We start from the raw sequence: 57,671 nt of genomic DNA, 5'->3' as shown, positions 1-57,671 counted from the left end.
ATTACTGACCCGATCACCGGCCTGATAGCTGGTGTTGGGGGCATAGGCCGGGTAGTCACCTTCGCCACCGCCGCTGTTCTCTTCGGTCAGCGCAACCGGGAAGCGCTGTACCACCGGCTGCTGGCCGTCAGCCAGACCGGTGATCACAACGTCGTAGCTGCCATCGGTGACGTTGCTGCCCTGCAGTACCAGGGTGCTGGTGCCGTTCACCTGGCCGCTGGTGGTGCCGTGGCTATGGCCGCTCTGCTCCAGAGTCGCGGTGATCTGTACCGGGTTGGCGGTGGTCACGTTGAAACGGATGCTGACCTGACCGTTGACGATGGTGTACTCGCTCGCCATGGCGCTGACGGTGAAGTCGCTGCTGCCTTCGGCGGGTGGCGTTGTGCCGCCGCAGTCGCTGTCGCCCTGTACGCGCCAGACGCCCCAGTCACCCGTGGTGCCCGGCTCTTCGTTCTGGGTCCACCAGCCTGCCAGCCAGTTCTTGCCGTTGTGGCTGACGATGTCGCCGCCCACATAGACCTTCTTGGCATCCCAGCTGTTTTCACAGACGGCGCCCTGCTCCCTGACGGTCACGTTGCGCAGCTGGGTTACTTGCTGACCGGCGCTGTCGCTCACCTGATAGGTGAGGGTGTAGCGGCCGACCTTGCTGCTGTCGACGCTGCCGCTGACCTTGATTTGGGCGGTCAGGTCGCCATCTTCTTCATCATGGGCGCTGACGCCAGCCATCGGATCGAAGGGGGTACCCAGCTCCAGCGTGGTGTCGGTGACGCCGCTGAATACCGGCTTCATGCTGTAGACCTCGATGGTGCGTACCTGCTCGGTGACGTTGTTGTCGCGATCGCTCACCTTGTAGGTGAGGGGGTAGAGGCCGATGCGCTGGCTGTCTACCGAACCTTCCACCTGGATCTGGCCAGTCAGGTCGCCATCTTCCTTGTCGTTGGCGCTGACCCCGGCCAGCGGATCAAAGGCAGTGCCCTGCTTGATGCGGGCATCGCTCAGGCCGCTGAACACCGGCTTGCCGTTGTCGACCGGCGGCGTGATCTCCTGATCGTGGATGAAGGGGCCGTAGCTCTTTATGAAGGATTCGTTGTAGGACTGACCGGCGGCGTTGCGGCCCATGTCCCAGTTGATGGACCAGGTCATCACGCCACGCAGCGGTTGCCCCTCGCTCTTCAGGCGGTTGAAGGCGTTGTAGAGCTTCTGCGGATCCTGCACATAGCCAGTGGCGGCGGCGTCAATGTTGGTCGGAATACCGAACACCAGCTTGTCATGGGGGATCTTGTAGAAGCCGCGGGTACCGTTGCTCAGCGAATCCGCCATGTAGTAGATGAACTCTTCTTTCAGGGCATCGTTGTTCTGGGCAATCCAGCCGATGCCATCGGTGTAGATACCGTCGCCACCCTGGTTGTAGAACTGGGGGTTGATCCAGTCGTAGTAGCCTTCCAGATTGCGGATATAGGGGATGTAGGCGCCAGTCTGGGTCAGATAGGGGAACTCCGGCGCCATGGTGATGAGGAAGTTTTTCCCCTGGGCGCGGTAGTGATCCTTGACCAGACGCAGGGCTGCCGGGATCACGGTCTGGTTGTCGGCGGCGGTGATGGCGGCCTGTTCCAGGTCGATATCCAGCCCGTCGAAGCCGTAGGTCTCCACCAGACGGATGATCTCGTCGGCAAAGGCCTGCTCCTGACCCTTGCGCAGCTCGATGTGTGCATCGGCACCGCCCAGCGCCAGCAGCACGGCACGGCCCTGACGGTTCAGCTCGGCGATCTGCTCGATAAACTGGCTTTCGCTCATGCCGATGGCCGGGTCGAGTTTGAAGGTGGGGATGGGATCGCTGCCATAGACCTTCATGAAGGAGACATCGACCACGTTGTATTGCGGGTTGACCTGATCGAGCTTGACGCAGGGGGCGATACCGCCCTTGTAGCCCGAGCCGTCACACCAGTTGTGCCAGTAGCCGACCACTACGCCGGACTGGGGGTTGACCATCGCCTGACCGGCACTGGCGGCATATGCCATGGGGGTGCCCATGCCGAGCAGGCAGCCAAGCAGGGATAATTTGAGTTTGTTCATTGTCTCTCCGTACGGTGCAAATAGGGCGTCGGTTGTGACCGGACGTCCCCGGGGGCAGCCCCGCTGTCATAGGTGTTTTCCCTTAGACCGGTGGCTTTGCGTCGCGCCCTTTCGGGTCACTTTGCCTTTTTCACCCGATTTCTGTGCAGCACAGAGAATCAAGTGACCTGCATGGCAGGCTGCCTATGATAGATGCTTGAAAATAAATTAATCAATAGTTGGTTTTGATTCTAATTAACTGAAATATATTGATAATTTGTTACGCCGCCCACATTCAGTCAGTTCCCCTGATTGACCATTACAGTGCCTGGCAAGCAGCGGTGGCGTCGGTAAATGGCTACTTGTTGCCCCTTGAAAGTAGCGGTAAGAGCCAAAAAAGCTCACAGATTCATCCTGTTACTGACTGTTGATGACAAAACAGCGGCAATGGCAGAGATCCGGGTCGCAATGGCTGGAAAAGTACAGGGTTGTGGCGGATTCCCGCTTGATTATTGCGTGGCTTGGCCACATGTTAGAAAGCCATACAGAGCTGCTAAAGCGGTCTGTTCAAGACCAAACAAGAGGTAACCGGGATGAATAACCCTTTGCTGACAATGGATTCGCTGCCCCCTTTCAGCCAGATCAAGCCGGAGCAGGTTCAGCCAGCCGTGATTCAGGCGATTGCTGACTGCAAGCAGAAGATCAGCGATGTGCTGGCCCAGCGTGATCCCCATACCTGGGATAGCCTGATTGCCCCGCTGGAAGAGGTAAATGACCGTCTGTCACGGATCTGGTCACCGGTCAGCCACCTCAACTCCGTACTCAACAGCGAAACGCTGCGCGAGGCCCATGATGCCTGCCTGCCGCTGCTCTCCGAATTCCAGACCTATGTCGGTCAGCATGAAGGGCTCTATCAGGCCTATCTGGCCCTCTCCGAGAGCGATGATTTCCCGCTGCTGAGCGGCGCCCAGCGCAAGGAGATCGAGAATACCCTGCGTGACTTCCGCCTCTCCGGCATCGGTCTGCCTGCCGAGGCGCAGCAGCGTTACGGCGAAATTCAGGCCCGCCTCTCCGAGCTGGCCTCCCGTTTCAGCAACAACGTGCTGGATGCAACCCAGGGCTGGCACAAGCTGGTGGCCGATGAAGCCGAGCTGGCCGGTCTGCCCGAGAGCGTGCGTGCCGCTGCCCGTCAGATGGCCGAGCTCAAGGGCAAAGAGGGGTGGCTGTTCACGCTGGATATCCCTTCCTACCTGCCGGTGATGATGTATGCCGACAACCGCGAGCTGCGGGCCGAGATGTATGAGGCCTTCACCACCCGCGCCTCCGATCAGGGCCCCAATGCGGGCAAGTGGGACAACTCCGCCATCATGAGCGAGCTGCTCACCCTGCGCCGCGAACTGGCTCAGTTGCTGGGCTTTGCCAACTATGCCGAGCTCTCCCTGGCCACCAAGATGGCGGACAAGACCGAACAGGTGGTGAGCTTCCTCACCGATCTGGCGGCTAAATCCCTGCCGCAAGGCAGGGCTGAGCTGGAGGAGATCCGCACCTTCGCCGCCGAGCAGCATGGTCAGAGCGAGCTGGCAGCCTGGGATCTCGCCTACTACGCCGAGAAGCTCAAGCAGCACAAATTCTCCATCTCCGACGAGCAGCTGCGTCCCTACTTCCCCGCCAGCAAGGTGGTGAAGGGGCTGTTCGAAGTGGTGAAGCGGGTGTTCGGCATGAAGGTGCGCGAGCGCCTCGGCATCGACACCTGGCACCCGGACGTGCGCTTCTACGACATCTTCGATGCCGACGACGAGCTGCGCGGCAGCTTCTATCTCGACCTCTACGCCCGCGAGCACAAGCAGGGCGGGGCCTGGATGGATGTCTGTCTGGGTCGTCGCTACCGTCAGGATGGCTCGCTGCAAAAACCGGTGGCCTACCTGACCTGCAACTTCAACGGCCCGGTGGATGGCAAGCCTGCGCTGTTCACCCACAACGAAGTGGTCACCCTGTTCCATGAGTTTGGCCACGGCATTCACCACATGCTGACCCGCATCGACGTGGCCGGCGTGGCCGGTATCAACGGCGTGGCCTGGGATGCGGTGGAGCTGCCGAGCCAGTTCCTCGAGAACTGGTGCTGGGAGTCCGAGGCGCTGGCCTTTATCTCCGGCCACTACGAGACCGGCGAGCCGTTGCCTGCCGATCTGCTGGAGAAGATGCTGACCGCCCGCAACTTCCAGGCGGCGATGCAGATGTTGCGCCAGCTGGAGTTCGCCCTGTTCGACTTCCGTCTCCATCAGGAGTTTGACCCGGCCAATCCGGCACAGCTCCCGGCGCTGCTGGACGAGGTACGCAGTCAGGTGGCCGTGATGACGCCACCGGCGTTCAACCGCTTCCAGCACAGCTTCTCCCACATCTTCGCGGGCGGCTATGCGGCGGGCTACTACAGCTACAAGTGGGCCGAGGTGCTCTCTGCCGATGCCTTCTCCCGCTTCGAGGAGGAGGGGATCTTCAACCCGGCCACCGGCCAATCCTTCCTGAAGAATATTCTGGAGAAGGGGGGCTCGAAGGAGCCGATGGAGCTGTTCCGAGCCTTCCGTGGCCGTGAGCCCAAGGTGGATGCACTGCTGCGACACAGCGGGATCGCTGCCTGAGATTCCTGACCCGCCGCCTGTGTGAGCTTCAAGCAGGTACACTGTTTTGCGGCATAGTGGGATCGAGTCGTGATTTCTGCGACAAAAAGGGACCTTTTGGTCCCTTTTTTCAAGGCTTTTTAATATCTTGCTGATTGCATATTTGCACTGCCCACGGCTCTTCAGTAGAGTCGTGTTCTAACCTTCAAGGAGAGAAAGCCACTTGCCATGAGGCGAGCACTCGATTCCGTCTATCAAATCATCTCCAGTCTGGCTCATTCGAGCGGTCAGGGATATTTCGATACCTTTGTGAGTGAAATCGCCGCTGCTGTGATGGCTGATGTCGTCCTGATCGCCAGCAGGGAATCAAATGCTACCCACCTGACGGTTCAGACCGTCTATCCCTCCTCCCTTGACACCGATGCCCTGACGCTGCCACTGACTGACTCTCCCGATGCCATTACCTGGCAGGAGGGGGAAGCCTGGTTCAGCGATCGTCTGCTTCAGCTCTTTGCCAACGTTCCCCTTGCACAGGAGTGGCAACCTCAGGCCTATGCCGGGATTGTCCTCAGGAATGCAGATGGCGAGACCATAGGTATCTGCGCCCTGCTTTATCGTCAGCCGCAGGCCAATATGAGCAAGGTGATGGGGTTGCTCCGGTTGCTTGCTCCGTTGGCGGGTCGCGAGCTGGCGCTGATGCTGCAACGACAGCTGCCCCCCCCTCTGCCTGAACCGTCCCATGCATTGCAGAGCATGCTGTTCCAGGCTCCGGTGGGGATCGGTAAGCTGGATCTGGCTGGCCGTATCCTCTGGGCCAACCCGGCCATCGAGCAGATGCTTGGCTATCCCCTTGACGAGTTGCTGCAGCGATCCATCTCCGACATCAACCATCCCGAGGATTGGCAGGGCAGCCTCGTTTGCTACGAAGAGATCCGCCGTGGCGAGCGCAGCAGTTTCACCCGGGAGAAGCGCTACTTCTGCAAGGGGGGGCAGATCCTGTGGGGGCGGGTAACCGTCACCCTGATCCGTGACAAGCAGCAGCAGCCGGACTACCTGATGGTGCTGCTGGAGAATATCGATCCTCTCAAGCGCCATGCGGAGCAGCTCAAGCTCTCCCACCGGGTCTATGACAATCTCTCCGAGGCGATCCTGGTCTGTGATGCCGATAGCCGCATCATCTCGGTCAATCCGGCCTTCGAGCAGATCACCGGCTACAGCAGTGACGAGGTGCGAGGCCAGCGCCCCAGCCTGCTCAAGTCGGGGCTGCACGATCAGACCTTCTATGCCGACATGTACCACGCGCTGGAGCGGGTGGGGGTATGGCGTGGTGAGGTGTGGAACAAGCGCAAGAATGGCAAGCTCTATCCACAGCAGTTGATGATTAGCACCCTGCGGGAAGGGGGCAGGATCAGCCAGTACATCGCCATCTTCAGCGACCTCTCCCAAACCAAACTGGCCGAGCAGAAGATCGCCGCACAGGCCAACTATGACAACCTCACCAGCCTGCCCAACCGCTGGCTGTTCAGTCGCTGTCTCAGCCGCTTCTGCGAGCGGGGCGAGCGCTTCGCCCTGATGGTGCTCGACCTCAACAACTTCAAGGCGGTCAACAACAGCATGGATCACCATGCCGGTGACGCCCTGTTGCGGGAGGTGTCGGACCGGCTGGTGAGCCGGGTGCGCACCGAGGACCTGGTGGCCCGCATCGGTGGTGACGAGTTCGCCTTTCTGGTGCCAGGCATCGTCACCCGTCGTCAGGCCGAGGTGTTTGCCAAGCAGGTTATCGGTAGCTTTACCCGTCCCTTCATGCTGGCCAACCAGCATCTCTATGTTACGGCAACCGTGGGGATGACCCTCTGCCCCGTCGATGGTAGCGAGAGTGACGAGCTGCTGCGCAACGCCGAACAAGCGCTGTTTGCCGCCAAGCGGCAGGGGCGGTTGATCGGTACCTACTGCTCCTCAATGCGGGAAGAGGTGCGTCAGCGCCACCAGATGCAGCAGGATCTGGCGGAGGCGATCAAGCTGGAGCAGTTAACCATGGCCTACCAGCCCATCTGGGACAACCGCAGCGGTCGGGTCGCCAAGCTTGAGGCGCTGGTGCGCTGGTATCACCCCCAGTGGGGACAGGTGTCGCCAGCCGAGTTTATCCCGCTGGCGGAAGAGGCGGGGTTGATTCAGGGGCTGGGTGCGCTGGTGTTGTGGCAATCATGCCGGGATCTGGCTCGGTTGCAGCAGTCCGGCTTCCCTGATCTGCAGATGTCGATCAACCGCTCCACCATGGAGTTCCAGACTATCGACCCCGAGGCGAGCGAGTGGCTCAAGGTGATCCAGCACTTCGGGCTCGATCCTGCCGACATCGTCATCGAAATCACCGAATCTCTGCTGATGGAGAGCAGCGATCAGCACAGGGTGCGGATCGATGCCCTGCGCGAGGCGGGTTGCAAGCTGGCTATCGATGATTTCGGTACCGGCTACTCGGCCCTCAACTATCTGCGCTCTTTCCCGGTGGATCTGGTCAAGATCGACCGCTCTTTTGTGCGCCATATCCCCTTCAACGAGCAGGATCGGATGCTGCTGGACGGCATCATCAACATAGTGCACAACCTCGGTATGCAGGTGGTGATTGAGGGGGTAGAAACCCGCGAGCAACTCAACTTCCTCTGTCAGAAGGGATGTGCCTTCACCCAGGGTTATCTGCTCAGCCGCCCGCTGGCCTATGACGATCTCACCGAATATCTGCAGCTCAATGACAAGGGGATGTTTCTGCAGATCAGTTAGGGGGTTTACTCCTTCGATGTCATCTCTGCCTGCTTCGTTTGCAGTGTCCGGTAATTCTCGCCGAGATAGCGCAGATAGATGCGATCCAGTACCCCTTCATCCAGCATCTGTTGCAGCGCCTTGTTGTAGGCAGGCAACAGGTCTGCTTTCTGCTTGCCAAAACAGAGGTAGAGCGGTGTCGAGTCGATAAAGGGGGTGAGGGGGCGGATCTTGACGTCCTGCTCCCTGGAGAGGCTGGGGGCCGAGAAGTAGTCGAGGATGATGAGGTCAACCCGGCTCTTCTCAAGCAACAGCAGCAACTGCTTGTCTGAATGGGCCTTGATGGGGTCCCATCCGGTGAAGTTCCTGATCTTGTCGGTATAGTCATAGCCCCTGACCATCCCTACTTTCAGCCCCTTGGCCATCTCCCACGAGAAGTTCTGTAGCGGACTGTCACTGCGCACATAGGCGGCCAGCGGATAGAAGGCGGTAGCAAGATCAGAGTGGTAGCAGCCGGGGAGGGGGGCATTGTCGAGGATGCCATCAGCCAGTTGGGTACTCACATACTGTTCGCAGCGCCCCCACGGCAGTTCGAGCAGGGTTAGGGTCATTCCGAGGCGTCTGGTTGCTTCCTGATGGATCTCCACCGATATCCCTTCCATCAGTTTGCCCTGTTCGGCGTAGGAGAAGGGGGGCCAGTCTACACCGCATACCTTGAGACTGGTGCTGCTCTGGGCGGCAAGCAACAGGGCTATCAGCAGCTGCATGGGATTCTCCGGGATATGAGGGGGGTTGTGGTACACTCGCTTCACTGAACTTAGAACGCATCCAGAGACCATGCAAATCCTCCTCGAAGACCCCGCCAAGGCCGCGCAGGCAGACGCGCTGGCCAGCCAGCTTGGCCAAATCGACCTTCCCCTGTTTGCTCTGGTCTTTACCCCGGAGCGGCTGGAGTTGCGCAAGCTGGATGAGCCCAAGCTGGGGGCCGTCTATGTGGATTTCGTCGAAGGGGCCGTCGCCCATCGCCGCAAATTTGGCGGCGGTCGTGGCCAGTCCATCGCCAAGGCAGTGGGGCTCAAGGCCGGCGCCACACCGACCGTAGTGGATGCCACTGCCGGACTGGGGCGTGATGCCTTCGTTCTGGCTTCTCTTGGTTGCAAGGTGACCCTGATCGAACGCAGCCCTGTGGTAGCCGCCCTGCTGCAGGATGGTCTGGCTCGAGCCGCCGAAGACCCGGAGATTGGCCCCTGGGTGCGCGAGCGGATGCAGTTGCTGCACGGCCCGGCGGTGGAGACCTTGCTAGGGCTAACCGAGCGGCCTGACGTCATCTACCTCGACCCCATGTTCCCCCACAAACAGAAGTCGGCGCTGGTGAAAAAAGAGATGCGGGTGTTTCAGTCGCTGGTGGGGCCGGATCTTGACGCCGATGCCCTGCTGCCTGCGGCGCTGAAGATGGCACAAAAGCGGGTAGTGGTGAAGCGACCGGACTATGCTGGCTGGCTCAATGAGCACAAACCCAGCATGGCTATCGAGACCAAGAGCAACCGCTTCGATGTCTATGTGATGGCGGCGCTGGCGGGATAACGCCGCACGCGAGGGGTAAAAGAAGAGGGCCAACCCGATGGGGTTGGCCCTCTTGCCATCTATTGGCCGTCTGACTGGGCTGGTGGAGCGAAGCGGATCAGCTTCTCCTCTCCCTGCCAGCTGAATCTCATGGTCGCCAGATCCGCCAGACTGAGTTGCTCGCCGCTGTGCAGCTGGAGATACTCTACTCCATCGCGGGCCTCTATGGTGCGGATCCGATCCGCCCACTGACGTCCGTCCCGACTGGTCAGCGCGACCGGCAACTGCCAGCTGGCGGCGATCTCCAGCCAGTCGTAGAGATCGCAACTGATGGGTTGGTAGGTGTTCATGTGCGGGTTGCCCTCTTGTCGCCGGTTACTGGAAATTGATGATGGTGGCGGGCGCCACCACCGCCTGGGCTTTCTGCACCTGTTCCAGTTGCAGCGGGTCGCCAGCCAGCGCCGGATCGTCCTCGTGGCCATTGCAGACCAGCGCCAGATCGTAGCTACCGAGATTAACAAATCCCAACTCGTAACCAAAGCCGCCACCGCTTTGCGGCAACACGGGCGCGCTGGCATAGAAGCCGTTGTCGCTGTCCGCCATGTCGGGGTAGTTGTCGTCACTTCTGGGTTGGTAGAAGTAGACGAAAGCCTTGTCGGTCAGCAGGCCGCCACACAAGCCAGCTGCTACCGTGCCCCTGACGATGGTGACCTGGGTGTTATTCACCAGCCGCACCCCTCTGGGCTTGAGCTTGTAGTACTGCTCGTGGCCGGGCAGCACCATGGCCTGGCGCAGGTCGAACTCGGTGGTGAAGGCGCTGAGGCCGTTTGCTGCGATGGTGAAGGCATCCAGCTTGAGCTCGCTGCTTGGCACTTCCAGCGGCTTGATCCCCCCATCATCCCGTTTGACGTAGGAGTAGGGGGTGCCATTCAGAAATTGGTTGCTGACCTCCCGTCCATCCAGTATCCGCAACCTCATCTGGCTGTAGTCACCGGGCATCACGCTCTGACCGGACAGCAGGGGGCGACTGGCGGATCCTTGATAACTCAGCAGGTCGATGTAGGTGAACTGCGGCCGGTCTGCACTGTCGAGCGGTATCGTCTCGCCGCTCGGGGTGCAGCCATCGTCCTGGGCCGAGGTGAGAAAACTGGCGGTGGTCCAGATCTGTTCGTTGCCGGCGACGGGGTGGATGCTGATGTTGGCGACGGCGATGCAGACCTTGCTGACCGCATCCACCGGGGCGTCGGAGAAGGCCAGCGAGAGCTGGGCTGGTTGTGGTTGGCTATTGCTGTCGCCACCACCGCCGCAGGCGGTGAGCAGGGTGGTCAGTCCGATCAGAGTCAAGGATTTCATGGCGTCCATTCCGGTTGGTTATGAAGACACCCCAACTCTAGTCGAACGTTGGTCATGAAGGGGAGGCTGGGCCCAGACGCAAGGGCGGGATCTGCCCGTCAGCCCAATAACATCAAGGTGCAGGCCTGAGTAGCACCAGTGTTGGCTGCGAAAGATATTGTCGGAACGCCGGGGCACTGATTGGGCGTGGCCCAATCAGGCTTCCAGCAGGCGGGTGGGCCAGCCCATCTTCTGCTGGCGCTCTACCTCGAGGCGCAGCTCGCTGGCGCGCAGGTAGTGCTCGTCCAGCCACCCCTTGGGCAGGGTCAGGGTCAGTGACTCCTCTTCTGCCTGCAGGGTGAAGCTGGGCACTGTGCCCTGGGTACGGCGCATGCAGAGGATCAGCGCGATGCGCAGGATACGGGCCAGCCGGATCGCCTGACGACCGGTGACGGCACCCTGTTTCTCCAGTGGTTCCAGCTTGAATTCGTCCCGCTGGTTGAACAGCAGGGCCGACAACAGCTTCTTTTGCGCGGGAGTAAAGCCCGGCATGTCGATGTTGTCGATGATGTAGGCGGCGTGTTGCGGCGCCTTCTTGTATTCGATACAGAGGCCGATCTCGTGCAGCAGGGCGGCATAACGCAAGATCGGACGACCGTAGCGTTTGGAGAGTCGCCAGGCCGGTTGCAGCTGGTTGAACGCCTCGACAGCGGTATCGCGCACCCGTTCGGCGTGCTCTTTATCCAGCTGATAGCGGCTGATCAGGCTGTCGGCGGTGCGATCCCGGGCATCACAGTCGTGATTGTTGCCGAGCAGACCGTAGATCAGTCCTTCACGCAGGGCGCCCCCCGCGAGGGTCATGCTCTCGATATCGAGTGTTTCGAAGATGGCGATCAGGATGGCGAGGCCGGAGGGGAACACGGTCAGCCGCTCGGCCGCCAGCCCTTCCAGTTGCAGCCGGTCGAGCTTGCCGCAGGCGATGGCCTGACCCATCAGCTCCTGCAGTTTCGGCAGGGTGACCCGTTCGCTCTTCCCTTGCGCCAGCATGATCTCTTGCAGCGCCTGTACCGTGCCGGAGGCGCCGACACATGTGCGCCAGCCGAGGGCGCGGTAATCTTCTGCCACCTTCTCCAGCACCGCCTTGGCGGCAGCAATCGCCTGCTCGAAACGGGCTTCAGAGAGCTCGCCATCACCGAAGTGATTGTTGAGCCAGGTGACGCAGCCCATGTGCAGGCTGTTGAGCAGTTTTGCTTCGCTATGTTCGCCGATCACCAGTTCGGTACTGGCACCGCCGATGTCGATCACCAGTCGGTTGCCTTCCCCGGCAGAGGTCCAGGAGACCCCTTCATAGATGGTCTTGGCCTCTTCCTCGCCCGAGATGATCTCGATGCTGTGGTTGAGCACCCGTTCCGCTTCGCTGAGGAACTCGTCGACGTTGGTGGCAAGCCGCAAGGTTGCGGTGCCCACCACCCGGATGTTGTCGGCCGGAATGTCCTGCAACTGCTCGGAGAAGAGACGCAGGCAGTCCCAGCCCCGCTCCATGGCGGCACGGCTGAGACGAAATTCCGGATCGAGCCCGGCTGCGAGGCGAACCTTGCGCTTGACCTTGGCGACGGTGCGCAAGGCACCGGCGACCTCGCGCACCACCAGCATATGAAAGCTGTTGGAGCCGAGGTCGATAGCGGCATAGAGAGGCGAGTTGTGCAACGGGCCTATCCTTTAGCTTTTGCGCGGCGGACGACGACGGTTGTTGCTGTTGCCACCGCCCTGGCGATCCCGCATGTTGCGGTTCACCGGCTGACGGTTGCGGAACACCCGTTTCGGCGGGGTAACGTCATCCAGCAGCGCTTCGCGATCATATTTGCTGACCGGAATGGCGTGGTGGATGTACTCCTCGATGGCCGGCAGGTTGAAGGCATAGTCTTCACAGGCCAGGCTGATGGAGTGACCGCTCTTGCCGGCACGACCGGTACGACCGATACGGTGTACATAGTCCTCTGCGTCGTCGGGCAGGTCATAGTTGAAGACGTGGGTCACGTCAGGGATGTGCAGACCACGGGCGGCCACGTCGGTGGCGACCAGAATATCGAGCGCACCCTTGGTGAAATCCTCGAGGATCTTCATCCGCTTTTTCTGCGGCACGTCACCGGTCAGCAGACCGACGCGGTGGCCGTCGTTTTCCAGCCAGGCATGGACGTCTTCACAGACATGCTTGGTGTTGGCGAAGACGATCGCTTTTTCCGGCCACTCCTCTTCCATCAGGGAGAGCAGCAGCAACATCTTGTCTTCATTGGAGGGGTAGAACAGCTCCTCCTTGATCCGCACGCCGGTCATCTGCTCCGGCTCTACCTGCACATGTTCCGGGTGGTTCATGTGTTCGTAGGCCAGCTCCTGCACACGCAGGGAGAGGGTGGCGGAGAACAGCATGCTCAGACGCTCGGTCGCGGGCGGCATGCGGCGGAACAGGAAGCGGATGTCCTTGATGAAGCCCAGATCGAACATGCGATCCGCTTCGTCCAGTACCACGACCTGAATGTTGCTCAGATCGATCACCTTGGACTTGAAGTAGTCGATGATGCGGCCAGTGGTGCCGATCAGGATGTCGACGCCCTGCTCCAGCACGGCCAGCTGCTTGTCGTAACCTTCGCCACCGTAGGCGAGGCCGAGTTTCAGGCCGGTAGAGGCGGCGATGCTGTCGGCATCGTTATAGATCTGTACTGCCAGTTCCCGGGTGGGGGCCATGATGATGGCTCTAGGTTGGTTAACCAGACGGGGCTTGGTCAGCGGGTGAGTCAGCAAATAGTTGAATGTCGCGGCCAGGAAGGCAATGGTCTTGCCGGTTCCTGTCTGGGCCTGACCGGCGAGGTCATGGCCCTCTACCAGCAGTGGCAGGGAGAGTGCCTGGATGGGGGTGCAATAGTGAAATCCCTTTGATTCCAGACCAGCCAGAACTTCGGGTTCGAGGCCCATTTGGGCGAATTTGTCGGTCGTTAAGTGTGTTTTGCTCATGGCGGTAGGTTATCAGGTTAGGCTTGCAATAATAAACAGGATCATTTCAAATAGGGCAACTATTGCCTTTGTTGATATGTCAATAAAGCCTTAATTACTGACTGGAGTTGGAGATGAGTGACAAGATTGTTCAGCTGAGCGATGCCAGCTTCGAGGCAGATGTAATCAAAGCCGATGGCGCCGTTCTGGTCGACTTCTGGGCCGAGTGGTGTGGTCCGTGCAAGATGATTGCCCCGATCCTGGAAGAAGTTGCCCAAGAGTACGAAGGTCGCGTGACCGTAGCCAAACTGAACATCGACCATAACTCTGATACTCCGCCCAAGTACGGCATTCGTGGTATCCCGACCCTCTTGCTGTTCAAGAATGGCGAAGTGGCAGCGACCAAGGTCGGTGCACTGTCCAAGACTCAGCTGAAAGAGTTCCTGGACGGCAACCTGTAATAATTAAAGAGGAGCGCATTGCAATAATGCGCTCCTTGTGTTTTATCACCTAGACGCTCATCCCGATTGGTGCTAGTTTATCGCTCGTTTGCTAACCTTTTTGCCTGACTCTTTGCTAACCACAGCCTGGCAATCAAATCCGATCAGCATCAATCCAGCAGACTGTCTCCTCATTTCAATCCTTGCTTACAGACTTTCACCACTATGAATCTGACTGAATTAAAGAACACTCCTGTGTCCGAGCTGGTCAAGCTTGGCGAATCCATGGGGTTGGAAAATCTGGCTCGGGCGCACAAGAAAGATATTATTTTTGCAATCCTCAAGGCGCACGCCAAGGGTGGTGAAGATATCTTTGGCGACGGTGTGCTGGAAATCCTGACCGATGGTTTCGGCTTCCTGCGCAGTGCAGACGGCTCCTATCTGGCAGGCCCTGACGATATCTACGTCTCCCCGAGCCAGATCCGCCGCTTCAACCTGCGTACCGGCGATACCATCTCCGGCAAGATCCGGCCACCGAAAGAGGGCGAGCGCTACTTCGCACTGCTCAAGGTCAATGAGGTCAACTACGACCGCCCGGAAAACTCCCGCAACAAGATCCTGTTTGAAAACCTTACCCCCCTGCATGCCAACGAACGTCTGCGAATGGAACGGGGTAATGGCTCTACCGAAGATATCACTGCCCGTGTACTGGACCTGGCTTCCCCCATCGGTAAAGGCCAGCGCGGCCTGATCGTGGCGCCGCCCAAGGCCGGTAAGACCATGCTGCTGCAGAACATCGCCCAGAGCATCGCCTACAACCACCCAGACTGTGAACTGATCGTTCTGCTGATCGACGAGCGTCCGGAAGAAGTGACCGAGATGCAGCGCATGGTGAAGGGCGAAGTGATCGCTTCCACCTTCGACGAGCCTGCTTCCCGTCACGTTCAGGTTGCTGAAATGGTGATCGAGAAGGCCAAGCGTCTGGTCGAGCACAAGAAAGACGTAGTGATCCTGCTGGACTCCATCACCCGTCTGGCCCGTGCCTACAATACCGTTATCCCGTCATCCGGCAAAGTACTGACCGGTGGTGTGGACGCCAACGCCCTGCACCGTCCCAAGCGCTTCTTCGGCGCCGCGCGTAATGTTGAAGAGGGCGGCAGCCTGACCATCATCGCCACCGCGCTGATCGATACCGGCTCCAAGATGGACGAGGTTATCTACGAAGAGTTCAAGGGTACCGGCAACATGGAACTGCACCTCTCGCGCAAGATTGCCGAGAAGCGTGTCTACCCGGCCATCGACATCACCCGCTCCGGCACCCGCAAGGAAGAGCTGCTGACCACTGGTGACGAGCTGCAGAAGATGTGGATCCTGCGCAAGATTGTCCACCCGATGGGCGAGATCGACGGTATCGAGTTCCTCATCGACAAGCTGGCGATGACCAAGACCAACGACGAGTTCTTCGACGCCATGCGGCGCCAGCAGAAGTAAGTCCGGTCAGAAAATGACGAAACCGCGGCCCTGGTCGCGGTTTTTGTTTATCTGTTTTCCGGTCGCCCTAGTAGTATGAGATCCCGATGTCACATGGATGGAGACGTCATGAAGCCTGTTTTCTGGTTATTGCTGGGATTGCTGAGTGCAATGCCAGTCTGTGCGCAGAGTGCTCAGGCTACGGTGACAGCCGAGACGTTGCAAACGCACCAGCGCTATCTGGCGAGCCGTCTGCAGCAAGGACAATTTGCCGCCATCGACTCTCTGCTGGCGACCCTGAGCCGCGAGCAGCGGGAGTTCCTGCTGTTGCAGCTGCTGCGGGATATTCCGGTTACCGCTCCTGCGTCCCCCGCGTTGCAACGCTGGGTCGAGGCACAGGCCGACAAGGCTCCAGAGTGGCTGCAGGAGCAGCAGGTAGACGGTTTTCTGGTGCAGCAACCTGTCTACGATTTTGCCGCGCAGGCCCGTCAGTTGCTGGGCGAATGGCAACTGCACTCATTGGTGCAGCGTTATCAGCAGCAACTTGCCCAGGGCAACTTCCAGCTAAAGTCCATCTACTACAGCAGTAACCCCGATATTGCCATGCAGCAGCAAGCTCTGTTGCTGGCCCTCGACGCCTTGCCGCAATCGATCTGGATGCGGGAGGCGCAAGCGCTGGCCAGCCGGAATATCTATCTGCCCGACAATCAGCTGTTGCTCCATCTGCTGCTGCGCACAGGTGAACCGGCGCTCTATGGCATGTTGTGGCGGCGGCCGGCAGATCAGGATGCGCTGCGCGCACTCGCCACCATCAACCGCTTCCATCATGGCAATACGGCCAGCTCCCTGCTGATTGCCGCCAGCGGCAATCCCGGTTTGAGAGAGCCGGCCCTGCGCCAGCTGAGCGCCCTCTCTCCTTTGCCGCCACAAGCCCAGAAATACCTGCTGGCCGAGCTCTCCAACCGCCAATACGGGGCGCTGGTGGCCGGTCTGTTGATGGAGGTGGATGAACCCCAGTTGCTCTCCGGCCTTGCCAGACGCCTCGGCCAGCGTGATCTCCCCCCCGCAGCACCGAGTCTGCTGCCTGATTCGGGTACACCCGATGGGCAGCCAGGGTTATAATGCGTGACCTCCTGAACCCGGTTGGGAACTTGCATGAAATACAAGGATTTGCGTGATTTCATCGCGCAGCTGGAACAAAACGGACAACTCAAGCGCATCACCCGCGAGATAGACCCCTATCTGGAGATGACCGAGATCAGCGATCGCACCCTGCGTGCGGGTGGCCCGGCTCTGCTGTTCGAAAATCCCAAAGGCTACACCATGCCGGTGCTGACCAATTTGTTCGGCACCCCGGATCGGGTTGCCATGGGCATGGGGCAGCCCGATGTGGGCGCTCTGCGTCAGGTCGGGGTCTGGCTCTCCTATCTCAAGGAGCCCGAGCCGCCCAAGGGATTCAAGGAGCTGATGGAGAAGCTGCCGATCTTCAAGCAGGTGCTCAACATGCCGACCAAGCGCCTCTCTTCCGCCCCCTGCCAGCAGGTGGTGCAGGAGGGAGATGCGGTCGATCTCGACCAGATCCCGATCCAGCACTGCTGGCCCGGCGATGTGGCGCCGCTGGTCACCTGGGGCCTCACCATCACCCGCGGCCCCTACAAGAAGCGCCAGAACCTCGGCATCTATCGCCAGCAGAAGATCGCCAAAAACAAGCTGATCATGCGCTGGCTCGATCATCGTGGCGGTGCCATCGATTTTCGCGAGTGGCAGGAGGCCCACCCGGGCGAGCGATTCCCGGTGGTGGTGGCACTCGGTGCCGATCCGGCGACCATTCTCGGCGCGGTGACGCCGGTGCCGGATACTCTCTCCGAATATGCCTTTGCCGGTCTGCTGCGCGGCAGCCGTACCGAGGTGATCAAGGCCATCAGCTGCGATCTGGAGGTGCCCGCCAGCGCCGAGATCGTGCTGGAAGGCTATCTGGAGCCGGGTGAGATGGCGCCGGAAGGGCCCTATGGCGACCACACCGGTTACTACAACGAGGTGGACGAGTTCCCGGTCTTTACCATCACCCACATCACCAAGCGGCGCGATGCCATCTATCACAGCACCTACACCGGCCGTCCGCCCGATGAACCGGCGGTACTGGGTCTGGCGCTGAACGAGGTGTTTGTGCCGCTGCTGCAGAAGCAGTTCCCCGAGATTGTGGACTTCTATCTGCCGCCGGAGGGGTGCTCCTACCGGATGGCGGTGGTGACCATCAAGAAGCGTTACCCGGGCCACGCCAAGAGGGTGATGCTGGGAGTCTGGTCCTTCCTGCGCCAGTTTATGTACACCAAGTTCGTGGTGGTGTGTGACGATGACGTCAACGCCCGCGACTGGAAGGATGTGATCTGGGCCATCACCACCCGGATGGACCCGGCACGGGACACCACCTTGATCGAGCATACGCCGATCGACTATCTGGACTTCGCCTCGCCGGTCTCCGGCCTCGGCTCCAAAATGGGGCTGGATGCCACCAACAAGTGGCCGGGCGAGACCAATCGGGAGTGGGGTCAGCCCATAGTTCAGGATGAGGCGGTGAAGCAGAAGGTTGATGCCATCTGGGATGAGCTCAATATCCTCGGATGAGGCAAACATGACAGCTTTGCTGCAAAAAGTGATGCGATCCGCACTGATTTGAGTATTCTCGACTGACGGGGCCAGGGCTGCTGGTCGTCACTCCATAGTGAAACAATGAGCGAAGCGGGCCGAGCGAGCCCGCCACAAGGACAAGAATGCAACGTATCAAATGCCGCGTAGAGGAACTGCGCGAATATGTCGACACCATCTGGCATGTGGCCCTGACGCCGCAGCAAGCGATCAGCTTCAAGCCGGGCCAGTATCTGCTGGTGGTGATGAGCGATTCGGACAAGCGCCCCTTCTCCATCGCCAACTCGCCGACCCGCCCGGGCGTGCTGGAGCTGCAAATTGGTGCCACTCCCGAGAACGCCTACGCCGGTCAGGTGCTGGCCCGCATGCGTGAGCAGGGGGAGATCGAGGTCGAATTGCCGGCTGGCAAGGCGTTCCTGCGCGATGAATCCCCCCGTCCGCTGATCCTGATGGCGGGCGGCACTGGTTTCTCTTACGCCCGCTCCATTCTGGAGTACCTGATCGACACGGGCAGCAAGCGCCCGGTGTTCTTCTACTGGGGTGTGCGTCAGGCTCACTGGCTCTACGAACTGGAGCAGATGCAGCAGTGGGAGCGTGACTATGCGCCGCTCACCTTTATTCCGGTGGTGCAGGAGCCTGACGCCGACTGGACCGGCAAGAGCGGACTGGTGCACAAGGCGATCATGGATGACTTCGTCAGCCTCCACGACTACGACATCTATGTCGCCGGCCGTTTCGAGATGGCGGGTGCCGCGCGTGAGGAGTTCAAGATCCTTGGCGCCGAGCCGGAGCGCATCTTTGGTGATGCCTACGAATTTATCTGACGGGATCCCCGCTTGGATGACGCAGCCCCCGGTTTTGCCGGGGGCTTTTGTTTTTGTGGCAGCCGCAGTACCGGATCGCCCTGAATGGTTGGATTATCGCGGCGTTATCCCATTATTTTTCAATATTTTGACTATGAATAGCTACTAATCGAACCTAGCTGATGGCATCTTTGTGAGGGATTGACAAGATCATCCATAGAGCAAGCACAAGGAGGCGCAGTGTTGAGTGAAGAGGGCAGGGCATCTGCGGAGGATGACAGGGGAGAGACCTGCTCTGTCGAGCGGGTCGCAACGCTGATCCCGTCCCCTCATGGCGGTGAAATGGCCCGTTTGCAGGCAGAAATCGCCGCTTTGAAGCATGAAAACGGCCTGTTGCAGGAGAAGCTCAATGCCGCCCTCGATGGCACCGGCATCTGTCTCTGGCAGGGCACCATTCCCACTGGCGAGCTGCGCGTCTTCAACCTGCAGAACTTTCAGGCCGGTGACATGGCCCCTCATTTCGATCAGTGGAGCGCCAAGCTCCATCCCGACGATCGCGCCCATGCCATGGGCAGCTACTTTGCCCACCTTGAGGGCAAAACCCCCTTCTATGAAGCCGAATACCGCACTATCAATCCGCAAGGCGAGATCACCTGGCTGTGGGATCGGGGTCGGGTCGTCGATCGGGATGGCGATGGCAAGCCGCTGCGGATCATGGGCTCCCATATCGATATCACCCAGCGCAAGGCTTATGAGCAGCGACTGGCGGAGCGCGCCAACAGCGACGCGCTGACCGGCTTGCTCAACCGGCAGGGGTTTGGCAAGGCGTTCGCTCAGCTGCAGCCGCAAGGGGCGGGGGCGCTGCTCTTTATCGATCTGGATGATTTCAAAGGGATCAACGACCAGCTGGGGCACGCCTGCGGCGATCTGGTGTTGCAGCAGATGGCGGACTGGTTGCGCCTTATCATGCCGGGCTCGGCACTATGTGGCCGTTACGGCGGCGACGAGTTTGTGGTGCATCTGCACCGGGATGTGTCGAGCCATGGCCTGGCACAGCTGGCTGACGCTCTGATCAGCCGGATGCATGGCTATGTGCCCAAACCCGGTTGCCCGCAACGGGTGGGGCTGAGTATCGGCATCGCCCTGTGGGAGGAGGAGCCATTGAGCTTCCGACAGGCGCTGGAGGTGGCCGACAGGGCCATGTATGAGGCCAAGGCACGCGGCAAGCGGGCCTGGTATCTGCTTCAGGTGTGATGTTTTTTACAGGTTCAATTCAAAGCAAAAACCCCAGCCGAGCTGGGGTTTTCGTTATTCGCCTTTGGCGCCTAGCTGCTGCTCGAGCTGAGCCAGCTTGCTTTCGAGGGCGGCCAGTTTTTCACGGGTACGTAGCAGCACCTTGGTCTGCACGTCGAACTCTTCGCGGCTGACCAGATCCAGCTTGCCCAGCTGGGCTTGCAGTACCTGACGCATCTTCTTCTCGGCCTCTTCACCCATGCTGCGAATGCCGGGCGGCAGGGAGTTGTGCACCTGCTTGGCGATCTCTTCCAGTTTCTTCGGGTCGATCATGATGTCCTCCTTAAGCGTTGGCGGACATTCTACCGACAATTCCCTCACTTTGCCGAGATCGCGGCGGCTTTTTAGTCGTGATGGTGCCCGCTGGCTGGTCGGGTCTGGTGATGGGGCCACAACTGCTACCCTTGCGCCCCTTTGTTAACCTGAAACCATGACATGCACCACAAAGCTGAGCCGGAACTGTCCGGCATGAGTCTTATGTGATGTTGGTTTTATGTTAACGTCTTGCAGTCGAGGTCGTGATGACCCCGTTGGCTTGTGATGGATAACAACCTTATAAAAAGAGAATAAAAAATGAAGAAGAAGCTAATTTATGCAGCTGTTGTCAGCGCCCTGCTGGCCGGATGTGGTGGAGATGACAACAAGGGAGACACCACCAGCTCCCTCGATTATGCCCTGAGTGGTGCCAGTGGTCTTCGCCCGAGTGTACTGGCTCCCCGTGCTAGCGACGGTACTCTGAAGTTTTCAACCGAGACCCAGGATCTGTCGAACCCGGTATCTGCTCTCTCTACCCTGGATGGCTGGTCAACCACCCAACCCGTCCAGCTGGTAACGGCGACCGTGACCGGTGTCTCTGTGCCGGCACCGGGGGCCAGCGAGTATGCCTCTGCCGTTGCGCCCCTCTACCTGCTCGAGCTCACGCTGGATCCTGATACTCTGCAACCCAACGGAGTCAAGGGCGGCAAGCCACTGGTTTATGGGACCGACTTTGTGGTCACCGGCGGGGACGGCAAGCTCAATCTGGTTCCGCTCAAGCCGCTCAATCCCTCTTCTTACTACATGATCGTGGCGACCGATGCCCTCAAGGACAGTCGTGGCACTCCGCTCAAGGCGGGCGGCGATTACAGCAGCTTCAAATCGACAGCTGGCGCAACCACTCAGGAGCAGACCATCAACGGCCTGATCTCGCTGCAGGAAGGTCTGTTCAAGGCGGCCACCGGGATCACCAGCGATCGGGTGATCTTCTCCGACTGGTTTGCCACCCAATCTGGTGCCGATGTGCTGCTGGCGGTGAAGAGTGCCGCCGCTTCCGTGCTGAAGAGCCCGAGCCTGGACGCCGCGGCGCTGTGGAAACAGGATGCCAAGGGCAACACCAGCCTGCCAGCAACCTATACCATCAATGGTCTTAATGGCGGGGTGGATTTTCTGACCCAGCTGGCGAATGAGCCATTCTTGCCGCAGGAACAGAAAGATGCACTGACTGCCGCCTTTGGTGTTGGTACGCCGCTTAACGGGGTTGCCCAGCTGACCAAGGTGTATACCGGTACCGTCAAACTCCCTTACTTCCTCTCTACCCCGGCGATAGCTGGCTCATGGGACAAGGCCAAGACCCAATCCTGGCACGGCGCCATTCCCAGCCTCTATGCCATCGCCAACGCGCTGAAAGCGGGCGATACCGAGGTGATCGGTGGACTGGTCGGGGCGGGCGTGGACCCGGCATTGCTGGGTGAGCTGATCGCCGACCCGAGCCGTCAGAGTGAATTGCTGACCGAGGCAAGCAAGCTGATCGGGGTGACTCTCACCTCCGGTGGCAAGCCGCTGGATGCCGAGCGCAATATCGGCCGTTTCAACCCGTTGCCGACCCTGAGCGAAGTTCAATCGGTACCGCTGCGGATCTTTGCACCGACGATCAACTTGAGCACTGTCACTGATGTGATCATCTATCAGCACGGAGTCACCTCCATCAAGGAGAACGCCTATGCGCTGGCGCTGGGCCAGATTGGTGCTGGTCTGCAAGTGACGCCAACAGCCAAAAATGTCGCTGTGGTAGTGATCGATCATCCGCTGCACGGCGAGCGTGGTTATGCCCTGAGCAACAGCATGGCGACGGTGACCACATCGGAGAACCCGCTCCCCTATCTGAACCTCAACTATCTGACGGTGGCGCGGGACAACCTGAAGCAGAGTGTTGCCGATCTGCTGGGGCTGCGACTGGCTGTCGGCCTGGCCAATGCCAAGGGATTGGGTGGCCAATTGGGTGGTGCCGGTCTGAAAGTTCACTTCCTCGGTCACTCACTCGGTGCCATTACCGGGGCCAATCTGCTGGCTGTCGCCAACCAGACCACCGGCAGTGCTCAGGCTGATGCCCTGTTCAAGTTCGATACCGGTGGTCTGGCGATGCCGGGTGGCGGCATCGCGCCGTTGTTGCTCAACTCGCCGAGCTTCGGGCCGACCATCAAGATGAGCGTGCTTACCTCGGGCAGTCCGGCGCTGAAAGCGGGCTTTACCGCCTATGCACCGAATTGCAAAACGGCTGCCGCCACTTGCTTCGTCAACGAGTTCCTGCCCAGTCTGGATGCCGCCACGCAGGCGGGTGCGGCGAGCACCTTGCAGAGTTATACCTTTGCCGCCCAGTCAGTGCTGGACTCTGCGGACCCGATCAATCTGGCCAGTGGCGTCGCCAAGAGCTTCCCGCTGTTCGCCACCGAAATTGTTGGCGATGGTGCGCTCAGCTTGCCGGATCAGGTGATCCCCAACAGCATCGCCTCTGCGCCGCTGGGTGGCACCGAGCCGCTGTTCCGGGTGCTGGGTTTGCAAGAGCTGAAGGGTTCCGGCGTGCTCCCGGCGGGTCACCATGCAGCCCGCTTCCTGAAAGGGGGCCATAGCTCGCTGCTGGCTCCTGACGAGAACTTCGATCAGGCTGGCACGGTCACCACCGAGATCCAGACCCAGTTCGCCAGCTTCTTTATGAGTGGTGGTGCGGCGGTCAAGGTGACTGACGACACCCTGATCAAGCAGTAACTGCCCATCGCGTAAAAAAACGCCGCCCTTCGGGGCGGCGTTCTCGCTTCTGCGGCTGCTGAAAAATCAGGTCGGCTGGTGGTTGCGATCCAGCCAGCCTTGCAGCAGGCCGACCAGCAGGCCGGTCAGGTGGGCGATATTGGCGGTGCTGGTGCCGAGCATGTCGAAGAAGCCGAGCACCATCCAGAACAGCATAAAGCCCATCAGCGCCGGTGGCAGAGTGAGGCCGCAGGCCGGTTGCAGCTTGCTACGCAGCCAGCAGTAGCCGAGCAGGGCATAGACCACGCCGGAGAGGCCGCCAAACAGCGGGCCGCTGGCAAAGAACTCGGCGATATTGGGCAGGGCGGCGCCCACCAGCAGCAGGATCAGCAACTTGCCGCTGCCGAGGCGCTGCTCGATCTGGCCGCCGAGATACCACCACCAGAGCAAGTTGAACACCAGATGGAGCACCGAGAAGTGGATCAGGGCGGGGGTGAAATAACGCCACGCCTGCCAGTCGGTGAACTGGGCCAGCGTCGGGTGGAATGCCAGCTGATCAAAAATGGGCAGGCCGATGGCCTCGATCCCGTAGATGGCGAGACAGGCGATGATGACCACCAGCGTCAGTGGCCCCGCCTGATGAAGGAAATCGGTGATGGGATCCGTCATCCCCTTGCTGTAGTCGATGCGGGCATCGGCGCGGCCGGATTGCCAGGAGGCTTCCATATAGCGCGGGTGGCCAGGCTCGGCCAGAAAGCGCTTCACCTCCAGCTGGGCCTGAGCGAGGCGTTGCTCGTCCGCCAGCCAGATCGTGACCCCCAGCTCGGACTGGGTCAGCTCGCAGGAGATCCCCAGCGTCGCCAGATAGTCCACCAGCGCCTGTGCCATGCGGGCGTTGTCGAGCACCAGCAGCTGGATCATGCCTCGCCTGCCTCGATGGGAAACTCCCGGCGCCACGCCTCGAAACCGCCATCCAGACTGTAGACCTCGTCATAACCCTGTTGCAGCAGGTATTGGGCCGCCCCCTGACTGCTGTTGCCGTGGTAGCACATCACGATGACCGGGGTATCGAAATCCACTTCATTCATAAAGCGCACCAGCGTGCCATTGGTGAGGTGGAAGGCGCCGACCGCGTGGGCCGCTTCAAAGGATTGCGGGTCGCGAATATCCACCAGACGGGCTTCACCCGCGCTCAGTTTCTGGTGGGCATCATGGGCATTGATATGGGCAAACTGGTCCATCGGGATGTCCTGCGAATAGGTTGATTACGGGCCAGTGTACCGCAAGCTTGGGCGCAAACTAACCCCACAAAAGATAAGGGAGCCAGCGGCTCCCTTGTCGATATGGCATGCGGGGCAGTGGGTTAACCGCCCAGATAGGCCTGCCGCACCGCCGGGTTGGCCAGCAGGGCGGCTCCTGTGTCTTGCAGCACAACGTGGCCGTTCTCCAGCACATAGCCGCGGTCGGCCAGCTTGAGCGCCTGGTTGGCGTTCTGCTCCACCAGAAAGATGGTCATCCCCTTCTGCCGCAACTGTTCGATGGTGTCGAAGATCTGCTGGATGACGATGGGGGCCAGCCCCAGCGAGGGTTCATCCAGCAGCAGCAGGCGCGGTTTGCTCATCAGGGCACGGCCGATGGCCAGCATCTGCTGCTCGCCGCCGGACATGGTGCCCGCCCGTTGTTGCAAGCGTTCGTGCAGGCGCGGGAACAGGGTGAACACCTGATCCAGCAGGCCATGCTGCTCGGCCTTGTCGACGAAGAAGGCGCCCATCAGCAGGTTCTCCTCCACCGTCAGGCGGGCGAAGATGCGGCGTCCCTCCGGCACCACGGCGATATCCTTGCGCATAATGCGGGCGGTGGTGAGGGAGCTGATCTGTTCCCCCTCAAACCAGATGGAGCCGCTGCTGGGCTTGGGTTCGCCGCAGAGGGTCATCAGCAGGGTGGTCTTGCCCGCGCCGTTGGCACCGATCAGAGTGACGATTTCACCCTCTTTCACCTCGACGCTGACATCGTGCAGTGCCTGAATTTTGCCGTAGTGGGTCGATACGTTGCGAAGTTCTAACATCTTGTTTTCCTTACGACTCGCCCAGATAGGCCTTGATCACTGCCGGGTTGTTGCGGATCTCATCCGGCTTGCCGTGGGCCAGCGGGGTGCCCTGGCTGACCACGAAGATGCGGTTGGAGATGCCCATCACCAGCTTCATATCGTGTTCGATCAGCAGCACCGAGACCCCGAACTCGTCCCGCAGGCTCATGATCAGCTCGTCCAGCTCGTCGGTCTCCTTCGGGTTGAGACCAGCGGCCGGTTCGTCCAGCATCAGCAGCTCGGGACGGGTCGCCATGCAGCGGGCGATCTCGAGGCGGCGCTGCTGACCGTAGGCCAGATTACCGGCGGCGCGGTTGGCAAGATCCTTGAGGCCTACTTTATCCAGCCAGAAGGCGGCCCGCTCCAGCCCCTCCTGCTCCGCCCGGCGGAAGGCCGGGGTCTTGAACAGACCGGCGATAAAGCTGGTGTTGAGGTGCTGGTGCTGGGCAACCAGCAGGTTCTCCACCGCTGTCATCTCCTTGAACAGCCGCACGTGCTGGAAGGTACGCACAATCCCCTTGCGGGCGATGAGGTGGCCGGGCAGCCCCTGGATCTCCTCACCCTTGTAGCGGATGGTGCCGCCGCTCGGGCAGTAGAAACCGGTCAGGCAGTTGAAGATGGTGGTCTTGCCCGCACCGTTGGGGCCGATGATGGAGATCACCTCGCCCTTGTCGATATCCAGCTTGACCCCGTTGACGGCCAGCAGGCCACCGAAGCGCATCGACAAATCAGAGACTTCCATTAACTTCTGATGAGTACTCATTTCTTCAACTCCAGATGCGGACGGGTCATCGGCAGCAATCCTTGTGGCCGCCAGATCATCATGAACACCATCAAGAGGCCGAACATCAGCATGCGGTACTCGTTGAATTCGCGGGCCAGCTCCGGCAGCACCGTCATCACGATGGCCGCCAGCACTACACCGATCTGGGAGCCCATACCGCCCAGCACCACAATCGCCAGCACAATGGCCGACTCGATAAAGACGAAGGATTCCGGGCTGATAAAGCCCTGCCGCGAGGCAAAGAAGCTGCCGGCAAAGCCCGCGAAGGTGGCGCCTATGGTGAAGGCGGTCAGCTTGATGATGGTGGGGTTGAGCCCCAGCGATTTGCAGGCGATCTCGTCCTCCCGCAGCGCTTCCCAGGCGCGGCCCAGCGGCATGCGCAGCAGGCGGTTGATGACGAACAGGGTCACCACCACCAGCACCAGCGCCATCAGGTAGAGGAAGATCACCTTGTGGTTGGCGTTGTAGGTAATGCCGAAGAAGTTGTGGAAGGTATCAAAGCCCCCATCCTTGACGGTGCGGTTGAACTCCAGACCCCCCAGTGTCGGCTTGGGAATGCCGGAGATGCCGTTCGGGCCGCCGGTCAGGGTGGTCATATTGTTGAGCAGGATGCGGATGATCTCGCCAAAACCCAGAGTGACGATGGCCAGATAGTCCCCCCGCAGCCGCAATACCGGGAACCCGAGCAGGAAGCCGAAGGTGGCGGCCATCAGCCCGGCGATGGGCAGGCACTCCCAGAAGCTCAACCCGAAGTAGGTGTTGAGCAGGGCATAGCTGTAGGCACCGACCGCGTAGAAGCCGACATAGCCGAGATCGAGCAGACCGGCGAGGCCGACCACCACGTTCAGCCCCAGCCCCAGCATGATGTAAATCAGGGTGAGGGTGGCGAGATCGATGGCGCCGCGAGAAGCCATAAAGGGCCAGCTCACCGCAAACAGCAGCACCAGCACGGCGGTGAGGTTATAGAGCTTGGGCGCCTCTTCCGGGCTCGGCAGCACCAGCTTGGTGAAGCCGACCGAGAAGCCGCTGATGGAGGCCTGAAACAGCTTGGCGATCTGGCCGCGCAGCATCTGGAACCAGAAAACAATGGTGGCGCCCCCCAGTAGCCAGGCCAGCGACACATCGAGGCGGCTCACTACCTGCAGGCTGGAGCCATCGGTCTCCAGCTTGAAGCCGAGCAGCCAGAAGGAGAGCACCAGCAGCACCAGGCTGGCGATACAGGCGTGGATCAATTGATGTTTCATCACACTTTCTCCACTTCCGGACGACCCAAGATGCCAGTAGGCATAAAGAGCAGCACAAAGATGAGCAGGGCAAACGCCATCACATCTTTGTACTCGGTGCTGAGATAACCGGCGGTGAGCGCTTCAACCACCCCCAGCAGCAGGCCGCCCAGTACGGCGCCCGGAATGCTGCCGATACCGCCCAATACTGCGGCAGTGAAGGCCTTCAGACCGGCCATAAAGCCGAGGTAGGGGTTGATGACGCCGTAATACATGCCGAGCAGCACCCCGGCCACGGCGGCCAGTGCAGCCCCCAGCACGAAGGTGATGGAGATGACCACGTGGGTGTCGATGCCCAGCAGGTTGGCCATCTTGATATCTTCCGAACAGGCGCGGCAGGCGCGGCCCATGCGGGAGCGGCTGATGAACTGGGTCAGCGCCAGCATGGTGATGAAAGTCACCACGAAAATGATCAGCTGCATATAGGAGAGGCTGGCCTGAAAACTATCCTCACCCCCCAGGGTCCAGCCACCTGAGATCAGGCTGGGCATGGCGATATCCCGCGAGCCCTGAGCCATGCGCATCATGTTCTGCAAGAAGATCGACATGCCGATGGCGGAGATGAGGGGGATCAGCCGGTTGCCACCGCGCAGTGGCCGGTAGGCGACTCGCTCGATGCTCCAGCCATAGGTGCCGGTGATGATGATACTGACCAGGAAGGCGCCCCCCAGCAGTAGAAAGGTGCTGTCGATGCCCATCATCATGAGCCCCGCCATCACCATGAAAGCGACATAGGAGCCGATCATGTAAACCTCGCCGTGGGCGAAGTTGATCATGCCGATGATGCCATAGACCATGGTGTAGCCAATGGCGATCAACGCATAGGTGCTGCCTATGGTTAATCCGTTCAGCAGTTGCTGAACGAGATAAAGGAGGTGTTCGGACATACTGCATTCCCTGTACTTGCCCGCAAAGAGAGGAGGGGGTGAGCGTACTCACCCCCGATCGGCAGATTATTTGACTTGGCTGGAAGTACCGTCAGCGTGCCACTGGAACACACCAAATTCGAAGCCTTTCAGGTCACCGTTAGGTGCCCAGGTCAGGGGGCCCATCACGGTATCGATCGGTGCGGCCTTGATGGCGGCGGCAACGGCGGCCGGGTCATCTTCACCCGCCTTGGCGATACCGGCAGCCAGGCTCTGCACCGCGGCATAGGTGGTCCAGACGAACGGGCCGGAGGAGTCCTGACCCTTGGCCTTGAACGCTGCGACCAGCGGGGCGTTGGCAGGTACCAGATCGTATTTGTTCGGCAGGGTCACCAGCAGGCCTTCGGAAGCCGGGCCGCCGATGGCGGAGATATCCTTGTTACCCACCCCTTCCGGGCCCATGAACTTGGCTTTCAGCCCCTTCTCGCCAGCCTGACGCAGGATCAGGCCCAGCTCAGGGTGATAGCCGCCGTAGTAGACGAAATCGACGTTCTCTTTCTGCAGCTTGGCGATCAGGGCGGAGAAGTCCTTGTCACCGGCGGTGATCCCTTCATAGGCCACCACCTTCACGCCAGCCTTGTCGAGTGCGGCTTTGACGCTGGAGGCGATACCTTCACCGTACTGCTTCTTGTCGTGGATAACGGCCACGCGCTGGGGTTTGACCTGCTCGATGATGTACTTGGCGGCAGTCGGGCCCTGATCGCTATCCAGACCGATGGTGCGCAGGGTCAGCTGGTAACCGCGTTCGGTGATCTTGGGGTTGGTGGAGGCGGGGGTAACCATCAGGATCCCCTCGTCTTCATAGATGTCGGAGGCGGGCAGGGTGTTGTCGGAGCAGAGGTGACCGACCACGAACTTGACGCCATCATTTACCACCTTGTTGGCGATGGCTACCGCCTGCTTGGGATCACAGGCATCGTCATAGATGACGGCTTCGATCTGCTTGCCATTGATGCCGCCAGCCTTGTTGATCTGCTCGACCGCCATCTTGCCGCCGGTGAACTGCATGTCCCCGTACTGGGCAACCGGGCCGGTGAGCGGGCCTGCGATACCTATCTTGATGGTGTCTGCCGCGTGTGCGATGGAGATCGATCCAAACAGAGCCAAAGAAACCGCTGCGCTTACTGTAATTTTGCTCAACTTATGCATTGATTCGTCCCTTAATCAGTGGATTGTTTCATTTACGAGTGCCATTCCGGATCGACATCCCGTGCATCCGGCTATAGGTATGGTTCTATCATTCCTCACGGGGCAATAACAAGCTGTTAAAGATACTAACCAGAGGGGGTGGGGTGGGCTTATTTTGAAATAAATGACCTGTCATTTGTGTTTAATTGGAATTTAGTATCGATTCTTCGCCTTAACATCTTGGTAACCAGAGGTGATTATGATGAAGCACAGAGGATTAGTCTGGTGATATTTTACTCTGATGGTGCTCCCATTTTGACCATTAATCGTTTGCGCAAACAGAAATGAGCGCCTAAATTAGCCGGCATTGACAATTCCGTGGCAGAGCCCGTTAAAACCAAGCCTTTATTCGGGAAATCTGCTAATGTTCCGCCTTTGACAGTCAGGAGACAGAGATGGCCACTATCAAGGATGTCGCCTCGCGCGCAGGCGTATCCATCTCCACCGTCTCACATGTGCTCAACCACACTCGGCGGGTCAGCGAAGACGCGACCCAGAAAGTGATTGAGGCGGTGGCAGAACTCAACTACGCGCCCAACTCGGTAGCGCGCAGTCTTAAGATAAATTCGACCAAGACCATTGGCATGCTGGTGACCACCAGCGTAAACCCCTTCTTCGCGGAAGTGGTGCAAGGGGTTGAAGCGTACTGCTTCGAACAGGGCTACAGCCTGATCCTCTGCAACACCGAAAACCAGCCGCCTCGCCAACAGCATTACCTGAGAATGCTGATGGAAAAACGGGTGGATGGTCTGCTGGTATTGGGGACCGATATCGACACTCCGTTGCGCGACATGCTGCGCATCCACAAGAACGTGCCGCAGGTGGTACTGGATTGGGGGACGGAGTGCGATTTCGCCAACGTCATCAACGACAACGCCCGCATCGGCGCCCGCATGGCCGTACGCCATCTGCTGGAGCTGGGGCACCGCGACATCGTCTGCATCACTGGCCAGCTCTCCAAGCCGACCACCCAGCAGCGGCTGGACGGGGTACGTGATGCGCTGGGCGAGCACGGTCTGACCCTCAAAGATGAACAGGTCTTTGAAGGGGATTACGAGAGCCAGAGCGGCTTCGATGCCATGCAGCGCATCCTGGCCCTGCAGCCTCGCCCGACCGCGGTCTTTGCCTTCGACGATCCCATGGCGATCGGCGCGATTTGCGCAGCCTGGGAAGCCGGAGTCAAGGTGCCGGACGATATCTCCATCATCGGTTACGACGATGTGGAGATGGCGCGCTTCTCCAGCCCGCCGCTGACCACCATCCGTCACCCGAAGGCCGAACTGGGCCAGCTGGCGGTGAAGCATCTGGTCAGCCGGATCCGCAACAAGGAGCTGGAAGTGGAGTCGATGACGGTACAGCCCGAGCTGATTGTCCGTCGCTCGGTCAAACCGCTGCGTTAATCCGCACCCGTTGCCAACACGAAAAACCCCCTCTGTCACGAGGGGGTTTTTGTTTATGGGCGGTTTATTTCAGTTCCGGCCAGTAGGCTTTGTTGGCCTCTATCAAGTCATCGAGAATGGACTTGGCCACCGATGCACTGGGCACTGTCTTGGATAGGGTGATCGCTTGCCACAGCTTCTGGTAAGAGTGCTCGACCCAGGCTTCGACCACCAGTTTCTCGACCGCAACCTGCTGGCCCATCATGCCCTGCTGGAACAGCGGAATGCTGCCCACCTGCAACGGCTCTGGCCCGCTGCTGCCGACCAGGCAGGGGATCTCGACCATGGCTTCCGGGTCAAAGTTGGGGATGGCGCCGCGATTGGGAACGATCAGCAGCATCCGCTCCTGGGTGTTGAAGGCAATGGCGGTTGCCAGGTCAACGATATAGGAGGCGTGTTCATCGATCTCCAGCTCGCCCGCTGCTGAATTGCCTGCCTTGACGATGTCGGTACAGGCGGTGAAGACCTGCTTCTCGCGGTGCTCCATCACCTCGTTGGCGCGGGTGTGTTCCGGGTTGGAGTGGGCCACCACATAGTCCGGGTAGAGGTAGTACTTCAGATAGGTGTTGGGCAGGGTATCCGGGTCGAGCGCCCATACATCCTTTGCCTTGGCGAAGGTATCGTTCCAGCTGGCTTCGGCATGACTGGCGCTGTTGGGCACATAGCCGTGGCGGGCAACGTGCCCCTTGATCTTCGGCATCAGGTCGTTGCCTTCCAGATCCTCGATGCGGGTCCACCAGCCAAAGTGGTTGAGGCCGTAGTAGCGTACCCGCATCTCTTTGCGGGATTTGAGACCGGCAATCTGGGCCATGCGCCCCTCGATCCCGATCGGCATGTCGCAGATGTTGAGAATTTTGGCGTTGGGACGCAGGCGACGGGTCGCTTCGGCGACGATGGCGGCCGGGTTGGAGTAGTTGAGCATCCAGGCATTGGGTGAGTACTGCTCCATATAGTCGACCAGCTCCAGCACCCCGCCGATGGAGCGCATGCCGTAGGCGATACCGCCCGGGCCGCAGGTCTCCTGACCGACCACCCCATGACGCAGCGGGATCTTCTCGTCCAGCTCGCGCATCGGATATTTGCCAACCCGGATATGGGCCATGACGAAATCTACATCGCTAAACGCTGCTTTGGGGTCGGTGCCATAGCTGAAGGCGATCTCGGGAGCCTTCTCTTTCAGCAAGATTTTGCAGGCTTCGGCAATGATCTCCTGACGGGCACCATCGTTGTCGTAGAATTTGATCTCCTTGAGCGGGAAGCGATGCTGATTTTCCAGCAACATCAGAACGATACCTGGAGTAAAAGTGCTACCACCACCGGCAATGACTACAGAGAATTTTTTCATGATCATGACTCCATTACTAAAGACGATTGTTGATGACTGTTGTTCATAATCGATTCCATATTTTCACGTACCTGAGGTACATGCAGACCGATAATTACCTGGATACTATCGCCATGGCGGACGACCCCATGGGCACCCAATTTAATAAACTCCTCATCTGCTGCTGCCAGTTTGCTGTTAGCCAACGATATTCTTAAGCGGGTGGCACAATTATTCAGGCTGCGTATATTATTGACTCCGCCAAGCGCTTCGATAATTTGTGCTGCACTATCACTGCCACGCTGTTTTTTGGCTGCCTGATAATCTGACTTGGAATAAAGCTTTATTTCACTGTCTTCCCGGCCCGGTGTTTTAAGATTGAGCCGGATAATCAGTGCGCGGAATATCAGGAACCAGATGCCGGTAAAGACCAATCCGATAGCGATCTGGGTGAACATCATTCCCGCATGGTTGTGGAACATGGGTATCCAGTTCTGCGGCAGGAACTGGTCGAGCAGACCTCCACCCATGTTGCCGACCACACCAAACAGGTACATCACAGTCGACATGGTGGCTGCCAGCAGGGCGTGGATGGCAAACAGCAGAGGCGAGATGAAGAGGAAGGTGAACTCCAGCGGCTCGGTGATACCGACCAGAATGGCGGTCAGGGTGGCCGGGATCAGCAGGCCTGCCACCTTGGCCTTGTTCTCTTTGGCTGCCGTGGCATAGATGGCCAGAGCAATCCCCATGGCACCGAAAATCTTCGAGTTGCCGTGCAGGGCGAAGCCACCCTGAGGGAACTGTTCAATCAGCGGGCGAGTGCTCTGGCTGAACTCCAGCATGTGCTGCGCCCAGTAGAGCTGAATGCCTCCCTCTACTGCCGCTGGGCCGAAGATGAAGGGGCCGTAGATAAAGTGATGCAGGCCGGTCGGGATCAAAATCCGCTCGAGGAAGGTGTATACCCACACCCCGACCGGACCCGAGACCAGCATGAAATTCTGCAGGGAGGCGATGCCCATCTGTACTTTTGGCCAGCCGAGCAGTGTCAGCCAGGCACAGGGGATCATCACGAAGAAGGCGACAATGGTGACAAAGGAGCTGCCCTGAAAGATGCCGAGAAAGACCGGCAGTTGGCGATCAAACAGGCGGTTGTGCAGTGCCGTCACGATGCCGGAGATGACGATGGCTCCTATGATGCTGGTATCTAGGGTCTTGATCCCCGCTACCATGGCGAGGCCACTTTCACCCCCTACATCCTGACTGAAGTCGACCCCGAAATAACTGCCCCAGGTCATGCCCATGGCGTTGATAAAATAGTTCCAGGTCATGAAACTGACCAATACAGCCAGACAGGCTCTGGCTTGTGCCTTATTTGCCAGACCGATTGGCAGGCCAATCGCAAATATAAGCGGCATATTCCTGAATACTGTCCAGCCACCCTCTTCAATAATATGGATGATCTGGAAGAATAATCCTTGTGGGTTTGCCAGTGATTCACCGACAAACATCGGGTTTTTCAGCATAATTGCAATGCCTACTACCATACCTGCAAAAGGAAAAAGCAGTACAGGAGTGAACATTGCTCCGCCAAAACGTTGAATTTGACTGAGCATATATTGTCCCTTGGTTGAAATAGCTAATCGAATCCTTGCCGGTGTTGCCTGATGCAAATTAGCAACGATAAAAAGAGACCTCATGAAATATCTTGGAATAATGTGATCTGACGCATGCAGTTATTTAGACAAAGATGTCTAACTTTTGCGATATTGTTGTACCTCTTGGTTTTGTGATGTTCTTGCAGCTTTAGTTTAAATTTAAGTTATTGTTTTTATGCAATTTATCCACTTGCTTAAGAATAAGATGGTTGGCGTTGTGACCACAGGAGATGTCTAGCAGTGATCTATAAATCGGTGGCTGATCGACTCAGGATCAGGGTAAACGGTGCCGAGTGTCGGGTGGGAGATGTGTTGCCGGGCGAAAAAGCGCTGGCAGAACAGTATGGCGTCTCCCGCATGACCATCCGCAGAGCGGTAGATATGTTGATCGAGTGGGGATTGGTCGAGCGGCGCCACGGCAGCGGCACCTATGTGACGAAAAAGGATGTTCAGCATGAGACCAAAGGTCTGAGCGGGTTTACCGAACTGATGCGCGAGCAGGGGCGCACGTTGACCAGCCAGGTGTTGGAATTTCGCACCATGCCTGCGCCACCGGCCATCGCCAGTCAGCTGAGGGTGAAGGTGAATGAACCCGTCTATTACTCCAGCCGGATCCGCTCGGTGGATGGTCGGGCTCTGCTGCTGGAAGAGAGCTATATGCCGGTCAGACTGTTTCGCAATCTGTCGGTCGCCCATCTGGAAGGGTCCAAATTCGACTACATCGAACGGGAGTGCGGCATCGCGATTGCGGGTAACTATGAGTGCTTCAGTGCCGTGCTGGCGGATCGGGTTACTGCCGAGCTGCTCCATATCGAGCAGGGGGCCCCTATCCTGCGGCTCACCTCACTCTCATACAGCGAGAGCGGAGAGTTCCTCAACTACTCCATCATGTTCCGTAATGCCAACGACTATCACGTTGACTACCACCTCCACCGTGCCCGCGGCTAGTGCCTGGCTGATGAGGCAGCGTGTCGTTGAAAGAGGGGAGAGCCTGCGAGGGAGGCATTGGCCATAACTCCTCCCTCGGCCCATGCAGATCAAAATAATCAACTCAAATGTTAGTTATCCTTGCTGCCGGATCCGGATGTAGGCAGTGGGGGATGCATGAGCGTGATTGAAGCGATAACCATGGTGGCCGGTATGGTTTATCTGGTGTTGTTGGCGTGGCAGGTGCGCACCGGCTGGCCGGGGCGTCTTGCGCTCGGCCTGCTGGGGCTGGTCTGGTTGCTGGCGGCGGACAGCCTGCTCTGGCTCGCACTGGGGACGGTCACCGCCGTGCTTGCCCTCCGGCATCAGAGGCGGCCGCTGCCCGTGTTCGGGGCGATCGACAGTCAGCAGTTGCGGGCAGGCACTCGCCATCTGCTGCTGCTCTGCTGGGGGCTGGTCACAATGCAATACAGCCTGCATATCTGGCAGTTGGGACAGGGGATGAGCCCCTGGCTGGTGCGCCCGGACGTGGTGGATGCCTTCCTGCCCATCGCCGGTGGCCTCGGGCTGCGGGCCTGGTTCGCGCAGGGGTTGGTGGATCCCCACCATCCGGCGGCCACCGTCACCGTACTGGTACTCTCCCTGTCGGCCCTGCTGCTGGGGCGGGCGTTCTGTGCCTGGTTCTGTCCGCTCGGGCTGGTGGGGGAATGGCTACATGGCCTGCGCCACCGGTTGCTGCCGGGGGAGTGGAGCCCGCCGCGCTGGTTGGATCTTGCCCTGCGCACCCAGAAGTTTCTGGTGCTCGGCTTTCTGCTCTTCATCATTCTGCTGGCGGTGCCGGCTGCTGCCCTGCCCGGCTACTTCACCAGCCCCTACCATCAGGCGGCGGATATGAAGATGGGGGCTTTCTTCTTCAACCTGACCCTGATCTCGGGTCTGTGCCTCGGCTGGGTGTTGCTGCTTACCGCGACCTTTCGTCAGGGATTCTGCCGCTACCTTTGCCCCTATGGCGCCTGGCTAGCCCTGCTGGGGCTACTGACGCCGCTGCGCATTCGCCGTGACTCGGCCCGCTGCCTGCGAAGCCAGGGTCATGACTGCGACAAGTGCAGCCGGGCCTGTCCATCGCGCATTGCGGTGCACCAGCTTATTGCGGTACGCAACCTGGAGTGCACCGGCTGCCTGAGCTGCGTGGCCGCCTGCCCCAAGCGGGTCGAGGCCCTGCACCTTGGCAGCAAGGTGAAGCGGCTTGCACCGAGCCGTTTGCTGGGGCTGCTCTGCCTGTTGCTGCTGGTGCTGCCGTTGCTCGCGTATGGCCTGCTGGAGATCTGGGTCAGCCAGACGCCGCTGGCGATACGGGCTCACCTGCTGCAACTGTTGCCACAGCTGACCCATTAACCGGGGAGGGTGACTGTGTGACCATGGCGCAAGGTCACAGGGTATGCACATGGACACCCTCGGGTGTCCGTTTTCTTATTCGGGTGGGAGTGGGCTGAGGGGGAGGCAGTGCAGACCGACTGGCTTATAAGCTGGCGAAATCCACCTCGGGCAGGGTTTCGAAGCCGGGGCGGGCGAACAGGTAGCCCTGCATCAGGCTGATACCCATCTCCCGCAGACAGGCCATCTCTTCGCGGGTCTCGATCCCCTCCGCCAGCGGGATGATCTTCAGCTCCGCAAACAGCGCCAGACAGTGGCGCACTATGGCTTGCCGGGTCGGGTCCTGGTCGATGCCGCGCAGCAGGTGCATATCGAGTTTGACGATGTTGGGGTGAAAATCGGCCAGCAGGTTGAGGCCCGAGTAACCGGCGCCAAAGTCATCGATCGCCGTTTTGAAGCCGAGGGCCTGATAGTGATCGACGATGCCGCGAAGATGCTGGCTGTCCTAACCCAGCCTACATACTAGACTTCTTCAATGACTGTGCTCTTTTTCGATATTCTTCTGCCTCATCCTTATGCCCTAAATGATTTAAGCATTCGGCATATCCATAGAGTGCTAATATATCTTCTGGGTTTATATTTAAAGCTTTTCTATAAATCACCCTAGCTTCATCTATATCCCCAGTATCTTTGAGCATATCAGCGTAACAAGTCAGATAATATGGGTCGTCAGGAGTGATGTCTATGGCTCGTTTATAATGTTTTTCCGATTCGGAGAAACGACCCATACTCGTTAATAAATCAGCGTAATTGCAATGAAAAAGGCTCACGTCTGGCGATGTTTCAAGAGCTTTTTGGTAATGCTCCTCTGCTTCAAAAAGGCGTTCTGTACTGCTAAGTAGATTAGCATAGCCGTTATGGGTGTCGGCATCACTAGGATCTACTTGGAGTGCCCTCTTGTAATATACTTCAGCTTCAGCTAGTTTGGATAAAGATTTTAATAACTGTGCATAGCCATAAAGTGCTGAGGAGTAATCAGGATTAATTTCTAAAGATTTTATGTAATGTTTTTCAGCCTCATCATAAAAGTTATTTCTTTTTAATTCAAAAGCATACCAATTATGTAGTTGATGCGAGTCAGGCAATTCCTGAAGACCTTGCTGATAAATAGCTAGTCTTGTCTGTAAGTTTTCCTCGGCATGCGCTTCTAATGACCAATCAAACCAAGATTTATTTTGCGGATCTTTATCTATAGGTTTTAGTTTTTCTTTTACTTCAGGACTGCCATCTTGAGATGTTTTCAATATTTGTTGCTGCAGTGTTTCTTTCATAGAATGGATATGTCTATCCAAAGCATCAATCTGGCTCTGATGCTGGTAACCCCATGCATTACCTATAGAAAGCATCAGTGTGTCCCAATCTGAAGTGGGAACAAGAACTCCTTTATGCTTTTCTAACAAGGTATTAATTGCGCCATTAGGTTTTCCCGCAGGCTCATAGTAACACCAGAATGGTCTTCCACTAATATCATTTGGTGAGAGAGCAGAAAGAAAATTCATCAGGCTACCATCATTTCCTCCATAACCGATAAATATTGGTGTATAAAATTTAAACACGCTTTTCAGTGCTTTAACCCATGGTGCTTTAAGTTCACTAGTTCCATGGGAGTCATTTATAGGAACGGTAAAAAGGTCTCGATGAATTTTTGCTACCATCGGACGACCTCCCAATGGCTTTAAGTAACTGGCGAGTGACTCATGGCCAATGACATGTGGTGTTTTCTGCCCATATAAATAAAGAGAGTCTGCAACTAAATTATCGAAATTAGTTGTGATTACCATATTGTTACTGGTGTTAGTCATAATCCATGCTAGTACAGCATAACCAAAACTCGGCTTACCAGATTCGATCACTTTCTCCAGAGCCGCATAACCAGCATCATGGTCACCTGAAAAACAATGTTCAAATATATATGGATAGAAACGAGCTATATTATTCGAATCCCAGTCGGTAAGTTTAAATGGGTTACTATCCAGCCATTCATCAAAGTTACTATAATTACTAATTTCTCTATGATGGATTATTTCCATCCATTCGATAGCTAATGCATGAGCAGACTTGACACCAGACTGGATGGAAGCTCCAGCACCAAGAATGAAAACAAAACGTCGATCAGGCATATGCTCTGTGATTCGTTGCAGTTCAGCGAGAAAACCAGCAAGTGTCCAAGTCTGTACATGATCCATATTTATTACCGGCAGATTAAATGGAGGCCTTCGGTAGCATACCTGTAATGTGGCAATTCGAGTAGAGGAAGGTCATTGTCATGAAATCTTACCATCTATAGATGGCTGAAAATTCATTTTATCTTGTTAAATAAAAACGGCGCCTTACGGCGCCGCTTTTAATATCACTTACCCAACCAAGATCACTGCAGCAGGGAGATATCCGCGACTTGCAGGAACAGGTTGCGCAGGTTGTTCAGCAGTGCCAGACGGTTGGCCTTGAGGGCCTCGTCATCGGCCATCACCATCACTTCGTTGAAGAAGGTGTCGACCGGCTCGCGCAGGGCGGCCAGACGGGTGAGGGCAGCCTGATAGTCACCGGCGGCGAACAGCGGGGCCAGTTCGGCTTGCAGTTCGGCAACCTGGGTGGCCAGCGCCTTCTCGGCGGCATCGACCAGCAGTTCCGGTTTGACGGCAGTCGGCAGTTCGCCTTCGACCTTGGCCAGAATGTTGCTCACGCGCTTGTTGGCGGCAGCCAGTGCCAGTGCGGCATCCAGCGTGCGGAAGTGGCTGACGGCCTTGACGCGACGATCGAAGTCGAGCGGACGGGTCGGGCGGCGGGCCAGCACGGCCAGCACCACGTCGGCACCGATGCCTTCGTCCTGATAGGCGGCGCGGAAGCGGCCCAGCATAAAGTCGACCACGTCGGTAACGACGGTTTTGTTGGTCAGCTTGTCGCCGTAGACGCGTACCGCTTCTTCAACCAGTTCAACCAGATCCAGATCCAGCTGCTTCTCGGTCATGATGCGCAGGGCACCGATGGCGGCGCGACGCAGGGCGAACGGGTCCTTGTCACCCTTCGGCAGCATGCCGATGCCGAAGATACCGGCCAGGGTGTCGAACTTGTCGGCCAGCGCGACGGCGCAGGCAACCAGACCGGACGGCAGGGCATCACCGGCAAAGCGCGGCATGTACTGCTCGTTGAGAGCTACGGCCACCGCTTCGTCTTCGCCATCGTGACGGGCGTAGTGCATCCCCATGACACCCTGGGTGTCGGTGAACTCGCCGACCATGTTGGTCATCAGGTCACACTTGGAGAGCAGGCCGGCACGCTTGGCCTGAGCCACGTCGGCGCCGATGCGCTCGGCGATAAAGCCGGCGACGGTCTCGATGCGCTCGACCTTGGCCTTGACGGTGCCCAGCTGTTGCTGGAACAGCACGGTTTCAAGGCGCGGCAGGCGGGAGGCCAGGGTTTGTTTGAGGTCGGTCTTGAAGAAGAACTCGGCGTCAGAGAGACGGGGACGAACCACCTTCTCGTTGCCGCTGATGATCTGGCTCGGGTCTTTGGACTCGATGTTGGTGACGAAGATGAACTTCGGCAGCAGCTTGCCGCTCTTGTCGTAGACCGGGAAGTACTTCTGGTCACCCTTCATGGTGTGCACCAGCGCCTCGGCCGGCACGGCCAGGAACTTCTCTTCGAAGTTGGCGGTCAGCACCACAGGCCACTCGACCAGTGCGGTCACTTCTTCCAGCAGGGCGTCGTCCAGATCGGCCACGCCACCGAAGGCGGCAGCGGCCGCTTCGACGTCAGCCTTGATCTTGGCCTTGCGCGCCATGAAGTCGGCAATCACCATGCCGCGCTCCTGCAGGATCTGCGGGTACTGGCTGGCGTTGTCGATGGTGAACTCGCTCTCGCCCATAAAGCGGTGACCGCGAAGGGTGCGGGCAGAGTCGATACCCAGAATGTGAGCGGGCACCAGCTCGCCATCCAGCAGCAGGGTCACGGTGAAGACCGGACGCACGAACTGGATGGTCTTGTCACCCCAGCGCATCATTTTCGGGATGGGCAGTTTGGCCAGTGCTTGGCTAACCAGTTCGCCCAGCAATTCTTTGGCTGGACGGCCTTCGACCTTGGCGGTGTGAACCAGCCACTCGCCCTTGTCGGTGACCAGACGCTCGGCCTGCTCAACAGTGATGCCGTTGCCACGGGCCCAGCCTTCGGCAGCCTTGGTCGGCTTGCCTTCGGCATCGAACGCCTGCGCCACGGCCGGGCCGCGCTTCTCGACGCTCTTGCTCGGCTGTTCGCCAGCCAGCTCGCTCACTTTCAGCGCCAGACGGCGCGGTGAGGCAAACCACTCGACGTCGCCAAAGGCCAGATCGGCCTTGGTCAGTTCGGCTTTGAAGTTGTCGGCAAAGGCTTCGGCCAGGGAGCGCAGGGCTTTGGGCGGCAGCTCAGCAGTACCGATCTCTACCAGAAATGTATGTTGTGCCATGTCCGTTCCTTAACCTTGCTTGTTCTCACTGCGCTGACACATAGGGAAGCCCAGCGCTTCGCGGGAGGCGTAGTATGCCTCTGCCACGGCCTTGGTCAGGGTGCGAATGCGCAGGATGTAGCGCTGACGCTCGGTGACCGAGATGGCCTTGCGGGCATCCAGCAGGTTGAAGGAGTGAGCGGCTTTGAGGATGCGCTCGTAGGCAGGCAGCGGCAGCGGTTTTTCCAGTGCCAGCAGGTTCTGGGCTTCCTTCTCGTACTGCTCGAAGCAGTGGAACAGGAACTCCACATCGGCGTGTTCGAAGTTGTAGGTGGATTGCTCCACTTCGTTCTGGTGGAACACGTCGCCGTAGGTGGTCTTGCCCAGCGGGCCGTCAGACCAGACCAGATCGTAGACGCTGTCCACGCCCTGAATGTACATGGCCAGACGCTCGAGACCGTAGGTGATCTCGCCGGTGACCGGCTTGCACTCGAGGCCGCCAACCTGCTGGAAGTAGGTGAACTGGGTCACTTCCATGCCGTTCAGCCACACTTCCCAGCCCAGACCCCAGGCACCCAGGGTCGGGTTTTCCCAGTTGTCTTCCACGAAGCGGATGTCGTGGATCTCGGGATCCATACCCAGCTCTTTCAGGGAGCCCAGATAGAGTTCCTGAATGTTGTCGGGGGAAGGCTTGATGATCACCTGGAACTGGTAGTAGTGCTGCAGGCGGTTCGGGTTTTCACCGTAGCGGCCGTCAGTGGGACGGCGGGACGGTTGCACGTAAGCGCAGGCGATGGGCTCCGGGCCCAGGGCACGCAGACAGGTCATGGGGTGGGAAGTACCGGCACCCACTTCCATATCCAGCGGCTGAATGATGGTACAGCCCTGGCGGGACCAATAGTCCTGCAGCTGCAGGATCAGGCCCTGAAAGGTTTTGACATCGAATTTTTGCATAATTTTTTTCGCGCGAAGTGAAAATCAGAGCAAGATTTGCTGAATGTGAACCGAGGGAGTATACCGTCTGGCATGGTCGGATAATAGGCGAAATTGCAGCGGATTCGCGGGATGGTGCTGCGCTGTGGCTGGTCGGGCGGGATGACCGGTATATGATGTGAGCAGTGCCGCCTGCAGAGTGGGCAGGGTCGGGCAAACCGCTGAAATGACGAGGGAGAGGAAATGGAACTGCGCTGCGCCTGGGTGACCAAAGACCCGGAATACATTGAATACCATGACAAACAGTGGGGCAGGCCGGTCTATGACGCCCGCGAGCTGTTTGCCAAGCTCTGCCTCGACGGCCAGCAGGCGGGGCTGTCGTGGATCACCATCCTCAAGCGCACCGATAGCTATTACCGCGCCTATGCCGACTTCGATCCGGTGCAGATTGCCCGCTTCGACGAGCAGGATGTAGAGCGGTTGATGCAGGACAGCGGCATTATCCGCAACCGGCTCAAGGTGCAGTCGATCATCAGAAATGCCCGCGCTTATCTGGCGTTGCAGGAGCAGGGGATCGACTTCGCCGACTACCTGTGGGGCTTTGTTGGCGGTGCCCCCATCGTCAATCAGCGGCAGGGCAACGGCGATATTCCGGCCACCTCGCCGGAGTCAGATGCCATGTCGAAAGCGCTCAAGAAGCTCGGCTTCAACTTCGTCGGCAGCACCATCTGTTACGCCTTTATGCAGGCGGTGGGGATGGTGAACGATCATCTGGTCAGCTGTCCTTGCCATGCCGAGTGTCAGTTACCGCGCTGACCACCCGCCGATTGGCCAAAAAAACACCACTCTCGCCATCTGTTCAAGCTTGCGTCAGACAATGGCGTGCCAGCGCGTTACAATCCGGCCCCCGGCATGGTGCCGGATTGTTTTCACAGAGGTTTTTTCATGCGAGCCAAGATCCTGGTGCCTGCTCTGGCACTGACCGTTGCCCTGAGCGGCTGTACCACCAACCCCTACACAGGTGAATCCCAGACCTCTAAAGGTGCCTGGGGCGCGCTGGCTGGCGCCGCTGCCGGTGCGGCCGTAGGTGCGCTCTCCTCCAGCAAGGGTGACCGCAAGAAGGGCATCCTGACCGGCGTTGCTGCTGGCGCGGCGCTGGGTGGCGGTATCGGCTACTACATGGACGTGCAGGAAGCCAAGCTGCGCGAGAAGCTGCAGGGCACCGGCGTCAGCGTGACCCGCAATGGCAATGAGCTGATCCTCAACATGCCGAACAACGTCACCTTCGACAGCTCCAGCTCCCAGCTGAAAGCGGCCGGTGCCAACACCCTCTCCGGCGTGGCCATGGTCGTTGCCGAGTTCGACAAGACCCGCCTGAACGTGGTCGGTCACACCGACAGTACCGGTTCCCGCGACCTGAACATGAAGCTTTCCCGCGATCGTGCCGATGCCGTTGCCGCCCAGCTGATTGGTCAGGGCGTAGCAGGTAGCCGCATCTCCACCACCGGCGTAGGCCCGGATCAGCCGGTTGCTACCAACAGCACCGCCGCTGGCAAAGCCCAGAACCGTCGCGTGACCATTACCCTGACCCCGACCGCCTAAGTCGTTCAGGTTTCGGTAACGAAAAGGCCCCGCCAGTGATGGCGGGGCCTTTCTATTGGCGCCGTGGCGAGCAATGACGCCTTGTTGTTTGCTCCCTTCTCCCCTCGTGGGAGAAGGGGTGGGGATAAGCGCCTCTTAGACAGCTGCAGTCAGCTGTACTTCGACCTTGTAGCCTTCGTGGGCCAGACGGGCCTGTACACAGGCTCTAACCGGTGCGGTGCCAGCCGGAATCCAGGCATCCCACTGCTCGTTGAAGGCAGCGATGTCCTGAATGTCTTTGAGATAGATATTGGCCATCAGGATCTTGTCGACGCCGGAGCCGTTGGCTTCCAGCAGGCGTTGCAGGCTTGCCAGCACTTCGCGGGTCTGCTGGTGGATGTCGGCCTCTTCGCTGACGGGCACTTCCACCACGTAGAGGGTGCCATTGTGGATGACCACGTCAGACCAACGCTGGGTGGTGCCGATTCGGGTAATGGTTGTCATGGAGTGCTCCGGTAAGGGGGCTTATTGACCCTTGCGGATCAGATAGCGGTAGGGGGCCTGCTCTGTCTCGCTGGCGACCAGGGTGTGATCCATAAAGCGGCAGAAACTGGGGATGTCGCGGGTGGTTGAAGGATCGTCGGCACTGACCAGCAGGGTCTCGCCATCCGCCATCAGCCGCACTTTCTTGCGAACCATCATAACGGGTTCCGGGCAACGAAGCCCGATTGCGTCCAACTCGTGGGTTGCGCCGCAGAATAAATCACTCATCTATTATCAACCTTCAACCTATTCGGCTGCCAATGATACTCAGGGCTAAAAAATAATCAAACAAACGACCCATTAACCAGCATATGTAACCGAAATGTTATTCAGCCCTATCCAGCTTGCGCCGGACGAGTAATATAAAAATTGAACCATATTCAACAAGGAGGTGAATATGCAGGTCTCCTACGGCAGATTACAAGCCTATGCAGGCATGGGGTTCTTGTCCTTCGCCATGATAGTGATGGGCAGCCCGATCGGGAATACCGGTACCTGGTTCGGCTCCATGGTGATGGTCGGGTTGGGGCTCTGGATCGAGCTCAGCGATTACTATGACGAGGATGAGGACGAGAACGATCAATCCTGAATCGGATGACGATTCAACAACAAAGGCGGAGCAGTTCCGCCTTTGTCATTTCTGCCGTTTGGCAATGTGCCCGGATCAGCGGGTCGAGCGCATCGCCCGCTCCAGATGCAGCGCCGTCTGCTCCGGGTTGGCCTTGGGGTCGTTGAAGAAGTTGCTCAGCACATCGAGGATCGCCTGCCGCATATTGGTCGGCGTCGCCATCCCTTCCGCCATGCTGGGCAGCAGGTTGTCCTGCTTTTCCGCCAGCAGGAAATCCTGATAGGAGCGGACGGCGCAGCGGTCGAACTTGCTCATGTCGGGATTGGTCAGCGCCGGGATCGATCCCTTCACCCGGTTGAACTCTGCCTGGAATTGCGGCGTCATCAGCAGCTGGGCAAGATCCCCTTGCGCCTGCAGCTGGGCCGGATCCCGCTGTTTGAACATGGCGATGGAGTCGAGGTTGTAGCTGAATAGTCCGGCGCTGCCCGGGCTCGGCAGACAGGCGATATCCTCACCCGGTCGGTAGTTACCGGCACTCAGTTCACCCTTCACCCAGTCCCCCATCACCTGCATGGCGGCGCCACCGCTCTCCAGCAGATTGGTGGCCTGATGCCACTTCAGACCGGAGTATTTTTGCGGCACATAGGCGCGCAGCTGCTGGAAGCGGGTCAACACCCGCACCATGTCGGGGCCGGTCAGGGTGGCGCTATCCTGCTCGAGGAACGCCTTGCGATAGAATTCTTTTCCTCCCTCACCGAGCGCCACCGTTTCAAACAACACTGCCAGCTGCCAGGGCTCGTTGCCGATGGCGAGCGGGGTGATGCCCCGTTTTTTAAGCTGGTCGGCGACCGTGACAAACTGGGCCCAGTCGGTGGGTGGAGTCAGCTTGTTGCGCTCGAAGATCTTGCGGTTGAGCCACAGCCAGTTGACCCGGTGGATGCCGGTGGGCACCGCCATCAGGGCGCCATTCTGGCTGAGGGTAGCACGCACCATGGGCGGCATCTGACTGTACCAGCCGAGGTGTTCGGCCATCGGGGTGAGATCGCGCAGGAAGCCGAGCCCGGCCCACTCCTTGAGCTCGTAACCCTTGAGGTGGGCCGCTTCGGGCGGGTTGGCGGCCAGTGCCCGGCTCTTCAATACCGTCATGGCACTCTTGCCGCCGCCGCCCTGTACCGCGAAGTCGTTCCACTGGTTGCCCTGTTTGGTCCACTCGGATTTGAGCACTTCGACCGCTTTCGCTTCGCCGCCGGACGTCCACCAGTGCAGCACTTCCACCTGGGAGGAGGCAACGGGAGCAGAGAGCAGGGCGATGACAGAAAAAGACAACCACTTCATAAGGTTACTGCCTTGGTAGGGAGAGCGTGGCCTGCAGGCCACCTTGCGGACGATTTTCCAGCACCAGATCGCCGCCGTGGGCGTGGGCTATGTTGCGGGCGATGCCAAGGCCGAGGCCGGTGCCGGCCTGATCGGTACTGAGCCGGTAATAGGGTTCGAAGATGCGCTCGAACTGATCGTCCGGCAGGCCGGGGCCCTCATCCATGATGAAGAGAATCAGCATCTCCTCATCATCCATGATGATGATGCGCACCTCCTGGCCGTACTTGATGCCGTTGTCCACCAGATTGCCGATGCAGCGTTTGAGCGCCAGCAGCTTGCCGCGATAGGGCCACTTGCAGTGCCCTTCGATGGTCAGCCGCTCGTCGTGCAGGTTCATCGACTCCGCCATCTGCTCAAGCAGGGCGTTGATGTCGATCTCCTCGATATTCTCGTGAATGTCGGTCTCTTTGACCGTCTGCAGCGCCCCTTTCACCATCAGCTCCAGTTCGTCGAGATCCTTGTTGAACTTGGCGATCTGTACCTCGTCATCGAGCAGTTCGACCCGCAGCCGCAGTCGGGTGATGGGGGTCTTGAGGTCGTGGGAGATGGAGCTGAACAGCCGCTCTCTATCGTCGATATAGCGGCGGATCCGGTGCTGCATGATGTTGAAGGCGCGGGTCGCCGCCACGATTTCCGATGCTCCTTCCTCCTTGAGTGAAGGCTGGTCGATATCCTTGCCGAGATTCACCGCCGCCTTGGCGAGACGGCGCAGCGGCCGGGTCTGCCAGCGCACCAGCATAAAGGTGAAGAAGCAGAGGAACACCGTCATCAGGGCGATGAAACGCACCTGGTTGCTCGGCATCACGGTATCGTCGAGGGTCATGTAGGGGGCGGGCAGCAGGGCCGCCAGATAGAGCCACTCCCCCTTTTCAATCTCGATCTGGGTCACCAGAACTGGCGGATTGAGCGGCTCCAGCGACAGGGTGTAGCGGGCCCAGGAGGAGGGGAGATCCGCCAGCAGGGTGTCGTTGTTGAAGACGTGGAGGTCATCGGGCCGGGAGAAGTCCACCTTGATCGCCATGGCGTCGGAGAGCTTGCGGGTCAGCACTCCCTGCACCTCCTCCAGCACCTGCGTCTTGCGTTCGCTGTCGGGGATGGCGTTGATGTGGATCTCTTCCTCGTTGAGCGAGACGAAGAAGCGGCTGCCCCCCATGTTGCGCAGTTGGTCCAGCGCGATATGGCGATACTGCAGCGGCAGGGATTTGAAGAAGTTGACGGTGGAAGCGGCAGACATGGCGAGGTTGCGGGTGGTGCTGAGCATCCCCTCCAGCTCCCGCTTCTGGATCTGCTGCATCCAGATGCCGGTCAGAATGGTCTGGGAGAGCAGGATGGCCAGCAACAGCAGCAGGATCATCCGTGACAACAGGGAGCGGGGCACCAGCGCCCCCCAGGACCACTTGTTGCTCATGGCAGCTCGTGCACCTCGGCGATCAGCATGTAGCCACTGCCGCGAATGGTCTTGATGATGCGCGGGCTCTTGCCGTTGTCGCCCAGCTTCTGGCGCAGGCGGCTGATCTGCACGTCGATACCGCGCTCCATCGGCAGGCTTTCGCGGCCGCGGGTGGCATCCGAGATGGTGTCCCGATCCAGCACCACGCCGGGCTGTTGCAGGAACATGCCGAGCAGCATGGCGTCGCTGCCGGAGAGGTCCAGCAGGCTGCCATCGTCATGGGTCAGCTGGTGGCTCAGGGTGTCGAGGGTCCACTCGGCAAAACGCAGGCGGCGGCTTGGCTCTTTCTCTTTTTCCGGCTGGCGGAATTCGGCGCGGCGCAGCAGTGCCTTGATGCGGGCCTGCAGTTCGCGGGGGCTGAACGGCTTGGCGATATAGTCGTCGGCGCCGAGTTCCAGACCGATCACCCGATCCGCTTCGTCGGAGGCGGCGGTCAGCATGATGATGGGCACCTGGGAGTCACGACGGATCTGCTGGCAGAGGGTAAAACCGTCCTCGCCGGGCATCATGATGTCCAGAATAATCAGGTCCGGGCTGTGCTGGGCGAGTTGCTGACGCATCTCGTTGCCCTCCGCCGCCGTCAATACCTGAAAGCCCGCCCGGGTCAGGTACTCATTGAGCAGCTCGCGGATCTCTTGGTCGTCATCGACGATCAGCAGTTGTTTGCTCATTGACATATGTATGTGCATCCACCCATTTTTTTGTGCAGATTGAACCTGTCGGGGGAGTAAAAAGCAAGCAAGCCCCCTATCTAATGTGAGGTTTAAGGCAATAACAGCCTATTGATAAGATTAAAACGAAAAAAGGCCGACCCAAACGGGACGGCCAACAGACAGCTTCTGACCACTGACGAGCACCCCGTGTGGCGATCGTCACAGACTTGAAAAGGGGCCAGTCAGACTGGCCCCGAAAAGGGACAACTCTCAGTAGTGCATCCCGTCGATCCGGCTGGTTATCACACCCGTTCAAACACGGTGGCGATGCCCTGACCCAGACCGATACACATGGTGGCAACCCCCAGGGTGGCATCCTTCTCCTCCATCAGATTGATGAGGGTGGTGGAGATGCGGGCGCCGGAGCAGCCAAGCGGGTGACCCAGCGCAATGGCGCCGCCGTTGAGGTTCACCTTCTCGTCCACCTGATCCTGCAGACCCAAATCTTTCACGCAGGGCAGGGACTGGGCGGCAAACGCCTCGTTCAGCTCGAACAGGTCGATGTCACCGATGGTCAGGCCGGCCCGTTTGAGCGCCTTCTGGGTCGCCGGCACCGGGCCGTAACCCATGATGGCGGCGTCGCAGCCAGCGATGGCCATGGCACGTACCTTGGCGCGCGGCGTGAGGCCGAGGGCCTTGGCGCGATCCGCGCTCATCACCAGCATGGCGGCGGCGCCATCGGACAGGGCCGAGGAGCTGCCGGCGGTAACGGTGCCGTTGACTGGATCAAACACCGGGCGCAGCTGGCTCAGGGTTTCTACCGTGGTCTCCGGGCGGATCACCTCGTCATAGTCGTAGAAGAAGCGGGCGCCGCTGGCGTCATGGCCTTCCAGCCCGACGATCTCCTTGGCAAAACGTCCTTCCACGGTTGCCGCGTGGGCACGGCGGTGGGAGCGGGCGGCAAACTCGTCCTGTTGCTGACGGCTGATGCCGTGCAGCTTGCCGAGCATCTCGGCGGTCAGCCCCATCATGCCGGAGGCCTTGGCCACCGACTTGGCCATGCCCGGGTGGAAGTCGACGCCGTGGCTCATCGGCACGTGACCCATGTGCTCAACGCCGCCGATGATGAAGATATCCCCATCACCTACCTGAATGGCGCGGGAGGCGTCGTGCAGCGCCTGCATACTGGAGCCACACAGGCGGTTGACGGTGACCGCCCCCACCTGCTTCGGAATACCGGCCAGCAGCGCGGCGTTGCGGGCGATGTTGAAGCCCTGCTCCAGGGTCTGCTGCACGCAGCCCCAGTAGATATCCTCGATCTCGTTCGGGTCGAGGTTGGGGTTGCGCAGCAGGATGGATTTCATCAGGTGCGCGGACAGGTCTTCTGCACGCACGTTGCGGAAGGCGCCGCCCTTGGACCGGCCCATCGGGGTCCGGATACAGTCGACAATGACTACGTCTTTCATGAATGGATCTCCTTTCCGCAATCAGTAGAAGGTTTTGCCCTGGGCGGCCATCTCGCGTAAGCGGTCGCTGACGCGGTAGAGCGGGCCCAAGTCGGCATACTGGTCGGCCATGGCCACGTAGCGATCCAGACCGATAGTGTCCAGATAGCGGAACACGCCGCCGCGGAAGGGAGGGAAGCCCAGACCGTAGACCAGTGCGATGTCGGCTTCGGCTGGCGTGGCGACAATGCCCTCTTCCAGACAGAGCACCACCTCGTTGATCATCGGGATCATCATGCGAGCAATGATGGCGTCCTTGTCGAAATCCTGTTTCGGCTTGGCAATGGGGGCCAACAGCTCGTAGCTAGCTGCGTCAGCCACCTTCTTCGGCTTGCCCTTCTTGTCCTGCTCGTAGGCGTAGAAGCCCTTGCCGTTTTTCTGACCGAAGCGGTTCACTTCGTACATCACGTCGATGGCGGTGCGACCGTCCTTGCTCATGCGTGCCGGGAAACCCTGCGCCATCACGTCGCCGGCATGGTGACCGGTGTCGATACCGACTACGTCCAGCAGGTAAGCGGGGCCCATCGGCCAGCCGAACTCTTTCTCCATCACCTTGTCGACGGCGGCGAAGTCGGCGCCATCGGCGACCAGCTTGTTGAAGCCGAAGAAGTAGGGGAACAGCACCCGGTTGACGAAGAAGCCCGGGCAATCGTTGACCACCACCGGGGACTTGCCCATGGCGGCGGCATAGGCCACCACGCGGTTGATGGTTTCATCGGAGGTTTGCTCGCCGCGGATGATCTCCACCAGTGGCATGCGGTGCACCGGGTTGAAGAAGTGCATGCCGCAGAAGTTCTGCGGGCGCTTCAGCCCCTTGGCCAGCAGGGAGATGGGGATGGTGGAGGTGTTGCTGGCGAGCACGGCGTCTTCGCCAATGATCCCTTCCACTTCGCCCAGTACGGCGGCTTTCACCTTGGGATTCTCGACCACGGCTTCGACCACCACATCCACATGCTTGACGGTGTCATAGCTGAGGGTCGGGGTAATGGCGGAGAGTACCTGGCCCATCTTGATGCCATCGATGCGGCCCTTCTCGAGCTGGCCATTGAGCAGCTTGGTGGCTTCGCCCATGCCAAGTGCCAGCGCCTTCTCGTTGATATCCTTCATCACCGCCGGAATGCCCTTGCTGGCAGACTGGTAGGCGATGCCGCCGCCCATGATGCCGGCACCCAGTACGGCGGCGTGGCTGGTGGCCTTGCTCGCCTGCTTGGCAGCCTTCTTGGCCAGTGCCTTGATGTGCTGATCGTTGAGGAAGATACCGACCAGTGCCTTGGCCACGTCGGTTTTGGCCAGCTTGATAAAGCCCTGTGCTTCAACGACCAGCGCCTCGTCACGGCCCATGCCAGCAGCGGCTTCGACGGTTTTCACCGCGGTCATCGGCGCCGGATAGTGTTTGCCCGCCACGGTGGCAACCATGCCGGCGGCGGTGGTGAAGCTCATCATGGCTTCCAGTTTGGAGAGGCGCAGCGGGGCTTTTTTGGCGGCGCGGCGGCTCTGCCAGTCCAGCTTGCCCGCGATGGCGTCTTTGATCATCTGCAGCGCAGCGCTCTGCAGCGCATCCGGGGCGACCACGGCGTCGATAGCGCCTACCTTGAGGGCGTCATCGGCACGGTAATCCTTGCCGGTGGTGATCCACTCGAGCGCGTTGTCAGCGCCGATCACCCGCGGCAGACGGACTGTGCCGCCAAAGCCCGGCATGATGCCGAGTTTGGTCTCGGGCAGGCCGATTTTGGCTGTGGTGTCAGCCAGACGGAAGTCGGTGGAGAGAATGGTCTCGCAACCGCCGCCCAGAGCGTGGCCCTTGATGGCGGAGAGGGTCGGAACCGGCAGATCTTCGATGGCATTGAAGATGTCGTTGGCCTTTTTCAGCCAGCCGAGCAGATCTTCTTGCGGCAGATCGAACAGTTCCAGGAATTCGGTAATGTCGGCACCGACGATAAAAGCGTCTTTGCCGGAGGTGAGGATCAGACCTTTTAGTTCACGTTCTTGTTGTAATGCGGCGATCGCTTCGCTCAGGGAGAGCAGGGTAGCGCGATCCAGCTTGTTGACTGAACCCGGGGCATCAAACCTCAGTTCGGCAATGCCGTTTTCGAGGTAGCTGACCGACAGGGTTTCGCCTTGGTAGATCATGAGAGTGTCTCCTTGTTCCCACTCAGTGGGGAGTGGTGCTCCTTAATCCCCAGCAGGGGGCGAGGCTCACTATTGATCCAAAAGGAGACATTTTCAACACCTATTTAAAACATTTGTTTAACAGATCTCGAGTAAAAGCTCTTCATCACAAAACGGGCAAAAGAGAGGCGCCTTGCGGCGCCTCGGATGGATGTGAGTTTGTTATCAACTGGCCAGTTCCGGCCGGTTGCGATACTGGTTCAGCACCTCGGGATCGGCGAGGGCATGAGTATTGTTGACGGGTCTGTTGTGTACCACTTCCCGCACCGCCAGTTCGACGATCTTGCCGGACTTGGTACGGGGGATGGCATCCACCTGCAGGATGCGGGCGGGCACGTGGCGGGCGGTGCAGTGTTGCTTTATTTGCTGGCGGATCCGCTCGCGCAGCGGCTCATCCAGCTTGCAGCCCGTCTTGAGCTTGACGAACAGCACCACCCGCTCGTCCTGCTGCCACTGCTGGCCGATGACGATGCTCTCCTCCACCTCGTCGAGTTGTTCGACGTAGCGGTAGATCTCGCTGGTGCCGATGCGCACGCCGCCCGGGTTGAGGGTGGCGTCGGAGCGGCCGTAGAACAGAATGCCGCCGGTCGGGGTTAGCTCGATCCAGTCGCCGTGGCACCAGATGTTGTCGAACCGCTCGAAATAGGCGGCGTGGTACTTGTCGCCGCTTTCATCTCCCCAGAAGCCCACCGGCTGGGCCGGGAACGGCTTGGTACAGACCAGTTCGCCCTTCTCCCCCTGCACCGGCTGGCCCGCTTCGTTGAATACCTGCACCGCGAGGCCAAGGCCGCGCCCCTGACTCTCGCCGCGATAGACAGGGCTGAGCGGGTTGCCGATGACGAAGCAGGAGCAGATATCGGTGCCGCCTGAGATGGAGCTGAGCTGCACATCCTGCTTTATCTGCTGGTAGACGTAGTCGAACCCCTCCGGCGACAGCACGGAGCCGGTGCTGCAGATCAGCCGCAAGTGCGGCAAATCGTGGCTCTTGATGGGGGTGTAGCCCTGCTTGTGCAGCGCATCAAGATATTTGGCCGAGGTACCGAACAAGCTGACCTGCTCGTCACGGGCGAGATCCCACAGCACATTGCCATCTGGGTAAAACGGCGAGCCGTCATAGAGCACCAGGGTGGCGCCGGAGGCGAGGGCGCTCACCAGCCAGTTCCACATCATCCAGCCGCAGGTGGTGAAGTAGAAGATCCGCTCCCCCGGCTTGATGTCGCAGTGCAGCTGGTGCTCTTTCAGGTGTTGCAGCAGGGTGCCGCCGATGCCGTGCACGATGCACTTGGGTTTGCCGGTGGTGCCGGAGGAGTAGAGGATATAGAGCGGATCGTTGAAAGCCATCGGCTCGAACTGGAGGCCGGCGTCCGGCTGGCTCGCCAGCAGTTGTTGCCAGTCGTGGCCAAGCTGCAGCGGGTTGCCGAGCAGCGGGATCATCACCGTCTGCTCTATGCTGCCGATCTGGCTCACCACGCTGGCGACCTTCTGTTGAATGTCGATAGCTTTGCCGTTGTAGCGATAGCCATCCACCGCAAACAGCACTCGTGGTTGGGTCTGGCCGAAGCGCTCCCCCACACTGGCCTCGCCAAAGTCGGGGCTGGTGGAGGTCCAGATTGCCCCCAGACTGGTGGTTGCCAGCATGGCAACCACGGTTTCCGGAATATTGGGCAGGTAGGCGGCGACCACATCGCCACGCCCAATCCCCTGATGACGCAGCCACTGAGCCAGCCGGGCCACCTGATCACTCAGTTCACCCCAGCTAAGAGTACGGCTTGGACCCCCTTCGATGCGGGAGATGATGGCCGGGCTCTCGTCCTGACGGCGCAGCAGGTTTTCGGCGAAGTTGAGGCGGCTGTCGGGGAACCAGCGGGTGCGCTGCATATCCTGACGATTCTCCGCCACTATGTTGCCGAGCTCGCCCTTGACGCCGCAGTGCTGCCATACCAGCGGCCAGAAACGGGTGGTCTTCTCCACCGACCATTGATAAAGCTGCGGATAGTTCTGCAACTGCAAGCCGTGGAAACGGTTCACCTCCGCCATAAAACGGTAGAGGTTGGATTGCTGCATCCCGAGCGGATCCGGTTGCCACAGGCAGAGGTTGTCCATGAGTAATCCCTGACTTCATGTATCTACCGGCAGTGTATTGAATTGTTTTTGATTTGTTAATGATTGGTTTTGTGTTGATAACAAACACGTTTGTAACGTATGCGTTACCTCACGAAGCGGCAGCTTGACGGGTCGAGCCGCCAAGCGCTTGATGTTATGCTGCAATCACATTCACCTCGGAGCAGGACGCCATGAGCAGCTACAGCCAACTTTTTGCCCAGCACCTCGATACCTTGCAGCAGCGCACCCGCGACATTCTGCAACAACAGGGGCTCAGCGGACTGGCCATCCACTCCGGCCAGACTCACCGCATCTTCCTCGATGATCAGGATTATCCGTTCAAGGTAAACCCCCACTTCAAGGCCTGGTTGCCGGTGCTGGACAATCCCCACTGCTGGCTGCTGGTGGACGGGGTGAACAAACCAATCCTGCTGTTCTACCGCCCGGTCGATTTCTGGCACAAGGTAGCGGATCTGCCCAATGCCTTCTGGGTCGAGTTCTTCGATATCCGTTTCCTGACCCGGCCGGAACAGGTGGCTGATCACCTGCCTGGCAACAAACAGGAGTGGGCCTATCTGGGCGGTCATCTGGAAGTGGCCGAGCTGCTGGGGCTGACCCAGCCCAATCCCGAGGCGGTGCTCAACTACCTGCACTATCACCGCGCCTACAAGACCCCCTACGAGCTGGAGTGTCTGCGCGAGGCGAACCGGATCGGGGTACGCGGCCATATCGCCGCCAAGGACTCCTTTATGGCGGGGGCGAGCGAGTTCGAGATTAATCTGGCCTACATGAAGGCGGTCGGGCAGGGGGCCAATGAGGCGCCCTACGGCAATATCGTCGCCATCAACCGCAACGCGGCCATCCTTCACTACACCCACTTGTCTGCCGTGCGGGTGCCCGATGCGGAGCGCCACTCCTTCCTGATCGATGCCGGTGTCGATTTCCACGGTTATGCCTCCGACATCACCCGCACCTGGGCGTGGCGGCGTGGCGAGTTTGCCGATCTGATTGCCGCCCTCGACGAGCAGCAGCAGGAGATCATCAAGGAGATCAAACCGGGTCGCCGCTACAGCGAGCTGCATCTGCAGATGCACCACAAGCTGGCGCGCCTGCTGCAAGCGACCGAGCTGGTGGATATGTCGGTAGACGAGATGATCAACACCGGGGTGACCAATGTCTTCTTCCCCCACGGCCTCGGCCACTTCCTCGGTTTGCAGGTGCACGATGCGGGTGGTTTCATGCAGGATGAGCGCGGCACCCATCTGGCGGCGCCCGAGCTGTTCCCCTATCTGCGCTGCACCCGGGTGATGGAGGTGGGTCAGGTGTTCACCATCGAGCCGGGGCTCTACTTCATCGACAGTTTGCTGGAGCCGCTGCGTCAGGGCGAACAGGGTAAGAGGGTCAACTGGAACAAGGTGGAGGCGCTGCGTCCGTTCGGCGGCATCCGCATCGAAGACAACGTGGTGCTGCACGCCAACGGGGTGGAGAACATGACCAGACAAGCAGGACTCTGATGGCGGCTGCGTACTCCATTCCGGCTGCTCCGCTGGAGTTGACCGAAGAGATAAAGAAGAGCCGCTTCATTACCCTGATCGCCCACACCCCGACCGTCGAGGCGGCCAAGGGGTGGGTCAACGAGATCAAACGCCAACATCCGGCCGCGCGCCATCACTGCTGGGCGTTTGTGGCGGGTGCGCCGCAAGATAGTCAGGTTTATGGCTTCAGCGATGACGGCGAACCTTCCGGTACTGCGGGCAAGCCGATCCTGGCCCAGTTGATGGGCTCGGGGCTCGGTGAAATCTGCGCCGTGGTAGTGCGTTACTACGGCGGCATCCAGCTTGGCACCGGTGGACTGGTCAAAGCCTATGGGGGCGGCGTCGGTGCCGCCCTCAAGCAACTGCCCACCCTGCTCAAGGTGCCACTCACTCCCTCTCTCATTCACTGCGATTACGGTGACATGGGGACGGTCGAGTCGCTGATCAGCAGCCATAATGGCGAATTGCTGGCGGCGGATTACGGTCAGCAGGTCACCTTGCAGGTGGCGTGGGAGTCCTCGGTTTGGGCTCAGGTGGACCGTGAATTGACCGACCGGACTCATGGGCGGGTATCCCTCAGCCCCTTAGATGGCTAGAATCCATCGCTCTTTAATTGGGGAAAGGGAGCTGTAATGCACATTCTGAGCATTATTCGCATTGTTGGCCTGCTGGTTGCGCTGTTCAGCTCGACCATGCTGTTGCCTGCACTGGTGGCTTTTGGCTATCGGGATGGTGGTGGTGCCGAGTTCGTCAGCTCTTTTCTGATCGCCCTGCTGCTCGGCGTGGTGCTCTGGTTTCCCAATCGCTATCACAAGAAGGAGATGCGCTCGAAAGAGGGCTTTCTGATTGTGGTGCTGTTCTGGACCGTGCTGGGCAGTGTGGGGGCTGTGCCCTTCATCATGAGCGATGTGCCGGATATGTCGGTCTCGGAGGCTTTCTTCGAATCTTTCTCCGGCCTGACCACCACTGGCGCAACGGTACTGACCGGGCTCGATAATCTGCCCAAGGCGTTTCTGTTCTATCGCCAGCTGCTGCAGTGGCTGGGGGGGATGGGGATCATCGTACTGGCAGTGGCCATTCTGCCACTGCTGGGGATCGGGGGTATGCAGCTCTATCGTGCCGAGATCCCGGGGCCGGTGAAGGATACCAAGGTGACGCCGCGCATCGCCGAAACGGCCAAGGCGCTCTGGTTCATCTATCTGCTGCTGACTGCGCTCTGTGCCTTGGCATACTGGCTCGCCGGAATGACGTTGTTCGATGCGGTTTGCCATTCGTTCTCGACGCTGTCGGTCGGTGGCTTCTCCACCCACGATGCCAGCATCGGTTTCTTCAACAGTCCGGTCATCAACCTGATTACCGTGGTGTTCCTGTTGCTGGCCAGCGTGAACTTTGCGCTCCACTTTACCGTCTTCTCCCACCGCCCGGTGCGGCTCGGGCGCTACCTTTACGATTCTGAACTCAAGGTGTTCCTGGCTATCCAGGCAACCTTGGTGATGATCTGCTTTGTCGCCTTGCTGACCCACGGACACTACGCCACCTGGCAAGAGGCGCTCAACCACGGGTTGTTTCAGGCGGTCTCTCTGGGTACCACCACCGGCTACAGCACCACTACCTATGCCGACTGGCCCTCGTTCCTGCCCATGCTGCTGATGTTTTCCGCCTTTATCGGCTGTTGTGCGGGCAGTACCGGCGGTGGCATCAAGGTGATGCGTTTTATGATCCTGTTCATGCAGGGGATGCGCGAGTTGAAGCGGCTGGTTCACCCCAGAGCCATCTATACCTTGAAGCTGGGGAATCGGGCGGTGCCCGAGCGCATCGTCGAGGCGGTGTGGGGCTACTTCGCCACCTATATTATTCTCTTCTTTATGTTCATGTTGCTTTTGCTGATGACGGGACTGAACGAAGTGACCGCATTCACCGCTGTGGCTGCGGCTTTCACCAACGTAGGCCCGGGTTTGGGAGAGGTATCAGCCAACTTCGGCAATATCTCGCCGGCGGCCCAGTGGGTACTGGTGTTGGCTATGTTGTTTGGTCGATTGGAAATTTTTACGCTTCTGGTACTGTTTACTCCTGCATTCTGGCGTAGTTGAGGTTGTTATGGACAAGATTCTGGTGCTTTATTCCTCTCGGGATGGCCAAACCCGCAAAATAGTCGATGTCATGCTGGAGCAGATGCCGGGATGCGAAGTGGTGATGCATGACCTGCATACCTTGCCGATGTGCAACCTCAGCAAGTATGCCAAGGTCTTGATCGGCGCCTCCATTCGTTATGGCAACTTCCACCCCAGCTTGTTCAGCTTTATTCACGCTCATCAGGAGCAGCTGGAGGTGGCCAATGCGGCCTTCTTCTGTGTCAACCTGACGGCCCGCAAGCCAGAGAAGCAGACGCCGCAAACCAATGCTTATATGAAGAAGTTCCTGCGCCTCTCCCCCTGGAAGCCGAAAACCCTGGGGGTGTTTGCCGGTGCGCTGCAATATTCCCGCTATAACTGGTGGCAGACGCGCATCATCCAGCTGATCATGAAGATTACCGGTGGCAGTACAGACACCAGTAAGGACATTGAATTTACCGATTGGGAAAAGGTGCGCAGCTTTGCACGCGAATTCTGGTCAAAAAGGTAGCTGTGTGATGTGAATTAAGGTTTTTTTGCCCGAAACAGCCCCGCCGATGCGGGGCTTTTGTTTAATAAAACAACGGTTAAACCTGAAAGTTGTAAAAAATGCCATTTTTTGCAGTTTTCCTCTTGTCATCCCGGCGCGGCTCCCTATAATGCGCCCCTACCAGCACGGCGGAACACGCCGAACTGATGAGCCAGCTTCCTAGCGAAGTGGGCG

Annotated in this window: 47 protein-coding genes, 1 pseudogene and 1 riboswitch (1 of these 49 running past the window's edge); of the genes and pseudogenes, 20 read left to right on the top strand and 28 right to left on the bottom strand. The window is 59.1% G+C overall.

Going from position 1 to position 57,671, the window contains the following annotated elements; genetic code table 11:
• A protein-coding gene (locus tag G5315_RS18515; protein ID WP_421333684.1) for an immunoglobulin-like domain-containing protein crosses the window boundary here: on the bottom strand, positions 1-2,073 show its 5' portion. 117 nt of this gene lie to the left of the window's left edge; the window shows 2,073 of its 2,190 coding nt (coding positions 1-2,073); the start codon lies at positions 2,071-2,073; its stop codon lies beyond the left edge, outside the window.
• A gap of 50 nt (positions 2,074-2,123) precedes the next feature.
• Positions 2,124-2,209: riboswitch (cyclic di-GMP riboswitch) on the bottom strand.
• 436 nt (positions 2,210-2,645) lie between these two features.
• On the opposite strand from G5315_RS18515, the gene prlC reads away from it, so the two are divergent.
• Together prlC and G5315_RS18505 are read left to right on the top strand one after the other, a co-directional pair.
• Positions 2,646-4,688 (top strand): oligopeptidase A, encoded by a 2,043-nt coding sequence (gene prlC, locus G5315_RS18510; RefSeq protein ID WP_421333682.1) that lies wholly within the window; start codon positions 2,646-2,648, stop codon positions 4,686-4,688.
• A gap of 207 nt (positions 4,689-4,895) precedes the next feature.
• On the top strand, positions 4,896-7,442 hold the full coding sequence (locus G5315_RS18505; protein ID WP_421223271.1) for a putative bifunctional diguanylate cyclase/phosphodiesterase: 2,547 nt from the start codon (positions 4,896-4,898) through the stop codon (positions 7,440-7,442).
• Positions 7,443-7,447: 5 nt separating this feature from the next.
• Here the strand turns inward: G5315_RS18505 and G5315_RS18500 are convergent, their stop codons facing one another.
• Positions 7,448-8,188 carry a substrate-binding periplasmic protein gene (locus G5315_RS18500; RefSeq protein ID WP_421333680.1) on the bottom strand — a complete coding sequence of 247 codons (741 nt, stop codon included), beginning with the start codon at positions 8,186-8,188 and terminating at the stop codon, positions 7,448-7,450.
• Positions 8,189-8,258: 70 nt separating this feature from the next.
• On the opposite strand from G5315_RS18500, the gene G5315_RS18495 reads away from it, so the two are divergent.
• Positions 8,259-9,005 (top strand): class I SAM-dependent methyltransferase, encoded by a 747-nt coding sequence (locus tag G5315_RS18495; protein WP_216952437.1) that lies wholly within the window; start codon positions 8,259-8,261, stop codon positions 9,003-9,005.
• Between the two features lie 59 nt (positions 9,006-9,064).
• Here G5315_RS18495 and G5315_RS18490 read toward each other — a convergent pair whose 3' ends face one another.
• The 4 genes from G5315_RS18490 to rhlB form a co-directional block, all read right to left on the bottom strand.
• Entirely contained in the window at positions 9,065-9,334 is a 270-nt protein-coding gene (locus tag G5315_RS18490) for a Rho-binding antiterminator (RefSeq protein WP_266135500.1), read from the bottom strand.
• A 25-nt stretch (positions 9,335-9,359) separates the two neighbouring features.
• Positions 9,360-10,337 (bottom strand): DUF4382 domain-containing protein, encoded by a 978-nt coding sequence (locus G5315_RS18485; protein WP_266135501.1) that lies wholly within the window; start codon positions 10,335-10,337, stop codon positions 9,360-9,362.
• A gap of 195 nt (positions 10,338-10,532) precedes the next feature.
• Positions 10,533-12,023: a guanosine-5'-triphosphate,3'-diphosphate diphosphatase gene (gppA, locus tag G5315_RS18480; protein ID WP_064339043.1), complete on the bottom strand. Its 1,491-nt coding sequence runs from the start codon at positions 12,021-12,023 to the stop codon at positions 10,533-10,535.
• A 12-nt stretch (positions 12,024-12,035) separates the two neighbouring features.
• Complete coding sequence (gene rhlB / locus G5315_RS18475; RefSeq protein WP_005339414.1) at positions 12,036-13,325, bottom strand: ATP-dependent RNA helicase RhlB; 1,290 nt, start codon at positions 13,323-13,325, stop codon at positions 12,036-12,038.
• Positions 13,326-13,438: 113 nt separating this feature from the next.
• On the opposite strand from rhlB, the gene trxA reads away from it, so the two are divergent.
• From trxA to G5315_RS18445, 6 genes are all read left to right on the top strand, one after another.
• Positions 13,439-13,765 (top strand): thioredoxin TrxA, encoded by a 327-nt coding sequence (gene trxA / locus G5315_RS18470; protein ID WP_005339416.1) that lies wholly within the window; start codon positions 13,439-13,441, stop codon positions 13,763-13,765.
• Between the two features lie 204 nt (positions 13,766-13,969).
• Positions 13,970-15,235 carry a transcription termination factor Rho gene (rho, locus tag G5315_RS18465; protein ID WP_005342418.1) on the top strand — a complete coding sequence of 422 codons (1,266 nt, stop codon included), beginning with the start codon at positions 13,970-13,972 and terminating at the stop codon, positions 15,233-15,235.
• Between the two features lie 108 nt (positions 15,236-15,343).
• A complete protein-coding gene (locus tag G5315_RS18460) occupies positions 15,344-16,336 on the top strand; it encodes a hypothetical protein (RefSeq protein ID WP_421333677.1) in 993 nt (330 codons plus the stop codon).
• A gap of 33 nt (positions 16,337-16,369) precedes the next feature.
• Entirely contained in the window at positions 16,370-17,839 is a 1,470-nt protein-coding gene (ubiD, locus tag G5315_RS18455; RefSeq protein WP_005339421.1) for a 4-hydroxy-3-polyprenylbenzoate decarboxylase, read from the top strand.
• 146 nt (positions 17,840-17,985) lie between these two features.
• Positions 17,986-18,684 (top strand): NAD(P)H-flavin reductase, encoded by a 699-nt coding sequence (gene fre / locus G5315_RS18450; RefSeq protein WP_042054686.1) that lies wholly within the window; start codon positions 17,986-17,988, stop codon positions 18,682-18,684.
• Between the two features lie 219 nt (positions 18,685-18,903).
• Positions 18,904-19,917, top strand: coding sequence for a GGDEF domain-containing protein (locus tag G5315_RS18445; protein WP_421333675.1), 1,014 nt, complete (start codon positions 18,904-18,906; stop codon positions 19,915-19,917).
• A 54-nt stretch (positions 19,918-19,971) separates the two neighbouring features.
• Here the strand turns inward: G5315_RS18445 and ubiK are convergent, their stop codons facing one another.
• Positions 19,972-20,229 (bottom strand): ubiquinone biosynthesis accessory factor UbiK, encoded by a 258-nt coding sequence (ubiK, locus tag G5315_RS18440; RefSeq protein ID WP_005339429.1) that lies wholly within the window; start codon positions 20,227-20,229, stop codon positions 19,972-19,974.
• A gap of 300 nt (positions 20,230-20,529) precedes the next feature.
• Here ubiK and G5315_RS18435 point away from each other — a divergent pair, with 300 nt between their 5' ends.
• Complete coding sequence (locus G5315_RS18435; protein WP_421333673.1) at positions 20,530-22,977, top strand: VolA/Pla-1 family phospholipase; 2,448 nt, start codon at positions 20,530-20,532, stop codon at positions 22,975-22,977.
• 66 nt (positions 22,978-23,043) lie between these two features.
• On the opposite strand, the gene glpG is transcribed toward G5315_RS18435, so the two are convergent.
• The 7 genes from glpG to G5315_RS18400 form a co-directional block, all read right to left on the bottom strand.
• A complete protein-coding gene (glpG, locus tag G5315_RS18430) occupies positions 23,044-23,877 on the bottom strand; it encodes a rhomboid family intramembrane serine protease GlpG (RefSeq protein WP_160881403.1) in 834 nt (277 codons plus the stop codon).
• The gene (gene glpE / locus G5315_RS18425) at positions 23,874-24,197 is read right to left on the bottom strand and encodes a thiosulfate sulfurtransferase GlpE (protein WP_005355913.1); all 324 of its coding nucleotides are present in this window, start codon (positions 24,195-24,197) and stop codon (positions 23,874-23,876) included. Before glpE ends, glpG begins: the two co-directional genes overlap by 4 nt.
• A gap of 122 nt (positions 24,198-24,319) precedes the next feature.
• Positions 24,320-25,021: an ABC transporter ATP-binding protein gene (locus tag G5315_RS18420; RefSeq protein ID WP_005342433.1), complete on the bottom strand. Its 702-nt coding sequence runs from the start codon at positions 25,019-25,021 to the stop codon at positions 24,320-24,322.
• Between the two features lie 10 nt (positions 25,022-25,031).
• Positions 25,032-25,805 (bottom strand): high-affinity branched-chain amino acid ABC transporter ATP-binding protein LivG, encoded by a 774-nt coding sequence (gene livG, locus G5315_RS18415; protein WP_005339435.1) that lies wholly within the window; start codon positions 25,803-25,805, stop codon positions 25,032-25,034.
• Positions 25,802-27,070 (bottom strand): high-affinity branched-chain amino acid ABC transporter permease LivM, encoded by a 1,269-nt coding sequence (locus tag G5315_RS18410; protein ID WP_216952426.1) that lies wholly within the window; start codon positions 27,068-27,070, stop codon positions 25,802-25,804. Before G5315_RS18410 ends, livG begins: the two co-directional genes overlap by 4 nt.
• Positions 27,070-27,996, bottom strand: coding sequence for a high-affinity branched-chain amino acid ABC transporter permease LivH (livH, locus tag G5315_RS18405; protein WP_216952424.1), 927 nt, complete (start codon positions 27,994-27,996; stop codon positions 27,070-27,072). Before livH ends, G5315_RS18410 begins: the two co-directional genes overlap by 1 nt.
• 66 nt (positions 27,997-28,062) lie before the next feature.
• Complete coding sequence (locus G5315_RS18400; protein WP_005342436.1) at positions 28,063-29,184, bottom strand: branched-chain amino acid ABC transporter substrate-binding protein; 1,122 nt, start codon at positions 29,182-29,184, stop codon at positions 28,063-28,065.
• Positions 29,185-29,618: 434 nt separating this feature from the next.
• On the opposite strand from G5315_RS18400, the gene G5315_RS18395 reads away from it, so the two are divergent.
• Entirely contained in the window at positions 29,619-30,623 is a 1,005-nt protein-coding gene (locus G5315_RS18395; RefSeq protein WP_005355925.1) for a substrate-binding domain-containing protein, read from the top strand.
• Between the two features lie 64 nt (positions 30,624-30,687).
• On the opposite strand, the gene G5315_RS18390 is transcribed toward G5315_RS18395, so the two are convergent.
• Positions 30,688-32,013, bottom strand: coding sequence for a 6-phospho-alpha-glucosidase (locus G5315_RS18390; protein WP_421276800.1), 1,326 nt, complete (start codon positions 32,011-32,013; stop codon positions 30,688-30,690).
• Positions 32,010-33,599 (bottom strand): alpha-glucoside-specific PTS transporter subunit IIBC, encoded by a 1,590-nt coding sequence (locus G5315_RS18385; protein WP_216954471.1) that lies wholly within the window; start codon positions 33,597-33,599, stop codon positions 32,010-32,012. The genes G5315_RS18390 and G5315_RS18385 overlap by 4 nt, the downstream gene beginning before the upstream one ends.
• A 282-nt stretch (positions 33,600-33,881) precedes the next feature.
• Here G5315_RS18385 and G5315_RS18380 point away from each other — a divergent pair, with 282 nt between their 5' ends.
• Both G5315_RS18380 and G5315_RS18375 read left to right on the top strand, forming a co-directional pair.
• Positions 33,882-34,589: a GntR family transcriptional regulator gene (locus tag G5315_RS18380; RefSeq protein ID WP_216952422.1), complete on the top strand. Its 708-nt coding sequence runs from the start codon at positions 33,882-33,884 to the stop codon at positions 34,587-34,589.
• 156 nt (positions 34,590-34,745) lie between these two features.
• A complete protein-coding gene (locus G5315_RS18375; RefSeq protein WP_421333671.1) occupies positions 34,746-35,963 on the top strand; it encodes a 4Fe-4S binding protein in 1,218 nt (405 codons plus the stop codon).
• 124 nt (positions 35,964-36,087) lie between these two features.
• Here the strand turns inward: G5315_RS18375 and G5315_RS18370 are convergent.
• The 4 genes and pseudogenes from G5315_RS18370 to glyQ all read right to left on the bottom strand — a co-directional run.
• A pseudogene (locus G5315_RS18370) lies at positions 36,088-36,429 on the bottom strand (EAL domain-containing protein); the annotation flags it as partial.
• 28 nt (positions 36,430-36,457) lie between these two features.
• Complete coding sequence (locus tag G5315_RS18365; RefSeq protein WP_421333669.1) at positions 36,458-38,188, bottom strand: tetratricopeptide repeat protein; 1,731 nt, start codon at positions 38,186-38,188, stop codon at positions 36,458-36,460.
• 182 nt (positions 38,189-38,370) lie between these two features.
• Complete coding sequence (glyS, locus tag G5315_RS18360; protein ID WP_421333667.1) at positions 38,371-40,440, bottom strand: glycine--tRNA ligase subunit beta; 2,070 nt, start codon at positions 40,438-40,440, stop codon at positions 38,371-38,373.
• Between the two features lie 9 nt (positions 40,441-40,449).
• Positions 40,450-41,373, bottom strand: a complete 924-nt coding sequence (gene glyQ, locus G5315_RS18355) for a glycine--tRNA ligase subunit alpha (protein ID WP_005339464.1) — start codon at positions 41,371-41,373, stop codon at positions 40,450-40,452.
• A gap of 222 nt (positions 41,374-41,595) precedes the next feature.
• On the opposite strand from glyQ, the gene G5315_RS18350 reads away from it, so the two are divergent.
• Positions 41,596-42,168: a DNA-3-methyladenine glycosylase I gene (locus tag G5315_RS18350; RefSeq protein WP_201954509.1), complete on the top strand. Its 573-nt coding sequence runs from the start codon at positions 41,596-41,598 to the stop codon at positions 42,166-42,168.
• A 129-nt stretch (positions 42,169-42,297) separates the two neighbouring features.
• Positions 42,298-42,954 (top strand): OmpA family lipoprotein, encoded by a 657-nt coding sequence (locus tag G5315_RS18345; RefSeq protein ID WP_005339468.1) that lies wholly within the window; start codon positions 42,298-42,300, stop codon positions 42,952-42,954.
• Between the two features lie 135 nt (positions 42,955-43,089).
• Here G5315_RS18345 and G5315_RS18340 read toward each other — a convergent pair whose 3' ends face one another.
• Both G5315_RS18340 and tusA read right to left on the bottom strand, forming a co-directional pair.
• Positions 43,090-43,437, bottom strand: a complete 348-nt coding sequence (locus G5315_RS18340) for a RidA family protein (protein WP_005355943.1) — start codon at positions 43,435-43,437, stop codon at positions 43,090-43,092.
• Between the two features lie 21 nt (positions 43,438-43,458).
• Positions 43,459-43,704 carry a sulfurtransferase TusA gene (gene tusA, locus G5315_RS18335; protein ID WP_005339470.1) on the bottom strand — a complete coding sequence of 82 codons (246 nt, stop codon included), beginning with the start codon at positions 43,702-43,704 and terminating at the stop codon, positions 43,459-43,461.
• A 169-nt stretch (positions 43,705-43,873) separates the two neighbouring features.
• Here tusA and G5315_RS18330 point away from each other — a divergent pair, with 169 nt between their 5' ends.
• Positions 43,874-44,065: a hypothetical protein gene (locus G5315_RS18330; RefSeq protein ID WP_005339471.1), complete on the top strand. Its 192-nt coding sequence runs from the start codon at positions 43,874-43,876 to the stop codon at positions 44,063-44,065.
• A 75-nt stretch (positions 44,066-44,140) separates the two neighbouring features.
• Here the strand turns inward: G5315_RS18330 and G5315_RS18325 are convergent, their stop codons facing one another.
• The 6 genes from G5315_RS18325 to G5315_RS18300 all read right to left on the bottom strand — a co-directional run bounded on the left by G5315_RS18325 (position 44,141) and on the right by G5315_RS18300 (position 53,301).
• Positions 44,141-45,379 carry an ABC transporter substrate-binding protein gene (locus tag G5315_RS18325; RefSeq protein ID WP_421333665.1) on the bottom strand — a complete coding sequence of 413 codons (1,239 nt, stop codon included), beginning with the start codon at positions 45,377-45,379 and terminating at the stop codon, positions 44,141-44,143.
• A 4-nt stretch (positions 45,380-45,383) separates the two neighbouring features.
• Positions 45,384-46,829, bottom strand: coding sequence for an ATP-binding protein (locus tag G5315_RS18320; RefSeq protein ID WP_421333663.1), 1,446 nt, complete (start codon positions 46,827-46,829; stop codon positions 45,384-45,386).
• On the bottom strand, positions 46,826-47,548 hold the full coding sequence (locus G5315_RS18315) for a response regulator (protein WP_005339475.1): 723 nt from the start codon (positions 47,546-47,548) through the stop codon (positions 46,826-46,828). Before G5315_RS18315 ends, G5315_RS18320 begins: the two co-directional genes overlap by 4 nt.
• 278 nt (positions 47,549-47,826) lie before the next feature.
• Positions 47,827-48,990 carry an acetyl-CoA C-acyltransferase FadA gene (fadA, locus tag G5315_RS18310; RefSeq protein WP_019446297.1) on the bottom strand — a complete coding sequence of 388 codons (1,164 nt, stop codon included), beginning with the start codon at positions 48,988-48,990 and terminating at the stop codon, positions 47,827-47,829.
• 21 nt (positions 48,991-49,011) lie between these two features.
• Positions 49,012-51,159 (bottom strand): fatty acid oxidation complex subunit alpha FadB, encoded by a 2,148-nt coding sequence (gene fadB / locus G5315_RS18305; RefSeq protein WP_421333661.1) that lies wholly within the window; start codon positions 51,157-51,159, stop codon positions 49,012-49,014.
• A 204-nt stretch (positions 51,160-51,363) separates the two neighbouring features.
• Positions 51,364-53,301 (bottom strand): acetoacetate--CoA ligase, encoded by a 1,938-nt coding sequence (locus G5315_RS18300; RefSeq protein WP_421333659.1) that lies wholly within the window; start codon positions 53,299-53,301, stop codon positions 51,364-51,366.
• A 191-nt stretch (positions 53,302-53,492) separates the two neighbouring features.
• On the opposite strand from G5315_RS18300, the gene pepQ reads away from it, so the two are divergent.
• The 4 genes from pepQ to hemG are packed head-to-tail and all read left to right on the top strand — an operon-like array spanning position 53,493 to position 57,458.
• Positions 53,493-54,815: a Xaa-Pro dipeptidase gene (gene pepQ, locus G5315_RS18295; protein WP_158111253.1), complete on the top strand. Its 1,323-nt coding sequence runs from the start codon at positions 53,493-53,495 to the stop codon at positions 54,813-54,815.
• The gene (locus G5315_RS18290; RefSeq protein ID WP_106844541.1) at positions 54,815-55,432 is read left to right on the top strand and encodes a YigZ family protein; all 618 of its coding nucleotides are present in this window, start codon (positions 54,815-54,817) and stop codon (positions 55,430-55,432) included. The genes pepQ and G5315_RS18290 overlap by 1 nt, the downstream gene beginning before the upstream one ends.
• Before the next feature lie 36 nt (positions 55,433-55,468).
• The gene (locus G5315_RS18285; RefSeq protein WP_005339482.1) at positions 55,469-56,926 is read left to right on the top strand and encodes a TrkH family potassium uptake protein; all 1,458 of its coding nucleotides are present in this window, start codon (positions 55,469-55,471) and stop codon (positions 56,924-56,926) included.
• 7 nt (positions 56,927-56,933) lie between these two features.
• Positions 56,934-57,458 (top strand): menaquinone-dependent protoporphyrinogen IX dehydrogenase, encoded by a 525-nt coding sequence (gene hemG, locus G5315_RS18280; RefSeq protein ID WP_005339483.1) that lies wholly within the window; start codon positions 56,934-56,936, stop codon positions 57,456-57,458.
• The last annotated feature ends 213 nt before the right edge of the window (positions 57,459-57,671 follow it).

The organism is Aeromonas sp. 603607, from assembly GCF_049171595.1.
In the GTDB taxonomy this organism is placed as follows: Bacteria; Pseudomonadota; Gammaproteobacteria; order Enterobacterales; family Aeromonadaceae; genus Aeromonas; species Aeromonas veronii.
Note: the sequence above shows the minus strand (reverse complement) of the source record. Positions and strands in the feature narration are given on the sequence as shown.

Bases quoted from the DNA above. Each gene is read 5' to 3' on its own strand.
- prlC (WP_421333682.1), top strand. From the start codon at position 2,646: ATGAATAACCCTTTGCTGACAATGGATTCGCTGCCCCCTTTCAGCCAG.
- G5315_RS18505 (WP_421223271.1), top strand. From the start codon at position 4,896: ATGAGGCGAGCACTCGATTCCGTCTATCAAATCATCTCCAGTCTGGCT.
- G5315_RS18500 (WP_421333680.1), bottom strand. From the start codon at position 8,188: ATGCAGCTGCTGATAGCCCTGTTGCTTGCCGCCCAGAGCAGCACCAGT.
- G5315_RS18495 (WP_216952437.1), top strand. From the start codon at position 8,259: ATGCAAATCCTCCTCGAAGACCCCGCCAAGGCCGCGCAGGCAGACGCG.
- G5315_RS18490 (WP_266135500.1), bottom strand. From the start codon at position 9,334: ATGAACACCTACCAACCCATCAGTTGCGATCTCTACGACTGGCTGGAG.
- G5315_RS18485 (WP_266135501.1), bottom strand. From the start codon at position 10,337: ATGAAATCCTTGACTCTGATCGGACTGACCACCCTGCTCACCGCCTGC.
- rhlB (WP_005339414.1), bottom strand. From the start codon at position 13,325: ATGAGCAAAACACACTTAACGACCGACAAATTCGCCCAAATGGGCCTC.
- trxA (WP_005339416.1), top strand. From the start codon at position 13,439: ATGAGTGACAAGATTGTTCAGCTGAGCGATGCCAGCTTCGAGGCAGAT.
- rho (WP_005342418.1), top strand. From the start codon at position 13,970: ATGAATCTGACTGAATTAAAGAACACTCCTGTGTCCGAGCTGGTCAAG.
- G5315_RS18460 (WP_421333677.1), top strand. From the start codon at position 15,344: ATGAAGCCTGTTTTCTGGTTATTGCTGGGATTGCTGAGTGCAATGCCA.
- ubiD (WP_005339421.1), top strand. From the start codon at position 16,370: ATGAAATACAAGGATTTGCGTGATTTCATCGCGCAGCTGGAACAAAAC.
- fre (WP_042054686.1), top strand. From the start codon at position 17,986: ATGCAACGTATCAAATGCCGCGTAGAGGAACTGCGCGAATATGTCGAC.
- ubiK (WP_005339429.1), bottom strand. From the start codon at position 20,229: ATGATCGACCCGAAGAAACTGGAAGAGATCGCCAAGCAGGTGCACAAC.
- G5315_RS18435 (WP_421333673.1), top strand. From the start codon at position 20,530: ATGAAGAAGAAGCTAATTTATGCAGCTGTTGTCAGCGCCCTGCTGGCC.
- glpG (WP_160881403.1), bottom strand. From the start codon at position 23,877: ATGATCCAGCTGCTGGTGCTCGACAACGCCCGCATGGCACAGGCGCTG.
- glpE (WP_005355913.1), bottom strand. From the start codon at position 24,197: ATGGACCAGTTTGCCCATATCAATGCCCATGATGCCCACCAGAAACTG.
- G5315_RS18420 (WP_005342433.1), bottom strand. From the start codon at position 25,021: ATGTTAGAACTTCGCAACGTATCGACCCACTACGGCAAAATTCAGGCA.
- livG (WP_005339435.1), bottom strand. From the start codon at position 25,805: ATGAGTACTCATCAGAAGTTAATGGAAGTCTCTGATTTGTCGATGCGC.
- G5315_RS18410 (WP_216952426.1), bottom strand. From the start codon at position 27,070: ATGAAACATCAATTGATCCACGCCTGTATCGCCAGCCTGGTGCTGCTG.
- livH (WP_216952424.1), bottom strand. From the start codon at position 27,996: ATGTCCGAACACCTCCTTTATCTCGTTCAGCAACTGCTGAACGGATTA.
- G5315_RS18400 (WP_005342436.1), bottom strand. From the start codon at position 29,184: ATGCATAAGTTGAGCAAAATTACAGTAAGCGCAGCGGTTTCTTTGGCT.
- G5315_RS18395 (WP_005355925.1), top strand. From the start codon at position 29,619: ATGGCCACTATCAAGGATGTCGCCTCGCGCGCAGGCGTATCCATCTCC.
- G5315_RS18390 (WP_421276800.1), bottom strand. From the start codon at position 32,013: ATGATCATGAAAAAATTCTCTGTAGTCATTGCCGGTGGTGGTAGCACT.
- G5315_RS18385 (WP_216954471.1), bottom strand. From the start codon at position 33,599: ATGCTCAGTCAAATTCAACGTTTTGGCGGAGCAATGTTCACTCCTGTA.
- G5315_RS18375 (WP_421333671.1), top strand. From the start codon at position 34,746: ATGAGCGTGATTGAAGCGATAACCATGGTGGCCGGTATGGTTTATCTG.
- G5315_RS18365 (WP_421333669.1), bottom strand. From the start codon at position 38,188: ATGGATCATGTACAGACTTGGACACTTGCTGGTTTTCTCGCTGAACTG.
- glyS (WP_421333667.1), bottom strand. From the start codon at position 40,440: ATGGCACAACATACATTTCTGGTAGAGATCGGTACTGCTGAGCTGCCG.
- glyQ (WP_005339464.1), bottom strand. From the start codon at position 41,373: ATGCAAAAATTCGATGTCAAAACCTTTCAGGGCCTGATCCTGCAGCTG.
- G5315_RS18350 (WP_201954509.1), top strand. From the start codon at position 41,596: ATGGAACTGCGCTGCGCCTGGGTGACCAAAGACCCGGAATACATTGAA.
- G5315_RS18345 (WP_005339468.1), top strand. From the start codon at position 42,298: ATGCGAGCCAAGATCCTGGTGCCTGCTCTGGCACTGACCGTTGCCCTG.
- G5315_RS18340 (WP_005355943.1), bottom strand. From the start codon at position 43,437: ATGACAACCATTACCCGAATCGGCACCACCCAGCGTTGGTCTGACGTG.
- tusA (WP_005339470.1), bottom strand. From the start codon at position 43,704: ATGAGTGATTTATTCTGCGGCGCAACCCACGAGTTGGACGCAATCGGG.
- G5315_RS18330 (WP_005339471.1), top strand. From the start codon at position 43,874: ATGCAGGTCTCCTACGGCAGATTACAAGCCTATGCAGGCATGGGGTTC.
- G5315_RS18325 (WP_421333665.1), bottom strand. From the start codon at position 45,379: ATGAAGTGGTTGTCTTTTTCTGTCATCGCCCTGCTCTCTGCTCCCGTT.
- G5315_RS18320 (WP_421333663.1), bottom strand. From the start codon at position 46,829: ATGAGCAACAAGTGGTCCTGGGGGGCGCTGGTGCCCCGCTCCCTGTTG.
- G5315_RS18315 (WP_005339475.1), bottom strand. From the start codon at position 47,548: ATGTCAATGAGCAAACAACTGCTGATCGTCGATGACGACCAAGAGATC.
- fadA (WP_019446297.1), bottom strand. From the start codon at position 48,990: ATGAAAGACGTAGTCATTGTCGACTGTATCCGGACCCCGATGGGCCGG.
- fadB (WP_421333661.1), bottom strand. From the start codon at position 51,159: ATGATCTACCAAGGCGAAACCCTGTCGGTCAGCTACCTCGAAAACGGC.
- G5315_RS18300 (WP_421333659.1), bottom strand. From the start codon at position 53,301: ATGGACAACCTCTGCCTGTGGCAACCGGATCCGCTCGGGATGCAGCAA.
- pepQ (WP_158111253.1), top strand. From the start codon at position 53,493: ATGAGCAGCTACAGCCAACTTTTTGCCCAGCACCTCGATACCTTGCAG.
- G5315_RS18290 (WP_106844541.1), top strand. From the start codon at position 54,815: ATGGCGGCTGCGTACTCCATTCCGGCTGCTCCGCTGGAGTTGACCGAA.
- G5315_RS18285 (WP_005339482.1), top strand. From the start codon at position 55,469: ATGCACATTCTGAGCATTATTCGCATTGTTGGCCTGCTGGTTGCGCTG.
- hemG (WP_005339483.1), top strand. From the start codon at position 56,934: ATGGACAAGATTCTGGTGCTTTATTCCTCTCGGGATGGCCAAACCCGC.